The 57,671-nt window shown below is 32.7% G+C and carries 55 protein-coding genes and 1 pseudogene (1 of these 56 running past the window's edge); 29 read left to right on the top strand and 27 right to left on the bottom strand.

What is annotated here, in order from left to right:
- From ABD941_RS11800 to ABD941_RS11790, 3 genes are all read left to right on the top strand, one after another.
- Positions 1-1,203: the 3' portion of an SLC13 family permease gene (locus tag ABD941_RS11800; protein WP_345274343.1), read on the top strand. It extends 627 nt beyond the left edge of the window; 1,203 of the gene's 1,830 nt are visible here — the last part of the coding sequence; its start codon lies off the left edge, out of view; its stop codon occupies positions 1,201-1,203.
- Positions 1,204-1,241: 38 nt separating this feature from the next.
- Positions 1,242-2,867, top strand: coding sequence for a phosphoenolpyruvate carboxykinase (ATP) (gene pckA / locus ABD941_RS11795; protein ID WP_345274342.1), 1,626 nt, complete (start codon positions 1,242-1,244; stop codon positions 2,865-2,867).
- 75 nt (positions 2,868-2,942) lie between these two features.
- The gene (locus tag ABD941_RS11790; protein ID WP_345274341.1) at positions 2,943-3,629 is read left to right on the top strand and encodes a DUF2490 domain-containing protein; all 687 of its coding nucleotides are present in this window, start codon (positions 2,943-2,945) and stop codon (positions 3,627-3,629) included.
- 22 nt (positions 3,630-3,651) lie between these two features.
- Here the strand turns inward: ABD941_RS11790 and rlmF are convergent, their stop codons facing one another.
- The 4 genes from rlmF to ABD941_RS11775 are packed head-to-tail and all read right to left on the bottom strand — an operon-like array spanning position 3,652 to position 7,738.
- Positions 3,652-4,530, bottom strand: coding sequence for a 23S rRNA (adenine(1618)-N(6))-methyltransferase RlmF (rlmF, locus tag ABD941_RS11785; RefSeq protein WP_345274624.1), 879 nt, complete (start codon positions 4,528-4,530; stop codon positions 3,652-3,654).
- Positions 4,531-4,548: 18 nt separating this feature from the next.
- A complete protein-coding gene (locus ABD941_RS11780) occupies positions 4,549-5,955 on the bottom strand; it encodes an MATE family efflux transporter (RefSeq protein ID WP_345274340.1) in 1,407 nt (468 codons plus the stop codon).
- A 10-nt stretch (positions 5,956-5,965) separates the two neighbouring features.
- Positions 5,966-6,313 (bottom strand): RlmF-related methyltransferase, encoded by a 348-nt coding sequence (locus tag ABD941_RS14670; RefSeq protein ID WP_425557110.1) that lies wholly within the window; start codon positions 6,311-6,313, stop codon positions 5,966-5,968.
- 18 nt (positions 6,314-6,331) lie between these two features.
- Positions 6,332-7,738: an MATE family efflux transporter gene (locus tag ABD941_RS11775; protein ID WP_345274339.1), complete on the bottom strand. Its 1,407-nt coding sequence runs from the start codon at positions 7,736-7,738 to the stop codon at positions 6,332-6,334.
- 197 nt (positions 7,739-7,935) lie between these two features.
- Here ABD941_RS11775 and ABD941_RS11770 point away from each other — a divergent pair, with 197 nt between their 5' ends.
- Positions 7,936-8,592 (top strand): HAD family hydrolase, encoded by a 657-nt coding sequence (locus tag ABD941_RS11770; RefSeq protein WP_345274338.1) that lies wholly within the window; start codon positions 7,936-7,938, stop codon positions 8,590-8,592.
- Here the strand turns inward: ABD941_RS11770 and ABD941_RS11765 are convergent.
- Together ABD941_RS11765 and mscL are read right to left on the bottom strand one after the other, a co-directional pair.
- Positions 8,589-8,744 (bottom strand): hypothetical protein, encoded by a 156-nt coding sequence (locus ABD941_RS11765; RefSeq protein ID WP_345274337.1) that lies wholly within the window; start codon positions 8,742-8,744, stop codon positions 8,589-8,591. The two genes, ABD941_RS11770 and ABD941_RS11765, sit on opposite strands and share 4 nt — an antisense overlap.
- A 9-nt stretch (positions 8,745-8,753) precedes the next feature.
- Positions 8,754-9,197, bottom strand: coding sequence for a large conductance mechanosensitive channel protein MscL (mscL, locus tag ABD941_RS11760; RefSeq protein WP_345274336.1), 444 nt, complete (start codon positions 9,195-9,197; stop codon positions 8,754-8,756).
- Positions 9,198-9,658: 461 nt separating this feature from the next.
- On the opposite strand from mscL, the gene ABD941_RS11755 reads away from it, so the two are divergent.
- Together ABD941_RS11755 and ABD941_RS11750 are read left to right on the top strand one after the other, a co-directional pair.
- On the top strand, positions 9,659-10,261 hold the full coding sequence (locus tag ABD941_RS11755; RefSeq protein WP_345274335.1) for a SatD family protein: 603 nt from the start codon (positions 9,659-9,661) through the stop codon (positions 10,259-10,261).
- Positions 10,255-10,974, top strand: coding sequence for a DUF3307 domain-containing protein (locus tag ABD941_RS11750; protein ID WP_345274334.1), 720 nt, complete (start codon positions 10,255-10,257; stop codon positions 10,972-10,974). The genes ABD941_RS11755 and ABD941_RS11750 overlap by 7 nt, the downstream gene beginning before the upstream one ends.
- A 294-nt stretch (positions 10,975-11,268) precedes the next feature.
- Here ABD941_RS11750 and ABD941_RS11745 read toward each other — a convergent pair whose 3' ends face one another.
- The 5 genes from ABD941_RS11745 to ABD941_RS11725 form a co-directional block, all read right to left on the bottom strand.
- Entirely contained in the window at positions 11,269-12,837 is a 1,569-nt protein-coding gene (locus tag ABD941_RS11745) for a serine hydrolase (protein ID WP_345274333.1), read from the bottom strand.
- 207 nt (positions 12,838-13,044) lie between these two features.
- The gene (locus ABD941_RS11740; RefSeq protein ID WP_345274332.1) at positions 13,045-14,070 is read right to left on the bottom strand and encodes a hypothetical protein; all 1,026 of its coding nucleotides are present in this window, start codon (positions 14,068-14,070) and stop codon (positions 13,045-13,047) included.
- A 6-nt stretch (positions 14,071-14,076) separates the two neighbouring features.
- Entirely contained in the window at positions 14,077-14,583 is a 507-nt protein-coding gene (locus ABD941_RS11735) for a J domain-containing protein (RefSeq protein WP_345274331.1), read from the bottom strand.
- A gap of 2 nt (positions 14,584-14,585) precedes the next feature.
- Positions 14,586-14,801 carry a hypothetical protein gene (locus tag ABD941_RS11730; protein WP_345274330.1) on the bottom strand — a complete coding sequence of 72 codons (216 nt, stop codon included), beginning with the start codon at positions 14,799-14,801 and terminating at the stop codon, positions 14,586-14,588.
- Positions 14,802-15,019: 218 nt separating this feature from the next.
- Positions 15,020-16,465, bottom strand: a complete 1,446-nt coding sequence (locus ABD941_RS11725; RefSeq protein WP_345274329.1) for a hypothetical protein — start codon at positions 16,463-16,465, stop codon at positions 15,020-15,022.
- A gap of 281 nt (positions 16,466-16,746) precedes the next feature.
- On the opposite strand from ABD941_RS11725, the pseudogene ABD941_RS11720 reads away from it, so the two are divergent.
- A pseudogene (locus ABD941_RS11720) lies at positions 16,747-16,998 on the top strand (transposase); the annotation flags it as partial.
- 49 nt (positions 16,999-17,047) lie between these two features.
- Here the strand turns inward: ABD941_RS11720 and ABD941_RS11715 are convergent.
- Positions 17,048-18,385, bottom strand: coding sequence for an NHL domain-containing protein (locus ABD941_RS11715; protein WP_345274327.1), 1,338 nt, complete (start codon positions 18,383-18,385; stop codon positions 17,048-17,050).
- A gap of 97 nt (positions 18,386-18,482) precedes the next feature.
- Between ABD941_RS11715 and ABD941_RS11710 the strand changes: the two genes are divergently transcribed.
- A complete protein-coding gene (locus tag ABD941_RS11710; protein WP_345274326.1) occupies positions 18,483-18,722 on the top strand; it encodes a hypothetical protein in 240 nt (79 codons plus the stop codon).
- Here ABD941_RS11710 and ABD941_RS11705 read toward each other — a convergent pair.
- The 7 genes from ABD941_RS11705 to ABD941_RS11675 all read right to left on the bottom strand — a co-directional run bounded on the left by ABD941_RS11705 (position 18,700) and on the right by ABD941_RS11675 (position 25,717).
- On the bottom strand, positions 18,700-18,906 hold the full coding sequence (locus tag ABD941_RS11705) for a KTSC domain-containing protein (protein WP_345274325.1): 207 nt from the start codon (positions 18,904-18,906) through the stop codon (positions 18,700-18,702). The two genes, ABD941_RS11710 and ABD941_RS11705, sit on opposite strands and share 23 nt — an antisense overlap.
- 11 nt (positions 18,907-18,917) lie before the next feature.
- Positions 18,918-19,400, bottom strand: coding sequence for a hypothetical protein (locus tag ABD941_RS11700; protein WP_345274324.1), 483 nt, complete (start codon positions 19,398-19,400; stop codon positions 18,918-18,920).
- Positions 19,401-19,570: 170 nt separating this feature from the next.
- Positions 19,571-20,635 carry a serine/threonine-protein kinase gene (locus ABD941_RS11695; protein WP_345274323.1) on the bottom strand — a complete coding sequence of 355 codons (1,065 nt, stop codon included), beginning with the start codon at positions 20,633-20,635 and terminating at the stop codon, positions 19,571-19,573.
- Positions 20,635-21,090, bottom strand: a complete 456-nt coding sequence (locus tag ABD941_RS11690) for a hypothetical protein (RefSeq protein WP_345274322.1) — start codon at positions 21,088-21,090, stop codon at positions 20,635-20,637. The genes ABD941_RS11695 and ABD941_RS11690 overlap by 1 nt, the downstream gene beginning before the upstream one ends.
- A 274-nt stretch (positions 21,091-21,364) precedes the next feature.
- On the bottom strand, positions 21,365-21,808 hold the full coding sequence (locus ABD941_RS11685; RefSeq protein WP_345274321.1) for a DinB family protein: 444 nt from the start codon (positions 21,806-21,808) through the stop codon (positions 21,365-21,367).
- Positions 21,809-21,823: 15 nt separating this feature from the next.
- Positions 21,824-25,009, bottom strand: coding sequence for a cytochrome c biogenesis protein CcsA (locus tag ABD941_RS11680; protein WP_345274320.1), 3,186 nt, complete (start codon positions 25,007-25,009; stop codon positions 21,824-21,826).
- A 309-nt stretch (positions 25,010-25,318) separates the two neighbouring features.
- A complete protein-coding gene (locus ABD941_RS11675; RefSeq protein ID WP_345274319.1) occupies positions 25,319-25,717 on the bottom strand; it encodes a group III truncated hemoglobin in 399 nt (132 codons plus the stop codon).
- 135 nt (positions 25,718-25,852) lie between these two features.
- On the opposite strand from ABD941_RS11675, the gene ABD941_RS11670 reads away from it, so the two are divergent.
- From ABD941_RS11670 to ABD941_RS11610, 13 genes are all read left to right on the top strand, one after another.
- A complete protein-coding gene (locus ABD941_RS11670) occupies positions 25,853-26,620 on the top strand; it encodes a Rossmann-like and DUF2520 domain-containing protein (RefSeq protein ID WP_345274318.1) in 768 nt (255 codons plus the stop codon).
- A complete protein-coding gene (locus ABD941_RS11665) occupies positions 26,601-27,131 on the top strand; it encodes a KdsC family phosphatase (RefSeq protein WP_345274317.1) in 531 nt (176 codons plus the stop codon). The genes ABD941_RS11670 and ABD941_RS11665 overlap by 20 nt, the downstream gene beginning before the upstream one ends.
- 9 nt (positions 27,132-27,140) lie before the next feature.
- Positions 27,141-27,458, top strand: coding sequence for a hypothetical protein (locus ABD941_RS11660; protein ID WP_345274316.1), 318 nt, complete (start codon positions 27,141-27,143; stop codon positions 27,456-27,458).
- A 3-nt stretch (positions 27,459-27,461) separates the two neighbouring features.
- Positions 27,462-28,376 carry a geranylgeranylglycerol-phosphate geranylgeranyltransferase gene (locus ABD941_RS11655; RefSeq protein ID WP_345274315.1) on the top strand — a complete coding sequence of 305 codons (915 nt, stop codon included), beginning with the start codon at positions 27,462-27,464 and terminating at the stop codon, positions 28,374-28,376.
- On the top strand, positions 28,376-28,969 hold the full coding sequence (locus tag ABD941_RS11650) for a Maf-like protein (protein ID WP_345274314.1): 594 nt from the start codon (positions 28,376-28,378) through the stop codon (positions 28,967-28,969). Before ABD941_RS11655 ends, ABD941_RS11650 begins: the two co-directional genes overlap by 1 nt.
- Positions 28,970-28,986: 17 nt before the next feature.
- Complete coding sequence (locus ABD941_RS11645) at positions 28,987-29,943, top strand: septum formation inhibitor Maf (protein WP_345274313.1); 957 nt, start codon at positions 28,987-28,989, stop codon at positions 29,941-29,943.
- Between the two features lie 60 nt (positions 29,944-30,003).
- The gene (locus ABD941_RS11640; protein ID WP_345274312.1) at positions 30,004-30,537 is read left to right on the top strand and encodes a mechanosensitive ion channel domain-containing protein; all 534 of its coding nucleotides are present in this window, start codon (positions 30,004-30,006) and stop codon (positions 30,535-30,537) included.
- A 163-nt stretch (positions 30,538-30,700) separates the two neighbouring features.
- Complete coding sequence (locus tag ABD941_RS11635) at positions 30,701-33,226, top strand: PIG-L family deacetylase (RefSeq protein ID WP_345274311.1); 2,526 nt, start codon at positions 30,701-30,703, stop codon at positions 33,224-33,226.
- A gap of 112 nt (positions 33,227-33,338) precedes the next feature.
- Positions 33,339-35,051, top strand: a complete 1,713-nt coding sequence (locus tag ABD941_RS11630) for a sodium:solute symporter family protein (protein ID WP_345274310.1) — start codon at positions 33,339-33,341, stop codon at positions 35,049-35,051.
- Positions 35,044-36,018 carry a Gfo/Idh/MocA family protein gene (locus tag ABD941_RS11625; RefSeq protein ID WP_345274309.1) on the top strand — a complete coding sequence of 325 codons (975 nt, stop codon included), beginning with the start codon at positions 35,044-35,046 and terminating at the stop codon, positions 36,016-36,018. The genes ABD941_RS11630 and ABD941_RS11625 overlap by 8 nt, the downstream gene beginning before the upstream one ends.
- A 183-nt stretch (positions 36,019-36,201) precedes the next feature.
- Entirely contained in the window at positions 36,202-37,374 is a 1,173-nt protein-coding gene (locus ABD941_RS11620; protein WP_345274308.1) for an LETM1-related biofilm-associated protein, read from the top strand.
- 57 nt (positions 37,375-37,431) lie between these two features.
- On the top strand, positions 37,432-38,424 hold the full coding sequence (lpxD, locus tag ABD941_RS11615; RefSeq protein WP_345274307.1) for a UDP-3-O-(3-hydroxymyristoyl)glucosamine N-acyltransferase: 993 nt from the start codon (positions 37,432-37,434) through the stop codon (positions 38,422-38,424).
- Between the two features lie 153 nt (positions 38,425-38,577).
- Positions 38,578-39,477, top strand: a complete 900-nt coding sequence (locus ABD941_RS11610) for a GNAT family N-acetyltransferase (protein ID WP_345274306.1) — start codon at positions 38,578-38,580, stop codon at positions 39,475-39,477.
- A 7-nt stretch (positions 39,478-39,484) separates the two neighbouring features.
- On the opposite strand, the gene ABD941_RS11605 is transcribed toward ABD941_RS11610, so the two are convergent.
- The 5 genes from ABD941_RS11605 to ABD941_RS11585 all read right to left on the bottom strand — a co-directional run bounded on the left by ABD941_RS11605 (position 39,485) and on the right by ABD941_RS11585 (position 42,945).
- The gene (locus tag ABD941_RS11605) at positions 39,485-40,240 is read right to left on the bottom strand and encodes a LytR/AlgR family response regulator transcription factor (protein WP_345274305.1); all 756 of its coding nucleotides are present in this window, start codon (positions 40,238-40,240) and stop codon (positions 39,485-39,487) included.
- Between the two features lie 79 nt (positions 40,241-40,319).
- The gene (locus ABD941_RS11600; RefSeq protein ID WP_345274304.1) at positions 40,320-40,649 is read right to left on the bottom strand and encodes a 2TM domain-containing protein; all 330 of its coding nucleotides are present in this window, start codon (positions 40,647-40,649) and stop codon (positions 40,320-40,322) included.
- An 11-nt stretch (positions 40,650-40,660) separates the two neighbouring features.
- Positions 40,661-40,963 carry a 2TM domain-containing protein gene (locus ABD941_RS11595; protein ID WP_345274303.1) on the bottom strand — a complete coding sequence of 101 codons (303 nt, stop codon included), beginning with the start codon at positions 40,961-40,963 and terminating at the stop codon, positions 40,661-40,663.
- Between the two features lie 11 nt (positions 40,964-40,974).
- Positions 40,975-42,315, bottom strand: coding sequence for a histidine kinase (locus ABD941_RS11590; protein ID WP_345274302.1), 1,341 nt, complete (start codon positions 42,313-42,315; stop codon positions 40,975-40,977).
- Between the two features lie 6 nt (positions 42,316-42,321).
- Positions 42,322-42,945: a hypothetical protein gene (locus ABD941_RS11585; protein WP_345274301.1), complete on the bottom strand. Its 624-nt coding sequence runs from the start codon at positions 42,943-42,945 to the stop codon at positions 42,322-42,324.
- 162 nt (positions 42,946-43,107) lie between these two features.
- On the opposite strand from ABD941_RS11585, the gene ABD941_RS11580 reads away from it, so the two are divergent.
- On the top strand, positions 43,108-43,506 hold the full coding sequence (locus ABD941_RS11580) for a hypothetical protein (protein WP_345274300.1): 399 nt from the start codon (positions 43,108-43,110) through the stop codon (positions 43,504-43,506).
- A 55-nt stretch (positions 43,507-43,561) separates the two neighbouring features.
- On the opposite strand, the gene ABD941_RS11575 is transcribed toward ABD941_RS11580, so the two are convergent.
- Positions 43,562-44,290, bottom strand: coding sequence for an energy transducer TonB (locus tag ABD941_RS11575; protein WP_345274299.1), 729 nt, complete (start codon positions 44,288-44,290; stop codon positions 43,562-43,564).
- A gap of 208 nt (positions 44,291-44,498) precedes the next feature.
- On the opposite strand from ABD941_RS11575, the gene trmD reads away from it, so the two are divergent.
- From trmD to ABD941_RS11540, 7 genes are all read left to right on the top strand, one after another.
- Positions 44,499-45,176, top strand: coding sequence for a tRNA (guanosine(37)-N1)-methyltransferase TrmD (gene trmD, locus ABD941_RS11570; protein WP_345274298.1), 678 nt, complete (start codon positions 44,499-44,501; stop codon positions 45,174-45,176).
- 396 nt (positions 45,177-45,572) lie between these two features.
- Positions 45,573-45,923 carry a 50S ribosomal protein L19 gene (rplS, locus tag ABD941_RS11565; RefSeq protein WP_345274297.1) on the top strand — a complete coding sequence of 117 codons (351 nt, stop codon included), beginning with the start codon at positions 45,573-45,575 and terminating at the stop codon, positions 45,921-45,923.
- Between the two features lie 864 nt (positions 45,924-46,787).
- Positions 46,788-48,977 carry an NADP-dependent isocitrate dehydrogenase gene (locus ABD941_RS11560; RefSeq protein ID WP_345274296.1) on the top strand — a complete coding sequence of 730 codons (2,190 nt, stop codon included), beginning with the start codon at positions 46,788-46,790 and terminating at the stop codon, positions 48,975-48,977.
- 81 nt (positions 48,978-49,058) lie between these two features.
- On the top strand, positions 49,059-51,434 hold the full coding sequence (locus tag ABD941_RS11555; RefSeq protein ID WP_345274295.1) for a TonB-dependent receptor: 2,376 nt from the start codon (positions 49,059-49,061) through the stop codon (positions 51,432-51,434).
- Between the two features lie 4 nt (positions 51,435-51,438).
- Positions 51,439-52,254, top strand: a complete 816-nt coding sequence (locus tag ABD941_RS11550; protein ID WP_345274294.1) for a DUF4249 family protein — start codon at positions 51,439-51,441, stop codon at positions 52,252-52,254.
- Between the two features lie 65 nt (positions 52,255-52,319).
- Entirely contained in the window at positions 52,320-53,141 is an 822-nt protein-coding gene (gene murQ, locus ABD941_RS11545) for an N-acetylmuramic acid 6-phosphate etherase (protein WP_345274293.1), read from the top strand.
- Positions 53,128-53,361 (top strand): DUF6095 family protein, encoded by a 234-nt coding sequence (locus tag ABD941_RS11540; protein ID WP_345274292.1) that lies wholly within the window; start codon positions 53,128-53,130, stop codon positions 53,359-53,361. Before murQ ends, ABD941_RS11540 begins: the two co-directional genes overlap by 14 nt.
- A gap of 278 nt (positions 53,362-53,639) precedes the next feature.
- Here the strand turns inward: ABD941_RS11540 and ABD941_RS11535 are convergent, their stop codons facing one another.
- Together ABD941_RS11535 and ABD941_RS11530 are read right to left on the bottom strand one after the other, a co-directional pair.
- Positions 53,640-54,140, bottom strand: coding sequence for a DinB family protein (locus ABD941_RS11535; protein ID WP_345274291.1), 501 nt, complete (start codon positions 54,138-54,140; stop codon positions 53,640-53,642).
- 690 nt (positions 54,141-54,830) lie between these two features.
- A complete protein-coding gene (locus ABD941_RS11530; RefSeq protein ID WP_345274290.1) occupies positions 54,831-57,266 on the bottom strand; it encodes a helix-turn-helix domain-containing protein in 2,436 nt (811 codons plus the stop codon).
- Positions 57,267-57,671 lie beyond the last annotated feature (405 nt).

Raw genomic sequence — 57,671 nt, 5'->3', positions numbered from 1 at the left:
TTACACAATTGGATTGAAGCTTACAAGGTTGATAATGGTTACTATCGTTTACGTGTCAGATCAATATCACCTTTACTAAACACAAAAATAGAAGCTTGGCAATTTGAAAAAAATTATAACGTATCTATCATTCGAATAAAAAGAAGACATCCAAATCTATTAAAAAAAATACCTCAATTTATTGAATTTCCAGATCCTAGTACAGAATTTCTTTATCATGATATTATTACTGTAAAAGGAGATACGGAAGCCATTAACAAAATAATGATTACGTTCAGATTAGGACTTTTGCCCTTGAAACCTATTACCGATGAATTGAAACACAACCTTATTAATCAAGAGGTTGGTATGACTGAAGTTATTGTAAATCCTAACTCGATTTTAGTAGGACGAAAATACAAATTGAACAATTACTTTAAACGTTATGGCATTCAGCTTTTAGCAGCTTCTAGAAACAAAAAACCTTTATTAGAAAAAGAAATTACCGTAAAAGCAGGCGATGCATTCTTAATACGAGGTACTTGGGAACATATAGACGATTTAAAAAAACAACACGAAAACCTAGTCATTATAGGTAGCCCAGAAGGGATGGCTAAAAATGTTGAAAGCCTTAGTCCAAAGTCTTTTATCGCATTAGGAGCATTAATACTAATGATTGTATTTATGGTTTTCAAAATTGTTCCAGGAGCAATGGCTGCATTAATTTCTGCAGGTGTGGTTTTACTAACAGGTTGCGTCCCTATTACAAAAGCATATAAAGGTATAAGTTGGACAAGTGTTGTTATGATTGCTGCTATGATACCAATGGGTATAGCATTACAGAAAACTGGAACAGCTCAATTAATCGCTAACGGATTAGTAGATTATTTAGGCGCTATACATCCTATTTTATTACTAGGTGGTGTGTTTTTACTAACAACAACATTTAGTCAAGTCATCAATAACTCAGCTACAGCGGTTTTAATGGCACCTATAGCTATACTAGCTGCCAACTCATTAAACTTATCTCCAGCACCATTTATGATTGTTGTAGCCATAAGTGCTTCAACAGCATTTTTAACCCCAATTGGCACAACAACAAATGCCATGGTTATGACAGCTGGGGGATACAAATTTATGAATTACCTAAAAGTGGGTGCACCACTCCTACTCATGTTTTTCATCATAACATTAATACTCGTGCCAATAATATGGCCATTTTAAAATAATAATTATTAGTAGGAACCTTAAAATTCAATAAAATGAAAGCAACAACAACAAAAAATCCAAGTTTAGAACAATACGGATTAAAGAATGTGACGGTTAACTGGAATTTATCACCTGAAGAATTGCAAAAAATCACAGTTGATAAAGGTATGGGGAAAGAAACAGCAAATGGGACCCTTGCTATTAACACAGGTAAATTTACAGGACGTTCTCCTCAAGATCGTTTTCTTGTAAAAGATGATTATACAGCAGACAAGGTTTGGTGGGGAAAAACAAATAAAGCAATATCTCCAGAAAACTTTGATAAACTAGAGAATGAAGTCGTAAAATATCTTTCTGGAAAAGAAATATATGCTAGAGATGGTTATGTATGTGCAGATCCTGAATTTAGGACAAATATTAGAACTATAACAGAATTACCTTGGTCTAATATGTTTGTTTATAACATGTTTTTAAGACCTAGCACCAAGGAATTAGAAAACTTTAAAGAAGATTGGTTAATACTTTGCGCTCCTGGATATGAATGTCCAGACCCTAAAGCCTTTGGTATTAGACAAGGTAATTTCTCAATCCTAAACTTCACTAAAAAAATAGCTTTAGTTGGTGGCTCTGCCTATACCGGAGAAATGAAAAAAGGTATTTTCTCTGCATTAAATATGATTTTACCAATTGAAAAAAATGTATTGCCAATGCACTGCTCTGCTAATGTTGGTAAATATGGCGATACTGCTATTTTCTTTGGCTTATCTGGAACAGGAAAAACAACCTTATCAGCAGATCCAAACCGTAAATTAATTGGTGATGATGAGCATGGGTGGACAGCAGACAATACCATTTTTAACTTTGAAGGAGGATGTTATGCTAAAGTCATTGATTTAACTGAAGAAAAAGAACCCGATATTTTTAGAGCGATTAAACCAGGTGCTATTCTTGAAAATGTTGTCTTTAAAGATAATGGAGAACCTGATTATATGGATAGTAGTATTACTCAAAACACCCGTGTAAGCTACCCAATACATCATATTGATAATATTCAAGAAACGCTATATGCTAACAACCCTAAGAATATTTTCTTCTTAACCTGTGATGCATTTGGTGTATTACCTCCAGTATCGAAATTAACACCCGGTCAGGCTGCCTATCACTTTATTTCTGGTTATACAGCAAAAGTAGCAGGGACAGAAGCAGGAATTACAGAACCTGTACCATCATTCTCAGCTTGTTTTGGCGAGCCATTTATGCCATTACACCCAACGGTTTATGGTGAAATGCTAAGTAAAAAAATGACTGAAGCTGGTGTAAATGTATGGCTAATTAATACAGGATGGACTGCTGGGCCTTACGGTGTTGGTTCTCGTATTAAACTAAAATATACAAGAGCAATGATTACCGCAATCCTTAATGGCGACTTGGATGATGTAGATTATGAACAAAACTTTATTTTTGGTTTATACATGCCGAAATACTGTCCTGGTGTCCCATCAGAACTTTTAGACCCAATGAACACTTGGTTACAAAAAGGGGCTTATGTTGGAAAAGCTATTCACTTAGCGCATTCATTCCACTTAAACTTTGAGAAATTTGCTCAACAAGCATCTGAACGAATTATTGAAGGTGGTCCGCTAATTGATGAACACCATCATTTACACGAACACTTTTAATAGGTTCTTATTTAATCATAAAAGGAGCTCTATCGGGGCTCCTTTTATTTGTAATTTACATCAACTTTATTCTATATGAAACTTCATATTATCCTTTTACTATTTCTATTTAGTCTTAACAGTACTTTTGCTCAATCGCCTATCGAAAAGGAAGTAGGTTCATGGTTTACTTTTTCAGGAAACCATAAAATTTCTGATAAAGTTAGTTTTAGTAGCTTAATTCAAGCTTGGGACTACGAATTAACGAATAACTTCAATTTCATTTTATACAACCTTTGGTTAAATTATTCTGTTTCACCAAAAATCACGACGTCATTGGCTTACGGATATGCCGACATTGACAGTGGTTTTGAAACAAATGGTCCACATACTTATGAAAACCGTTTATCTGAACAGATGGGTTTCAAACATAAATTCTTTAAACTTCCGATAGATCATAGGTTTAGAGTTGAGCAACGCTTCCTTAATAAACCCGGCTCAAATATTGTACACAACAGACTCCGTTATAGGCTTGGAACGAAAATAACGCTTAATAAAACCTTATTCTTTCGTATTCATAATGAATACCTTACGACAATACAAACCAAAAAAGTAGATGCTTTTTCTGAAAATCGTTTTTATACCGCATTGGGAATTAATGTTTCTAAATCTGTAAATGTTCAAGTTGGTTATCTCAACAGAGCTATAAAAGGATTAGACCTCCATAGGTTACAATTAGGACTGTTTTATAAAATTGATTTAAGGAAAAAAAATAATTATTAATATTGATATTTAAAGTAACTTTTCAATTAAAAGTCCAAGCAACAATTCTTGAAATTTTATTTCCCTGACCCATAGCAATTGTTTTAATATCTGTAGCTCCTAATTTTTTTAAAGAGGTATACATACCCTTTACCAAATCTTTTTTAGATACCAAAGTTGTAAACCAAACACATTGCTTTTTAAACAGTGAACTTTCATATAAATACGTATGTAAAAAAGCTTTCTCGCCACCTTTATACCATAACTCATTTTGAGTCCCTGAAAAGTTTCTAACAAACGTATGGCTTTCGCTATGTAAGCCTTTTAGTTTTCTAGTTGTTGCCTCTATAGCCTCAGTTTCTGATTTATAAAATGGCGGATTACAAATGGTCACAGAAAACCTATCATCTTCATTTAAAACACCTTTAAATATTTGCGATGCCTCTTTTTGATATCGTAATGTTATGACCTTATTTAAATCATTATTATCAATAATTTTTTGTGCATTTTGCAATGCGTTTTTATCTATATCTGTTGCAACAAAATTCCAATGGTATGCTGCGTTACCAAGCAAAGGGTAAATACAACTTGCACCCGTACCAATATCTAAAACATTAATATTCTCTATGGTTTTAGATGGTTTTAATAAATCACTAACATGATGAATATAATCGATACGCCCAGGAATTGGAGGGCATAAATTAGTGTCTGGAAATTCCCAAAATTTAATATGATAATATTTGAATAACAGTGCCGTATTTAAAGCCTTTACAGCTTTTGGATTCGCAAAATCTATTGTTTTCGTTTCATATTTGTTTTCAAATACGAAAGCTAATAAATCTGGATATGCTTCGCACAAAGCGTCTAAATCATATCCAGATTTGTGTTTATTTTTTGAATGAAATTTTGGACTATTTTTGATAATCTTATTTTTTAAATATTAAACCTCTACTTTTTTCCAATGCCCTCTTTTAAACCAAATAATGGCAATAATAGTCATTGCTACTTCTCCTAAGGCTATTCCCCAAAATACACCTAATGGACCATAATCAAAAGTAATGGCTGCAAGGTATGCAATAGGTAATTGTAGCAACCAAAAGCAAATAAAATTAATATAAGTTGGTGTTTTGGTATCACCAGCACCATTAAATGCGTTAACAACAATCATCCCAAAACCATAAAAAACAAAGGGAGCAGTCATGATACGCAAACACAAACTTCCGTATTTTATAACATCCGAAGTCTCATTAAATAGTGCAATAATTTGTGGTGCAAAAACAAGGTATATTACAGAAATCACACCCATAAAAATGGAACAATATGTCGACGTTTTCCAAACAGACTGTTCGGCACGATCAGGTTTTTTAGCTCCTAAATTTTGCCCAACTAAAGCAGCTGCCGCACTACTCATACCCCATGCTGGCATCAATGAAAATAACATAACACGAATAGCAATAGTATAACCCGCTAATACCTCACTACCAAACTCACTCATAATGCGCATTAAAAACACCCAAGACGATGTTCCTATTAAAAACTGACCTATCCCTCCTAACGATACACGAATTAGATTAAGCATGACACCTACTCTAATTATTATGTCTTTAATACCAATCTTTATTTTACTATATCCAAAAAACAAAATAGCCAACTGAAATATAACAGCTGTTCCTCGGCCAATAGTTGTTGCAATGGCTGCACCTTCAACTCCAAATGCTGGAATGGGTCCAAAACCAAAAATAAACATTGGGTCGAGAATGATGTTTAATCCGTTTGATAAAATTAAGGTCCACATCGAGATTGAGGCCTCACCTGTTCCTCTAAAAATAGCGTTAATTAAAAACAACAACATAATAGTCATGTTTCCTCCTAAAAGAATTTTTGTATAGCCATACCCCTCCTCTATTAATTCTGGGGAACCACCCATAATCTCCAATATTTCTTTTGGATAAAGAACACCTATAAGGCTAACAATAATAGCTACAATTATTCCAAGAAACATAACTTGTACCGCTGCATTTGATGCCCCTTTTAAGTCTTTTTCTCCAACACGTCTAGCAACAATTGCTGTTGCTGCAATACTTAAACCAATGGCTACAGCATAAATTAAAACAATAACAGATTCTGTTAAACCTATAGTCGCAACGGCATTTACGCTTATTTGAGACACATACATGATATCTACAAGTGCAAAAATAGATTCCATAAGCATTTCTAGAATCATAGGAACTGCCAACATAAAAATGGCCCGTCGAATACTCCCTGAAGTAAACTCTTGTTGCTTACCAGTTACAGCTATTTTAAAATATTGAATGAGTTGTTTTAAGGAAATTTTATTTGATTGCATTATGAAATGATTAAATATAGAACATTACCAATTGCGCATAAAATTTAGATTTTATTTTACTCGAAACATTCGATGATTTTAATAAATCAGCAATATGGTGAATATAATCTACACGCCCCGAAATTGGTGGACACAAATTAGTGTCTAGAAATTTCCAAAATTTAATATGATAATATTTAAACAAGAAGCCTGTATTTAAAGTTTTTATAGTTTTAGGGTTAGCAAAACCTATTGTTTTTGTTTCATATTTGTTTTTAAATACGAAAGCTAATAAATCTGAATACGCTTCGCATAAAGCATCTAAATCAGATCCAGATTTGTGTTTGTTTTTTAAATGAAATTTTGGACTATTTTTGATAATCTTATTTTTTATATATTAAACCTCTACTTTTTTCCAATACCCTCTTTTAAACCAAATAATGGCAATAATAGCTATTAATACTTCAGCTAAAGTAATCGCCCAAAACACCCCTGCTGGTCCAAAATCTAGGGTAATTGCCATAAGATAGGCAAACGGTAATTGCAACAACCAAAAGCATACAAAATTAATGTAAGTCGGCGTTTTAGTATCTCCAGCACCGTTAAAAGCATTGATAACGACCATAGCATAACCATAAAAAATATAGCCAGCAGCAATAACACGTAAACACAAACTGCCATATTTCACAACATCTGGTGTATTATTAAACAGTACAATAATTTGTGGTGCAAAAACTAGATATATTATAGAAACTAATCCCATAAAAATAGCACTGTACTTTCCAGTTTTCCAAACCGATTGCTCAGCACGTTCTGGTTTTTTGGCACCTAAATTTTGACCTACTAAAGTAGCAGCAGCATTACTCATGCCCCATGCTGGCATCATGGTAAACATCATTACACGAATAGCAATGGTGTAACCCGCTAACACTTCGCTACCAAACTCGCTCATAATACGCATTAAAAACACCCAAGATGAAGTTCCTATTAAAAACTGACCTATACCACCTAATGAGACTTTTATTAAGTTTAGCATAACGCCAACTTGAAGCACTAAATCTTTAACCGCTATTTTAATTTTACTAAAACCAAAAAACAAAATACCTAGCTGAAAAATTACTGCGGTACCTCTACCTATAGTTGTTGCAATGGCAGCACCTTCTACTCCAAAAGCAGGAATAGGTCCAAAGCCAAAAATAAACATGGGGTCCAAAATAATATTGAGTCCGTTTGATAAAATAAGTGTCCACATAGCTACTGAAGCATCACCTGCGCCTCTAAAAATAGCATTGATTAAAAACAACAACATAATGGTTATATTTCCACCTAAAAGGACTTGTGTATACCCATAGCCTTCGGCAATCAAATCGGGTTCGCCACCCATTAAACCTAATATTTCTTTTGGGTATATTATGCCTATAACACTAATAATAGCTGCTACAAATACACCAAGAAATATGACTTGAACCGCAGCATTAGATGCCCCTTTTAAATCTTTCTCGCCCACACGCCTTGCCACTATAGCAGTTGCAGCCATGCTTAACCCAATAGCAACGGCGTAAACCAAAGTAATTACAGATTCGGTTAAGCCTATAGTCGCCACAGCATTAACACTGACTTGCGAAACATACATAATGTCTACCAGAGCAAAAATGGATTCCATGAGCATTTCTAAAATCATGGGAATAGAAAGCATAAATACCGCTCTACGAATACTGCCAGAAGTGAACTCTTGTTCTTTGCCTGTTACAGCTATTTTAAAATATTGAATGAATTGTTTTAAGGAAATTTTATTTGATTGCATTGTAAAATGATTAATATAGAACATGGCCAAATGCATGTGGCACTTAGCTTTTATTTTGCTCGAGAGGACCTCGATGCTATCCGGAAATCAAATTAAACAATCATAAGCGGCAAATATTATAAAAATTATTTGAAACAACAAAATAGATTTTAGGCTATTATGAGGGTTTCCTATATATTCGCAAAAAAAAAATTAAAATGCTAAAAGCTGTTATTTTTGATATGGATGGGGTTATTATTGATAGTGAACCTATGCACAATAAGGCCTATCATGATATGTTTGATGAAGTCGGTATTGAAGTTTCCACCGAACTTTACGAATCGTTTACAGGGCAATCTACCATCAACATTTGCAAACGACTTGTAGACCATTTTAATTTAGAACAAGCTCCTGAAACTCTTGTAGCTATTAAGCGTAAACACTATAAACACTTTTTTTATAGTAACTCTGATCTTGGGCTTATTGATGGGGTTTTAGACTTAATAAAAGATTATCATAGCAACGGGCTTAAGCTAGTTTTAGGGTCTTCAGCAGCCATGACCAGTATCAACCAAATTTTTGAGCGCTTTGATCTAGACCAATATTTTATTGCTAAACTGAGTGGTGGCGATTTAAAACAATCTAAACCCCACCCAGAAATTTTTATTAAAGCAGCCGAAGCTACTGGTTTTTCAAAAGACGAATGTTTTGTTATTGAAGACTCCACCAATGGTGTTGAAGCCGCAAAAGCCGCAGGAATTTTTTGTGTGGGCTTTGATAGCTTTCACTCTAAAAACCAAGATTATTCCAAAGCAGATATGGTTATTTCTGATTTTAAAGATGTTGGCTTTAACAAAATTAAAACCCAGTTTTAATTACCTTTTTCTTCTTTAGCTTTTAAAACAATTGCTTTTAAGCGCTCCTTTCTCAGCGTTTCCTCAGCCTTTTTTTTATTTTTTTTCTTAGCCATCAATTTAGAATGCTTGGCTTTATTTTTTGTGTTTTTTTCTCGACCTGTTTTTGCCATAATACTTAACTATTGTTTCGCTTTTAACAAGGCATTTTGCTCTTCCATGAGTTCAGTAAGATGGGATAATAATTCAATATCTTTTGGCGTAACCACCGTTTCGTCTTTAGTATCTTGGGCTTTATTTCTAAGCCTATTCATAAACTTGACTACAATAAAAACCGTAAACCCGATGATAATAAAATCTAAAAAGGCTTCGCCTAATGCCCCATAACCTATAGCAACCTCATCTGTAATTATACTACCTGTGTCATCTTTTACCACATCTTTTAAAATAATGCGTTTGTTTTGAAAGTTAACACCATCAGTCAATAAAGATAATGGTGGTAGAAATACTTTTTTCACCAATACATCAATCACTTTGTTAAATGATGCGCCAATAATAATCCCGATGGCCATATCCATCATATTGCCTTTTACGGCAAACTCTTTAAATTCTTTGAATAGTTTCATATCTATATATTTATTGTTTTTCAATGGTTACATGTATTAAAGTCGCAAAGATATTAGTTAACATGAATTCAACATAATATTATTTTTAATTAATTAATAGTCAGTATTTTAACATATACTACAAAAAACCTATATGTCATTCCGAACGAAGTATGAAGAGGAATCTTATCACTTTTGAGATTTCTTGTCACTCGTTCCTCGCTCAGTCGAAATGACAACAAACTAATTTTCAGATATTTAAATTCAATTAAAGCTCTAAGGGTTATACCGAACTCACACTTAGTTCTGTTCATGTAATCTGTAAAATAATTGCATCTAACCCTATAAAAACATTTGCTTTTCAACTAATATTCATAATTATTAGTTATTTAGATGATAATTTAAAATATTAGTTATTTGACTAATATTTTGTTGTTTTCAAGAAAGATTCATACATTTGAATATCTCTATAACCAAATCTAATGACTAGCATAATAACAGGCGATATTATAAATTCTAAAAAAAGCTCTCCTAAGGAATGGCTGGAGGCATTAAAATCCATTTTGAATACCTATGGTAAATCTCCCTTAGTATGGGAAATTTATAGAGGCGATAGTTTTCAGTTAGAAGTCAACCCCAACCAAGCCTTAGAAGCCTGCATCTTAATCAAAGCCACAATAAAACAATTCGAAAATATAGATGTTAGATTAGCCATTGGCATAGGCAAAAAAGAATACCATTCAGATCATATTACAGAATCCAACGGCTCCGCCTTTGTTAATTCTGGCGAATGTTTTGAAGCCCTTAAAAAAACCACGCTTGCTATAAAATCGCCTTTTGAAGCCTTCGATAATCAGATAAACATCATGCTGGACCTAGCCCAATTAACCATAAATAATTGGACAAACACCACAGCAACACTGGTAAAAACAGCCTTAGAGCACCCCAATTTAAATCAAAAGCAAATCGCCAAAACCCTAAACAAAACCCAAGGTAATATTAGTCAAGGCCTTAAACGTGCCGGTTTTGATGAAGTTTACAAACTATTGCAATATTACAAAACCCAAACACAGAGTCTATGTTAACCTTAGCCATTAAACTTATACTAGCACACCTTATAGGCGATTTTTTACTACAACCCCAAAAGTGGGTCAACCATAAAGAAACCCACAAAATAAAATCTAAGTTTTTATACGGGCACATCTTAGTACATTTAGGCGCTCTACTCCTAGTATTACAAGGCAACACTACCTATTGGTTAGGCATATTAATTATTGTAATATCCCATTACATTTTAGATGTTATAAAACTCTATTTAAAACCAAAACTAAACAACAGGCTTTTATTCGCACTGGACCAACTCGCCCATGTAATAGTCATTGCCTTGGTTGTAAATAGTTACGAACCTTATGCCTTTAGTATAAACACACTTTTTGAAACTAAAACACTACTGTTTATAACAAGCATATTATGCCTTACCAAGGTCTCTTCCATTATCATGAAAACCATAATATCCAAATGGGATTTAAAGGCATATACCGAAGAAGCCTCATTACAAAACGCAGGCGCCTACATTGGCATCCTAGAACGCCTATTTGTATTTATGTTCATCATTACAAACCACTGGGAAGGCGTAGGCTTTTTAATAGCCGCAAAATCCGTGTTTCGTTTTAGCGATTTATCAAAAGCTAAAGACCGAAAACTAACCGAATACATTTTAATAGGCACACTATTGAGTTTCGGATTAGCTATTCTATTCGGGATGGGTTATGAGTATGTTTCGGGGTTGATTGAATAATAATTTGGGCGTTACCACTCCCGATAGCTATCGGGAGGTCGGGCTTTCACTACTCAATCCCTCCTACGTCGGGGATTTCAAACATACCGTTCTATCCCTAACGCATGTGTTTGCTAGCCTATAGTTTTAAATACAAGGTTGTTTTATTTTTGGTGAGGTTCGTTTAACGTCCTCGGCTACACGCAGTACGACTATTAGGGTGTATTGCCGTTGTAGCCATTGTTAGCTACTGGCTTTTTTTTATTTTAAAATACGATAACCATTCCTTAACAAACATTTTTCTAATTAATCCAATCAGTATTTTTCACGCTTTAAATCTAAATCATGGAAATCAAAACTAAAATCTATATTAGGTGATATACCTTTCATCTTGATACTTTCAGCATTGCCTCTATCATCTAAAGTAAACGTCACAAAAGCATCTGCATTCATATCTTGATATTCCCATTTAATAGCAAAAGTTTCATCTTCATAAAAAGACAATGGTCCGTTTAATTTTGGGGAGCGATAGAACTTAAGCCAAAGTTGATTTCCTTTCATAAATACTTCACAATTCCCGAACCAACTATCTTTATATAAACCGATATACTTTTTGACATCAATTGGTTTAGCTTTTAAACTATCAACTTTTTCCCAAACCTTATCTGTTACAGCATCTCCTCCACTTTCTATTGATTTTAAATAATCTGAATATTTATCAATCCAATTAAAATCATCTAATTCAAAATACATATCCAAGATGGTTTGGGAAACAGAAGAAAACAATCCTCCTCCATCATTACTTGTATTTGTTAAAATTACAATTCCCAAATCCATATCTGGAATTAATATAGTTTGAGACAACATACCTGGTAAACCTCCTGTATGTTCAACTTTCATATTACCCTTTACATCAGATAAAAACCATCCTAATCCGTAACCAGAAAAATGTGAATTATATCGCGGATTCCTATTTACTCCCATGACAGTATGAATTTTCCACATTTCATTATGATTAGCAGAATTAAACAATTCTTTATCCATATTCACACCATACTTTCCAGCATTCAAATGAAGTAACATCCATTGGCACAAGTCATCCACATTGGAAAAAATACCTCCAGCGGCACCATTCATCATCTCTTGAAATGTTGGAATTATACGTATCGTTCCTGTTTCAGTAGAATGAGATGCTGCTAAATTAGAGGTGTCTTTTATATCTGCTAAAGATGCAAATGAACTATCCATACCTAAAGGCTCAAGAATTCGAGTTTTTGTAAAAGCTTCCCATGTCATTCCACTTTTCCTAGCAATCAATTCGCCCGCAACTAAATATAGCAAATTATCATAATCCCATTTAGTTCTAAAATCTGATGCTGGTTTAAAATGTTGGAAGCTAGAGAGCAAATCATCCATAGTGAAATCTGTACCGTCAGGAAAAAACATTAAATCTCCCATTCCTAATGGTAACCCACTACGATGGGTAACCAAATCGAGTATATTAAAATTATCTTCAACATAGTCATTATACATTGTAAATTCAGGAATATGCTCTTTCACTTTATCATTCCAATCTATTTTACCTTCTTCAACTAAAATAGCCAATCCAGCTGTAACAAAAGCTTTACTATTCGAGGCAATTGCAAATAGTGTATGTTGGTCAACAGGTTGTTTAGTCTTTATTGATTTCACACCATAACCTTTATTATGGATTATTTTCCCATCCTTGACTACAGCAATGGCAGAACCTGCAACATTGAATTTTGTCATGGCATAATTAACTATAGAATCAATTTGATGTGAGGTAACTTGTGCATTTAAACTAGTTCCGAATAAAAATAGCGCAAGCATTATACTTGCAATGGAAAACTTAAATGATTTCATTTTGGTTTAGATTAATTGATTTATAATATTTTTTACGAAAGAACGATTTTTATTTCCTGCTGTTAGCTAACAACGTCTCGGCTATAAGTAGTTGCGTGGGTTAGCACTTAACTTTGCAAGTACCCTCCAAACTGAAAATCCGCGAGGATTTTCAGAAGTAGGCGAGAACAAGCAATTACTTATAGCCATTGTTGTGCATAGTGCTTTTTAATTTATTATTTCAAATGTATCTATAAAATCTAAAAATTTCTTTTCTACATTATTATCGTCTGTAACTTGAAGCATATAACTTTTCATTTTATGATGAAAAAAAACTGCTTTTGTTGTTCTGTTATCTTGTGTATTCTCATAATAAACTGCATCATAATCCTTGAATTTTTTACGACTATTTTTTATTGACATTTCATCAAATTTGGTTTGATAATAGTCTAAATCGTTTTTATTGTAATCTTCAATTTCTTTATCATTTTTTCCAAACAAAACTTGGTCAAAAGAACTCACATTGATATTGTAATCTGTATTATTATGATAAACGTGATATGGTTTTGAGTTATCTGCCATTCCAGCTTGTTTCATTTGTTGAATTCGTAATTTATCCAACTTTAATTCTCCTTTACATTTAACCATAAAACCATCTTCTTGAAAAACCTGATAGCCTTCTTCAAGTGCTTTATTCTTGTCAAATGAATTTGCAATAGGAATTTTTATTGAACTAGTTTTTCTTGAAATTGACTTAATACTTTTTGCAATTTCATCAAAGGTATTATCACTCAAAGTCATTGATTCTATATTGAATTGAGTATCTTGTGACTGAACTATTGCGAAAGTAATGTAAGAAGTTAGAGTAACTAAACCAGCACCTTTGCCTTTAACATCATTTTTATAAAACGAAATGATTCCTTTTAAATCATTATTTTCAAAATTTTCTGTTTTCACTAATCGTTTGTTCTTATAAAGGTCTTTAGTATCTTGCCCAGAGGAATATTCTTGAATCTCTTTGTTTAAATCTGTAGAATTAGCAAATTTTGTTTCTATTAATAAAAATGATGTCTCTCCAGATTTCCAAACTTTTCTTCCCTCACTGTTTCCATAACTAAAATAGTCAGATGGTATTTCGATAGTAAAGTTATCAGTCAGTTCTTTTTTAGAGTATTTTGTTTCCTTTTTTTGGTTACAAGAAAATATTATAGTTGATAATATAATAATTGATGAAATGCGTTTTAATTGAATCATATTTTTTTAATTACAAGCTCTAAATAAGAGCATTACTATTAGACCTGAAATTCCATAATAAATGAACATTTGAAACATTTTAGAGCCAGCTTGTTTAGTAGCTTCTACACTTAAATCTGCAATCTCTTTTAGTGTTTGTTTTGCTAAATCCACCGCTTGCCTACGTGCATTTCTCATCCATTTTTCTAATGTTTCATCTTCTACTTCATATTCATAGTTTTTTGATTTTGTTTTAGTGTTTTCTTCTTTCTCGTATTTCCTTTCTTCTCGTTGGTATTGAGTTTGTTCTTTAAACTCTTTGTATTTTGAATATTCAATATCATATCTTCTTCTTGCATCGCTATCTTTTAATATAAGATAAGCCTCATTGATTTCCTGCATTTTTATAGTAGTATCCAAACCAATGTTTTTATCGGGATGCCACTTTAATGCTTGGGTTTTAAACGCAAGTTTTATTTCAGCTTGAGTTGCTGTTTGAGGAATTTCAAGAATTGAATAATAATCTTTAAACACGATTAGTCTCTTTTGTCAAGTTGGTGTTTGTCAGTTTCAGTAATTTCATTTTTTACAGTAGGTTTTTTCCAAACTGCTCGAATTCCGGCAACCATTCCAGCAAAAAGAATTAAACCTAAAATTCCTGGTGTTCCACTTCCTTTATTTGCTGCTACGATAACTCCAAATAAGAAAATGAATCCAATAATAATTCCGATAGTAACAATGACTTTTGACATATTTATAGTTTTGGTTGGTTTGTAAAATTCTAAATTCGTTTTATTTTTTCATTACGGTTTTTCGCAATCAACTATGTTATTTAATTTTTCGGCTGTTTCTCCGCATTATGCACAACGGTCTCGGCTATGAGTAGTTGCGTGGTTTAGCATTTAACTTAGCAAGTACACACCAAACTGAAAATCCGCGAGGATTTTCAGAGGTAGGCGAGAACAAGCAATTACTTATAGCCATTGTTGGCAATAGTTTTTGTGTAAATTCTTGTTGTTTCTGTTCTATTGTCAATTAGTATTTGTTGTGGCTTTTCAAAACCAATTTTTATTTGTTCAATATCATCAAATATCATTTTCTTTTCTTCCAAATTGTTTTCTAATGTTGTGAATTTTTCAAATATTTTAGATGCTTTTGAATCAATTTTACTTTTAGTTATTTGGCTATTTGCTTTATGGATTTCGATTTCAGATAATAGATTTTCCTTTAATTCCGATTTCAGTTGCTCCATTTCATCATAAATACTGTCTTCGTAATTAAAATCTACTATTGATTTATAAAGTTCCTCAATTTTTCCAATTCGGTTATGGTTTGGTTTTTTATCAGACAAATTTATTTTTAATTCCAATAGCTTTAAAAGTTGGTATAATTGTTCTGATTTTAAAGCGATTTCTGAATAAAAAAAGAACTTACTATTAGTTACTTTTTCTGAAAGTTTTTCAACTTTTTTATGTGAATTTTCAGTTTTAGATTTTAAATAGTTTATTCCAGATTCGATTCCAGATTTTTTATAGGTTGATGAAAAAAATGAAGATATTTTTTTGGCATTGCTTTTTATTGAAATAAGAGCTTTCTCAACTTGATTACTATCTTCTGATATTATATCAATTATTTCTTCTTTATTTTCTTTTCCATTTTGTATCTCAAAAGTGTTAATGATTTCTTGTTGAGCAGAAAGTAAGTATTCAAACCTAATAATTGACAAGTCATATTTTAATCTATCGACAATAACATAATCCTCGGTTGTGAAATAATTCCGATTATTTAATTCGTTTGTTTTAGTGTTTATATATCTCAATTTTGCTAATCTTTCATTATGATGCAAACTGATAAGTTCGTTTATACCTTTTTGGACTGATGTTAATTGTTTTGTTAAACCTTTAAAATAATATTGACCAGTAAGCATTGAAGCAAATTGGACAGCTAAAATTGGTGTAAAAACAGCAGGATTTGCACTAACAAAACCTGCGTGACTTCCGAATTGTGAACCATTCATTGTTATTGAACTAAAAGAGCCATTTCCATAAGTCATTAAACTCCCTGTATTCGCAGTTGCAGTGTATAATCCATTTGCTGAATAAGCGACTGAACTTCCTATTGATGAAGTTCCAGCAATTTGAGAAAGAAAATTCGATTTGTTGTTTTGAGTAGTAATTAAAGACCAACTATTATCTAAACTAATATTATTATTTAATTTGAAAGTTAAATTTGAAATATCGTTTTTCATTTCAAAACTATCAGCTACCTCAATAATTTCGTCTTCCTTTTTTTTCGGTTTTAGGTTTTCTATTGATTTATTAATCTCAATAAGTTGGCTTTTGGTCATAAAATTGCTTTCAACAATATTTTTGTCGATAGTATCAATTCCGAGTTTTTTCCTTAACCATTTTATCATTCTGTGTTGTTCGTTTTAAATTATTGCCAACAATTGTATAACAGCACATTCTATTCGTAAAGTTGCTGTTATATCGCTTATATATGCAATGTATTACTTTTCAACAAACAATCCAAGGGACTTATGACAGTTTTATTGTTGATTTCTATGGCTTAGTGTATGCTTCCCTGCTGTTCCCTAGTATGGCTACCGCATTCTATGGATAAAAACAAGAAAAGCTATTAAAATTAGAGTAGCATTTGTTTTTTAGGTTTTGTAAAGTTAAAAGTATTGTGGACACTAGTTGTGTAAGAGGGCGAAGTAGGATAAGTAAGGTTGGTAACAAGAAGCTTAGAAATTTACTTTTTTTATATGCTTTTTCGGTATGTAAACACAATAAGGCTTGTAGAGAAATTTATGAACGCATAGTCGCTAAAGGAAAGAGTAAAAAACTAGCGTTAATTGCAGTGGCAAATAAGTTATTAAAGCAGGCATTTGCTATTGCAAAATCTGGAAGACCTTATGATGAAAACTTTGTTTCTAGATTAGCTTAATATTGCTTGTTTTTTAACTCAGTTCTTTGTTAGCAAACGTTGTTATTGCTTATTCTTTTAAAAATTTTATTGTATTTCCGTTATCAAATTTCAAGAAATATAAACCATTCGTGAAATTATGGATATCAATGTTTTCCTGATTAGAAATAATGCCCTTTTTAATTTCAGTACCCAAAGTGTTATAAATACAGTAGTTTTTACGTTCAGTTAAACCAGAAATATAGATAAAATCATTTGATGGATTTGGGAAAATTTTAAAACTATTTACACCGATTATTTCGTCAATATTTAAAATGTTGTTATCAATAACTAAATTTTCTATTTTCCTTATGACATTATTAAAATTATCGGAGAAGATTAAGTTTCCTCCAGCGTCTTTAGAATCTAGTATGATTCCATAGGGTGAATTTAATTGTGCACTAGTAGCTAAACCACCATCACCAGAATAACCTGAAGTTCCATTTCCTGCAACTGTAGTAATCACACCAGTATTATCTACCTTTCTTATAATATGAGAAGAGCTTTCAGAGAAATAGAAATTATCATAATTATCAAAAACTACTATTCTAGGAAAATTAATTTGCGCATTAATAGCTAAGCCATCATCTCCAGAATAGCCTTGAGTTCCATTTCCTGCAACTGTAGTAATTATTCCATTAGTATCTATTTTTCTGATAGCATGGTTATTTCCGTCTGAAATATATAAATCGCCATTATCATTAAATGTCACACTTCTACAACCGTATAGTAATGCGCTAGTAGCTAGACCACCATCTCCAGAATAGCCTTGAGTTCCATTCCCTGCTATTGTGCTAATTATTCCATTAGTATCTATTTTTCTTATAACACTATTATTCCTTTCTCCAATATACAGATTGTTATTTGTGTCAAATGTAATACCATAAGGTGAATTTAATTGTGCGCTAGTAGCTAGACCACCATCTCCAGAATAGCCTTGAGTTCCATTCCCTGCTATTGTGCTAATTATTCCATTTGTATCTATTTTTCGTATAACATTATTATTAATTTCAGAAATAAATAAATTATTATTTGTATCAAATGCAATACCATAAGGTGAATTTAATTGTGCGCTAGTAGCTAGACCACCATCTCCAGAATAGCCTTGAGTTCCATTCCCTGCTATTGTGCTAATTATTCCATTTGTATCTATTTTTCTAACTACATTGTTTTTTGCATCTATAAAAAATAAATTTCCATTTGTATCATATACTAAATCAGTTGGTCCGTTCAATTGTGAGTTAATAGCTAAATTTCCATCTCCAGAATAACCTGCTGTTGTACCATATAAAGTTGATATGTTTTGTGAGTAGCTCTGAGTAGAAAAAATGAAAAAAGTTGCTGTAATAAAAATGTAAAGTTGTTTCATTTGTTAATTAAATTTGATTGTTAATATTTGTTTTTAATGTTTGCTAACGGTCTAGTGTAAGAATCCGTTGCGTGAAGTTAAGAAAAAGATAACAAAAATGAATAGAATTATGGAAGAAAAAGAAGTTTCAAAAGTGAATAAAAAAAGCAATGGTTTTTACACATTGTTGGCAAGCGTTTTTAATTTAATTGTGGTTTCTAAAAAAGAGTATGAAGATTTAAAATACTTTAAAAACACATCAGTTGGATTGTATGCAATTGACCAAAATCCGAAAACAGTTACTTATGAATGGATAATTAAAAACAACTTTAGAATCAAAGAACCTGACTATAAGTAAACTTTTCTTTAATGTTTTTAGAGAAGAAAGTTCCTTTAGAAGAGGACTTCATTAATCGGTTGTGTATATTTTTTGGAACACTTTTAAATTGATATACGGTATTGTTTTTAAATTCAATTTCTAAAATACCTAATAAATAACCAATTGATTTTAAGTTTGATGATGATACTTTTTTTCGTTCCATTTTTATAAATTTTAAAATAAATCAGATATGAATTTCCATATTTTACCTAATGTAATTTCTTCTATAATTAACATTACAAATGCTAAAGTCCAACCACTTGAAAATATTTTTTTTACAAATGATTTTTGTTCTGGCTTGTTATTAGGTTCGGCATTTACTTTGTTTTTAATAGGACTTTTTCGTAAAACAGAATCTTGAATTAAAACACCATTATTAGTTATGACTTTATTTCCGTTTTCAATTTCGTTCATATATTTAATTCCGCTAAATTCAATTTTCGCAAGAGTGCATTCTCTTTTAAAATTATCACCATCTCCAAAACGAATATCAGTTCCGCTGTTAAATGAGATATATTTTTCAGGTTTTTTTGACAATGAAGATAGTTTTATTCTTAATAGTTTTAAGTCAGAAATAAATTCAGATAAATCAATATATTCTCCATTATCATTATCTTTTAAATGTTTAAGTATTTTATATTCTAAAGTATCTTTCATTTTTCAGAGTGTGATTGGTAATGGTTGCCAACGGTCTAGTATAAGAATAGTAGCGGATTTTTACGCACTAACTTTTCGGTTAAACACAGACCTTTTTTATATTTACTTACTTTCATTTTAGCGATTAAACCGCTATTATTTTTATACATTGTTGCCACACGTTATTTATTTCAGCTTGCATTTTCTATTACCCATTTTATAAATGTATCTTTTGCTTTTCCAATTGGTTTACTTTCGGCTGATTTTAATGTGTACACACCTATTTTTGTTTCTCTGCCATTTTGAATATTTTTCTTGTAAGGGACAAAGTCAAATTTTGAATTCTTCTTGGCAATTATCTCAAATCTATAATAATATTTGGCACCTTTGCCTATTAAATTTCCATTAGAATCCATAGTCCAATAACCAGGATAAAAACACTTTTCCAATTCTCTTCGCATTTCTAAAGCTGAAGAATATCTCTTTGAATAGTCTGGATTGACAGCAGTATTAATTATTTTCTTAATTCTTTGAGGTACAAAAGGCTCATAATTTTTTGTGTCAGGAATCTTTCCCTTCGCCTTTAAATCTTCAAATTTACTCTCGCCATATTTTAGGAAATCATCTTTTATGTTGCCAATTCCATTTACTAATCTAAAAAAAGTAACTCCAGTTTGATATATGTCAGTTTGAACATTTATATAATTCCCTTTCAATGTTTCTGGTGCTCGATGAATAATATATGCATCTTTGGGTATTGCAGTTCCAGAAGAAGTCGAAGCTCCTGTTATTCCATAATCAGCTAAAACTCCTTCGTTATTGCTTCCAATTAATATATTTGAAGGCTTTATATCGTTATGAAAAAATCCTTGTGAATGTAAATGTTCTAGACCTCTTAAAATATCTGTGAAAAGTCTAATCGCAACAGGTAAGTCCAAAAAATTCCCACTATTTAATAATCCTACAATTGAGCCATTTGGATGATATTCTTGAGCTATTAAAGTAAGTTGACCACCATTGTATGGAACTACATCTGCGTATTGAATTTTCAATAAATTATTATGATTTAATTTATTACCTATACGGGCTTCCTCTAAAAGTTGTGCTACTGTTTGAAAAGATGGATTTAGAATTTTTAATGCGGTATTAGCATCTATGGAATTGTCTTTTGCCAACCATACAGAACTGAAATTCCCACTTCCTAATGTTTGAAGTAGTTTGTATTTATAAATAACGTCTCCTTTTGAAAATGCCATTATTTAAGTTCTTTAATTGTTACAGCTATTGCATCAGCCATTTTCGAATTCCAATATTTTGTTGTTTTCCCTGTGTAACTTTCAGCGAAGTTTTGAACTTCTTTGCTTCTAGTTCCAATATTGTTATATACGTAAGATTTTACAGGAATTCCTTTGTGATTTCCTATTAAATGAGCGATAGAATCATAAAAAGCAGTTTCTTGTACTTTTGAATATTTTGTACTTACATTTTCATTTTGTTTCACCGCGATAATTTTAATGTCTGGATTATTTGAAAGAATATTGTCAAACTCTTGATATAGCCAACCAACTTTTTCACTCAACATAGTAAGGTGCTTTGGAAAGACAAGCTTATTTTCCCCTGAAATATTTTCTAAAGTGATTGAACCATTAATTTTTTCAGATATGGCAAATCTGATATCAGTTGGGCTGTTTCTAATTCCTAAAACTTTCATTGAATTTAAAGTTGGTTTTAATGTGTGGCAACAATTGTATAACAGCACTTTTATCTATAAAGTTGCTGTTATATCGCTTATATATGCAATGTATTACTTTTCAACAAACAATCCAAGGGACTTATGACAGTTTTATTGTTGATTTCTATGGCTTAGTGTATGCTTCCCTGCTGTTCCCTAATATGGCTACCGCATTCTATGGATAAAAAACAAGAAAAGACATGATAAGGGCTTAATTAAACCCTAGAAGTCAACAAACCAAATCTTATAAAGCTTAACCCAAAATCTGCTTCAAATGATATTCCAAATGGTCCACATAATCCACCATTAAAAATTGCAAATCAGAAACTTCTCCAGAACCCAAAACAACCTTATAACCTAAAGTGGTTTCATTCTGAATACTAAACAAATAGCGGATTCTGTTATTAATAGCCTTCCATAAACCTAGAAGTTCGTTTATTTCAGCATGTTGATAATCATTCGCTTTCACTAAGTCCGCTTGCTTATAATTATCAAACGTATAGGGTTTCGTTTTAAATTGAATTTCTGTAAAGCGTTGCAGATTATTGACTCCAGAATCAATTAAATGTCCTAATATTTCCTTTTTAGACCATTTTTCAGGAGATACGCTATAGGTCAATTTAGATTCTGAAGCTTTAGAAATACCCTCAACTCCCAATTGAATTAAGTGTTCCAGTCTGTTTTCTAATGCCTTCATTTTAATCTATTAAAATCACTTCTTAAAGTGCTTCGCATAACCGCGATACGCAAAAAACGCTAAAACGGCAACGATAGCACAAGTAATGCTTATAAATTTAACGCTGACAATTTGGTCGCCACTGGCATAACTATGTAAACCAGCTAAGTAAAAATTCACCCCAAAATAGGTCATGATAATACTCGCAAAAGCGATAATGGACGCTAAATTAAATCCCCAACGGCTACGTAGTCCTGGAACCAATCGCATATGGATGACAAAGGCATAAATCATAATACTAATAAGCGCCCAGGTTTCTTTAGGGTCCCAACCCCAATAGCGTCCCCAACTTTCATTGGCCCACATACCGCCTAAAAAGTTTCCTATGGTTAGCATGACCAATCCAACGGTTAAAGCCATTTCATTAATTATGGTCAACTCTTTTATGTTGAGTGCCATTTTTGTTTTGTTCTTCTGATTTGTAAAAATCATAAGCAACAAACTCACCACACCCAAAATCATTCCTAATGTAAACGGCCCGTAACTCGCCACAATAACCGCCACGTGAATCATGAGCCAATAACTATTTAAAACGGGCTGTAGGTTGGCTATAGCGGGATCCATCCAATTCCAATGGGCTATCATTAAAATCATGGCTGTTACAAACGCTGTTGATGCTATGGTTAAATCGCTTTTACGTCCAAAGGCTAAACCAAAAAACATGGTGGCCCAAGCCACATAAATCATAGACTCGTAAGCATCACTCCACGGCGCATGCCCCGAAATATACCAACGGGTTATTAAACCAGCAGTGTGTAATACAAACAGGCCTAAAATGATAAACTTAAACACGGTTACAGAAACATTAACGAGTTTCCGTTTATCATTAAATATTTGAACGATAAGCAGAATAAACATCAAACTACCGGCATACATATACCAACTGAACAGTTTTTTAAAAATATCATACTTATTGTAAAGCACTTCGGTTTTTACTTTATCGTCGCTAAGCATCACGGCGCCGCCATAACGGTGTTGGGTTTTCTTAAAGGCGGCTAACAGCTTTTCGGCTTCTTTAAAATCGCCCGATTGTTTGGCTTGGTTTAAAGTAAATAAATAGGCTCTAAACCCATTTCTTACAAAATTTGAATACAGGGAATCTTTTATTTTTGATGCATCTTGTCTATAATCAAAATTTGAAATCCACGTGTTATTATCATCTTCAGGAATAGGAAATATTTTTAAAGACATCCCTTCTACCGTATTGTATAACAGGTTAACACGCTGATCGGTTTCTTTAAATTCCTTTTGAAACCCGTTAGGCACTTGGGCTTTATAAGCTTCATCTAAATAAGGGGCTAATTTGTACTCGCCGCGATCCGAAAAGAAATCGGCTAATGCCACATATTTTTCACTTTTATCAACGCCAATTAGTTTCCTAATAGAATCGCCCTTTTTTAATTTTAAGTAAATAATGGGTACGTTATACCAAAGCATCGGGCTTTCTTGTATGGATAAAAACACTTGATTGGCATCAAAATCCGCATAAGTATCATGCTTACTTAACTTTCTGAGCATTTCTGAAGCATAGGTATTCACAGGCATCATACGTCCGCTTAAATCCTGAATGACTAAATGACCAAATTTATTAGCATGGGCTTTAGGTGTCATATTGGCTTGAAGAATAGAATCTATTTGTGCTTTGGTTGGCTTTGAATGGTCGTGACCATCGCCTTCATGATGTTCTTGTGCAAAAGTGTTCAGCCCAAAACACAGTAGGATAACCGTAAGCAGTTTGGCTTTTTTGGCTTTTACCTTTTCTAGTCGAACCTTTAAATCGCCAAAACGAGAATGTTTAGAAAACAGAATAGCCATTAACCCGAAATAGAGCATAAAATAGCCTATGTAAGTAATTAAAGTACCCCAATAATCATGGTTTACAGACAGAATCGTTCCTTTTTCATCCGGGTCAAAACTGGATTGAAAAAAACGATACCCGCCATGATCTAAAATATTATTCATAAAAATCTTATAATCATAGTCTTCTGCATTAGCATCTAAAACTGTGACTTCACTTGAATACGCAGAATAGCCTCGCTCGGTTCCTGGGTAACGCTCGGCTTCAAAATCATTTAACTTTATTGAAAAAGGCAGCTCTAAAACTTTAGAACCGTATTTAAATGCAAAATTCAATCCGCCTACTTGTATTTGTTTAAACTTGCCGCTTGTGCCCTGTCCGCCAAGTAAACCAATCTTTTGTGTTTCGCCATTAGTGGTGACTTTCAGCACCAAACCATCTTCATCATTTTTTAGTAATTGCGATTTTTGAACAATATCAAAAACACCTTTGGTTACGGGTTTCGGGAATACCATTTGCATATTACCGATGATATATCTGGAACGCAATACTAAAGGCTGTAAACTATCTTTTACCAACTTGCCTTGTGCTCGGGTAGCCATGGTCATGTACTCGCCTTCAAACGGCGATTTTATATTCAACGAATCGCCTTGATACGTAATATTTATGGCGCCATCGGTTGGTTTATTAAGTGCAAATAATACATTGTGGATACTACTAATTTGTCCAACTTTTAAAAAATGGTTATGTGGTCCATTGGCACCTGCTTCAACAATTTTTAGATATGCCTCGCCGTTTTCATTAGGGATGATATCTTCTTCTGCGCCAACTATAAACTTTTCTAACTCAATAGTTACAGGTTGTTGGTTGTATTTGGTTTCAATCTTAAAATCGTTATCTAGGCGTCCAGAAAAATCGACTTCGCGTTCAATAGGCAGTCGTTGTGGAACACCATCAATTTTGTAATCGCCATCAATATAGGTTGTGATATATGTTTTTTGTGAAAGAAAACTGTTTTCGGTACTGCCTTCACGAATTGCCATCATCCCCTCAAAACTGGCATAACGTGTAATAAAAGCACCTAGCAAAATAAAAATAAAGGATATATGCAAAATGAAGGTAGCCCATTTCTCTTTTTTATACAATCTGAATCTGAAAATATTGCCTGTAAAATTAATCACGAAAAACACCATAATAGCCTCAAACCACCAGGCATTATAAATTAAGTTTCTGGTGTATGGCGTTGGCGATGTTTCTTGCCCAGCATCTAAAATAGTACCGGTTGCCATAGCGGCAGCAAAAGCAATAAATAAAAAGGCAGTAAGTCGTGTTGAAAAGAAAATATTGGCAAGTTTTTTTTGCATGATTTGAACCCGTTTTTTAGGTTGTGCAAATTTAAGGATTATAGTTTATTTATATATGTTAAAAACGTTTTAAAAAAATGCTATAATGCAGGTTTTATGTTTATTTGAAATGCTTTGAAAGTTGGAAGACCGATGACTGAAGTTGGAAGACCGATGACTGAAGACGGGAGACTGTTTACTCTGCGCTTTGTTTTTTCACGCTAAGACACAAAGGCGCAAAGGCTCAAAAATTTGAATACTGAGACTGCGACTGAGCACATAGGCTGACTATAGACTTTTGACTTTTCCCTAATGACTAATGACTACTAACTAAGCCCTCGCTTCAAAAATCTTCAAATACAAAAACGTTCCCATTTTTCTGGCGCGTCGTTTGGCGTTTTCGGCATAGTCGCCTTCAAAAAGTTCTTCTATAGTTTCAAACCAAAGGTTTAGCCACAAACCAAAATGCAACTCGGTTATACTATTATTATTTTCCTTATCCACTTTTACGTGAGCTGCCAGAGGGTCGCCTTGGTATTTATGTTCTAACTTTCGGGTCATAAATAAACTTGTTTCCCAGAAGGTTGTTAATCTATCTAGATGCGCATCCCAATCTTTAATGATATCATTAAAAAAAGGCCCTAAAACATCGTCTTTTCTAACTTTTTTATAGAAGGATGATACTAATAAAAATACATCGTCTCTAGTTTGAATGTCTTTTTTATGCATAGTAATCAAAATTAAACTATTTATTTCGCGCAAAGACGCAAAGGCCCAAAGAATTAAAATGAAACACTAAAATTTAAAGACTAAAAAATCGTAATTCTTAAATCGTAAATCGTAATTCTTGCTTATTTTAGCAATATGATTTCAGTAGTAATTCTCGGTGCAGGTAATGTTGCCACACATTTATTTAAAGCTTTCAGTAATTCAAACGAAGTTTCTGTAATTCAATGGTTTAACAGAAATATAGAGTCTATAACTCCCTATAAAAACGTTGTAGATATCACTAACGACTTAAACGCATTAAAAGATGCCGATGTCTATATTCTAGCGGTTAGCGATGATGTTATTGGTGCCCTTTCTTCAAAACTTCCTTTTGAAAATAAATTGGTGGTTCATACCTCCGGAAGTGTTAGTGTTTATGATATTGATAAAAAACACAAACGTGGCGTATTATACCCTTTGCAAACGTTTAGTAAGAATACAGAAATGGATTTTGCCAATGTGCCTATTTGTATTGAAACTATCGATAAAAAAAGCTACCCTGTTTTAAAAGCATTAGCTAAAAGCACAGGAAGTCCAACAAAAAGAATAAACAGTGACCAGCGACGTGTTCTACACCTAGCTGCGGTTTTCGTTAACAATTTCACCAATCAACTCTATAGGATTGGTCATGAAATTACAGAAAGTGAAGGCGCAGAATTCGATATGCTTAAACCGCTTATATTGGAAACTGCAAAAAAAATTCAAGATGTTTCCCCTTATATGGCACAAACGGGGCCTGCAAAACGCAATGATAAAAAAACCATAAAAAAGCATTTAAAATCCTTAGAAAAACAACAGCATAAGGACATATACCAACTCCTAACAACCTCTATACAAGACACCCATGGAAGAAAAAAGTTATAAAGAATATTTAGAGCATATTACCACATTTATTTTTGATGTGGATGGTGTTTTAACCGACGGCTCTGTTAGCGTTACCACAACTGGCGAAATGCTAAGAACCATGAACATTAAAGATGGCTATGCTCTAAAAACTGCGGTAGACAAAGGGCTTAATGTTTGTATTATCTCTGGTGGTTCTAACGAAGGTGTACGTTCACGACTGAGTAACCTAGGAATTACCGATATTTATTTAGGAGCGCACAACAAAATAGAACAGCTTGATGATTATTTTAATAAAAAATCCATCAAGTCTGAAAATGTATTGTATATGGGTGATGACATTCCAGATTATCCTGTTATGAAAGGTATAGGATTGCCATGTTGCCCTCAAGATGCCGTTCCTGAGATAAAAGCTATTTCAAAATACATTTCGCATAAAAAAGGCGGAAAAGGCGCGGTTAGAGATGTGATTGAACAAGTATTAAAAGTTCAAGGAAAATGGAATGGGAATTTTGGGGCTAAATATGATTAATTGTTAGATTTGGCAAGAAATAAAAGAAGACATAGCATAGGTTTTGGATACATTGGTTTTGGAAATAACCAAAGTGTTTTTAATCAAACTTCAAATAAAGCTTTTTCAACCTTAAAAGAAAAACTTAATAGTGAAACTCACTATCATTATAAAGTTAACTTTCTTCACAAAAAACTAAGTAAAGCAGATAAAAAGGTTATAAAAGATAAAATAAGAACGTATAATAAAATTCGAACTCAAAAAACTATAGTTGCGTTTGTCCTAATAGCGATTCCTATTTTCTTTATTATTAAGTTTTTCATTGATAAACTAGCATCAAACTTTTAGCATTTGAATGTCTTAAACCTCATCCGTTGGAAAAATTTATTAATGATTGCACTTGTGCAATTACTTATTAAATATGCCCTTTTAGAGCCTTTTGGCGTTTCAACAAGTTTAGATGGGTTTGGTATTATGCTTTTAATCCTGGCAACCATTTCTATTGCCGCTGCAGGAAACATTATTAACGACATTAATGATATTGAAACAGATATTATTAATAAACCTGAGAAGGTTATAATTGGTAAATCCATTTCAGAAAAAACAGCTTACAATCTTTTTATTATCCTTAATTTAATTGGCGTTGGCCTTGGTTTTTATTTATCACATAAAGTTAATAGGGCCCCGTTTTTTTCCATATTTGTTATTATTTCGGTATTGCTTTATGTGTATGCTACCTATTTAAAACGCACGTTTTTAATTGGTAATATTATCATATCCATACTCGTGGCATTAAGTCTTATTATTGTAGGTGTTTTTGAATTACTACCAAACATAATGCCTTCAAATCAACAAACGCAAATCGTGTTTTTTAAAATCATTTTAGATTATGCCTTATTTGCCTTTAGTATTAATCTACTAAGAGAAATAGCCAAAGACATTGAAGACATTGATGGTGATTATAACGCTGGGATGAACACCTTACCCATAGCCATTGGAAGAGAACGTACCAAAAACGTTTTATCTGTTTTAAATTTTATTCCGCTAGCAGCCATTATACATTATGTTATTTCAAATCTATACAAGCAACAAGTAGCCGTTGGCTATTTTTTAATTTTTGTTATTGCACCACTTATCTACATTACTATAAAAACATTTAGTGCAGAAACAAAAAAAGACATTCGTTATATTAGCAATATGTATAAATTAGTCATGCTTTTTGGTATGCTTTCGTTACTTTTATACAAGTATGTAATTTTGAATTAATGCTTAACGAAAAATTAAAAAACCATCACATCATTTTAGCTTCGGGCTCTCCTAGAAGACAAGCCTTTTTTAAAAATTTAGAATTAGATTTTGAAGTACGTTTAAAACCCGTAAAAGAAGAATATCCTAATCGGCTAACTCATTTTGAAATCAGCAATTACCTCGCCCAGCTAAAAGCATTACCGTTTAAAGACGAATTAAAACCCGATGACATATTAATTACCAGTGATACTATTGTTTGGCATAATGATAAAGCTTTAGGGAAACCGCGTGATGAACATGAAGCATTCAGCATTTTAAAATCATTGAGCAATCAAACACACGAAGTTATTACATCGGTTTGTTTCACAACTACTAACTACGAAAAAACACTTCATAACATTACTAAAGTCACTTTTAAAGCATTATCTGATGCTGAAATCCAATACTACATAAACACTTATAAACCTTTCGATAAAGCTGGAGCTTATGGCATTCAAGAATGGATAGGACAAATTGGTGTTACTAAAATAGAAGGCTCTTATTTTAACGTTATGGGCTTACCTACCCATCTTGTTTACAAAACGTTAAATAACATTGCGGACACGGCCTAAGTTTGTAACTTTACGCTATGGACACGATTAATAAACTTAAAAAAATTATAAAGGCTGAACTACTGTTTTGGATATCAATTGGATTCATATTACTTATGACGTCATGTAAAAAAGAAAGTCAAAATAAAGATATCGCTTATCATTCGGTCACTAATACTGAAACCAAAAAGCCTGCAACAAAGCTATCACCAGAATTCAACAGCTATTGGTATGCTGGAGAAGCTGAAATTTCATCTTATAAATTAGAACAAGCCCGTTATGGGGAGATTAGAGAAGGTAAAGCTGTTTTAATTTACGTAACCGAAGATTTTTTACCAAACATTCAAGTCAAAGCAGATCATCAAAACACGAATAATGTTTCCGTTTTAAAATTAAATGCCACTAAAAAATTCAATACAGGTATATATCCGTATTCCATTATGCAAAGTACTTTCTACCCTGTTGCAAATAATGAACATGCTATAAAAGTATCAAGTTCTATGCAAGAATGGTGTGGTCATGTTTATGCACAGCTTAATAATAGAGACCAATTTGAAATCCTATCGCATTCCTATTTTGAAGGTGAAGCAGATGCACATTTAAAACTTGAAAAATCCATTTTAGAAAATGAATTATGGACACAGTTACGCATCAATCCAAAATCATTACCAACAGGGAATTTAGAAATCATCCCTTCATTTGAATACACTAGGTTACGCCATGTTCCCATTAAAGCGTATAAAGCTATAGCTACTTTATCAGGAAGCGCCTATTCCATAAGTTACCCAGAGCTAAACAGAACGCTTACCATAGTATTTAATCCAAACTTTCCTTATGAGATTTTAGGGTGGGAAGAAACCTTTAAAAGCGGTTTTGGACCTCATGCCAAAATTTTAAGAACCAAAGCCTCCAAACTAAAAACCATAAAATCGGCTTACTGGGAAAAGAATAGTAATCAGGATGAAATTTTGAGAGAAACCCTTAAACTAAATTAATAATACCAAATAAATTTTCTTTTTGGCTGTATCTTTGTATAGTATTCTAATTTAATCACCATGTTTTTTGAAACTTACCGAAACGAACTTATAATAACTGGATTTATATTGCTTACTATGTTAATTATTAGGCATATAACTAATTTTACTATTAAAAAAATCTCTAGAAGAAACGGTATTAACGAAGCACGTATAAGACTTATTTGCAGGTATGTAACGGTAACACTTTTTTCATTAACACTTTTAATTGAATGCTTTGTTTTTGGCGCTGAGCTTAAAGAAATGGCCGTGATTTTTTCATCCATATTTGCTATTTTAGGCATTGCTCTTTTTGCTATTTGGTCCATTTTAAGTAACGTTACCTCAGGCATTATCATGTTTTTTTCGTTTCCATATCAAGTCGGCGATAAGGTTAGTATTCATGATAAAGATTTTCCTCTAGAAGCTATAATTGAAGATATTAGAGCCTTTCAATTGCATTTAAGATTAGAAAATGGCGATTTGGTAACCTATCCGAACAACCTTATGCTTCAAAAAGGAGTAACACTTGTTAAAAAAGATGCCATAGAGGATATTTCTAAAAAACTTAATTAAGTTCTGGACAGAAAATAAAAAACTACTTTAATTTCTGTATTAAACAGATACAACCACGATAAACAAAACAAAAACCATAATCACAACAAACCGTTAAATAAAAACTAAAACCAGCGCTAGGGCTGGTTTCTTTTTTATATTTGGTTTAAGCTAAAACAAAACCATGCATAAACGAAGAGTATTTTTATTAATAACACTTTTAACGATATCCGTTATAGAAGCCCAAAAACCAAAAACACCTTCATCATCACAAATTTATGAATCCATACAAAAGCTAAACTTTTTAGGCTCCGTTTTATATGTCGCTGCACATCCAGATGATGAAAACACACGATTAATAGCATACATGTCTAATCATGTAAAAGCAAGAACCGCCTATTTATCATTAACACGTGGTGATGGCGGACAAAACCTAATTGGCCCAGAAATTAGAGAATTACTAGGCGTTATAAGAACACAAGAATTATTAGCAGCACGACGTGTTGATGGTGGCGAACAACGATTTACAAGAGCAAACGATTTTGGCTATTCCAAACACCCCGATGAAACTTTAGAAATTTGGAACAAAGACCAAGTACTAAGCGATGTGGTTTTAGCCATCAGACAATTTAAACCCGATATTATAATCAATAGGTTTGATCACAGAACACCAGGGCAAACACACGGGCATCATACAAGTTCCGCCATGTTAAGCATGGAAGCCTTTGAACTTGCTAACGATACCTCAGCATATCCAGAAACACTTAAAGAAACTGGCGTCTGGAAACCACATCGTTTATTTTTTAATACCAGTTGGTGGTTTTATGGAAGTAGAGAAACGTTTGATAAAGCCGATAAAAGCAATATGATTAATTTTGATATTGGCACCTATTACCCACTAAAAGGCATGAGTAATAACGAACTGGCAGCTTTAGCCAGTAGTCAACATTTATGCCAAGGTTTTGGGCGTTTGGCACAACGCGGGTCTCAACAAGAATATATAGAATTTCTAAAAGGCGAACCATTAACCGATAATAAAAATATTTTTGCAGGTATTGATACGTCATGGAACCGCATAAAAGGAGGGAAAATTATTGGAGACATTCTTAAAAAGGTCGAAAACAACTTCAACTTTCAAAACCCGTCAGAACATGTTTCGCAATTAATTGAAGCCTATAAATTACTTCAGAATATTGAAGACCAACATTGGAAAACCCAAAAAACAAAAGAACTAAAAACCATTATTGAAATGTGTGCAGGTTTATATTTAGAAGCTTCGGCAGAAACCAATTGGGCCACTCAAAATGAAACCATTAACCTAAACATTGAAGTACTTAACAGAAGTTCGCATCCAATAACTTTAGAAAGCATAAATAGTACAAGTGGTTTAAATATCTCAAAAAATATTACACTAAAAAACAACACAAAATATAATTTTAAAGAAGCCATCAAAATCAAGAATGACGCGCAAACCACAACACCCTATTGGCTAAACACCAAAGGTACTTTAGGGATGTACAACGTTGAAAATAAAAATCTAATAGGTTTACCCGAAACACCTAGAGCCTACAAGATCGATTTTAATGTGTTTATTGATAATGTGCCTATCACATTTACAAAACCAATTATTCAAAGGTTTTCAAAACCAGATAAAGGCGAATTGTACCGTCCGTTTGAAATCATACCAGAAGCTTCAGCAAAAATCACAGAAAAGGTTATTATTTTAGATAATGACCAACAACGCGATATTACGGTTATCGTTAAAGCGGGTCGAAATGGATTAGAAGGTGATGTTGAAATTTACCACCCAGAGGATTGGAGCGTTTATCCCAAAAAGCAAAAAATAGCTATAAAAAATAAAGGGGAAGAACAGACACTGGTTTTTACTGTCATTCCACCTAAAAATCAGAGTGAAGGCTATATCAGTCCCATTGTCCATATTGGAGATAAAAATTACACCAAAGACCTTATTGAAATAGCTTATGACCATATCCCTTTTCAGACTGTGCTACTACCTAGCGAAAGCAAAATTGTACGTTTAGATATAAAAAAGAAAGGCGAAAATATAGCCTATATTCAAGGTGCTGGCGATGTGGTTCCTGAAAGCTTACAGCAAATTGGTTACAACGTCCGTGTTTTAAAACCTAAAGAGATTGATGCTGAAACATTAAGCAGGTTTGACGCCGTAGTAGTTGGTATTAGGGCATATAATACGGTTGAGGATTTGAAATTTAAACAAGACTTATTATTTGATTTTGTTGCTCAAGGCGGAAATATGATTGTTCAATACAATACTAACCATCGTGTAAAGATAGATGAATTGGCGCCTTATGACTTACAATTATCTCGAGATAGAGTTACTGAGGAACATGCTGAAGTGAGGTTTTTAGAACCAGAGCATCCCGTTTTAAACTTCCCAAATAAAATCACACAAAAAGATTTTGAAGGTTGGACACAAGAACGTGGTTTATATTTTCCTAATAGTTGGGGTCAAGAATTCACGCCTATTCTATCCATGAATGATAAAGGTGAAACAGCAAAAGACGGCAGTATACTAGTAGCAAAACACGGTAAAGGCCATTACATCTATACCGGATTAAGCTTTTTTAGAGAGTTTCCAGCGGGCGTTTCTGGAGCCTATCGATTATTTGCAAATATGCTATCCATAGGAAAAGATAACATTAAGCAAAATCAAAAATTAAATGATTAATTATGGAAGAGCAACAACCAAAACCAAAGTGGCTTAAATTATATTCGATTGTTTTAATAGCTAACGCCATTTACTTTGTTCTCTTTTACATCATTACTAAATCCTTTTAATTATGCAAACTTTAAGCTGGATTGATTGGACGGTCCTTTGTGTTACTTTAATAGCTATAGTAACTTATGGCACATTACAAACACGAGGAAGCAAAAATGTAAAAGACTATCTGCGTGGTGGTAATACCTCAAAATGGTGGACCATTGGGTTATCGGTTATGGCCACCCAAGCTAGTGCCATTACGTTTTTATCTACACCAGGACAAGCCTTTAATGATGGAATGGGTTTTGTGCAATTTTACTTTGGACTGCCCTTTGCCATGGTAGTAATTTGCTTAGTTTTCATTCCATTATATCATCGGCTTAAAGTATACACCGCTTATGAATTTCTAGAAAATAGGTTCGATTTAAAAACTAGAACTTTAGCTGCTATTTTATTTTTAATCCAGCGTGGTCTTGCTGCTGGAATAACCATTTTTGCACCAGCCATTATTTTATCGGTTGTATTAGGTTGGGACTTACTAACGCTAAATATTATTATTGGTTTTTTAGTTATTATATACACCGTTTCTGGAGGAACGCGAGCTGTAAACGTAACACAAAAGCACCAAATGGTAGTCATTTTTATTGGAATGCTAGTGGCCTTCTTCTTAATAGTAGATAAACTTCCTCAAGATATTACCTTTAGCAAAGCTCTAGATATTGCTGGTGCAAGCGGTAAAATGGAAGTGCTTGATTTTTCATTTGATTTAAATAATAGATATACATTTTGGAGCGGTATTATTGGCGGTACATTTTTAATGCTATCTTATTTTGGAACTGACCAAAGTCAAGTACAACGCTACCTATCAGGCAAATCTATTAAAGAAATGCAATTGGGATTAATATTCAATGGGCTTTTAAAAATACCGATGCAGTTCTTTATATTATTAGTTGGCGTTATGGTATTTGTGTTCTATCAATTTAATGAAGCCCCTGTAAACTTCAATCCTACAGCAACAGAAGTCGTGCTAAGTTCTAAATATGCCGAAGAATTCAAAATGCTTCAACGAGAACAACAACAAATCTTTAGAGACAAGCAGAAAATCATTGCTGCATACACCAATTCAGAAGATCCTGAAGTCGCAAAATATATTTCGGCAGCAAACCTAGCCAATGAAGAATTAAGGGAAGAAGCTAGAAATTTAATAGACATAGCTTCAGATAGTCAAGCTATAAAAGTAGAAAGCAACGATAAAGACTATGTGTTTATTCACTTTATTTTAAACAATCTACCACGTGGTTTAATTGGTCTATTATTGGCCGTTATACTAAGTGCAGCCATGTCTAGTACAGCAAGCGAGTTAAACGCTTTAGGCTCTACAACAACCATAGATTTATACATACGAAATACTGGAGTAAAAACTGAAGAGGAAAAAGTAAAAGCCTCAAAGTGGTTTACATTCCTTTGGGGAATCATTGCAATTTGCGTAGCCTGTGTAGCCAATCTTGCTGAAAACTTAATTCAACTTGTAAACATTATTGGCTCAATTTTTTACGGTAATGTTTTAGGTATTTTTCTACTTGCTTTTTTCTTTAAATTTGTAAAAGGCAATGCTGTTTTTGTAGCGGCTTTAATCACTCAAGTTTTAGTAATTGTGTTATACTTATTGGATTTATATGAATATATCAATCTCCCCTTTCTCTGGTTAAACTTTGTAGGCTGTATCATTGTAATTATAATAGCCTGTTTACTTCAATCTATAACACCAAGTAACAAAAAAGCCAATGTATAAAACCATCAACTGGGGCATTATAGGTTTAGGGAATATTGCCCATAAATTCGCTACAGATTTACGAACTGTAAAAGGTGTAAAATTATATGGCGTAGCATCAAGAAGTCAAGAAAAAGCAAATGCCTTTGCTTCAAAATATAACGCCACTAAAGCTTATGATAATTATGAAGCTTTAGCGAACGACCCCAATATAGATGCTGTCTACATTGCTACCCCGCATGCTTTACACAAAGAAAACACCTTATTATGTTTAGAAAACGGTATAGCTGTATTATGTGAAAAACCATTTGCCATGAATGCAGATGAAGTAGACAATATGATAGCTAAAGCCAAAGAAAAAAAAGTGCTATTAATGGAAGCACTATGGACCTATTTTTTACCACACTACCAATTCGTACTTAGCGAATTAAAAAAGGAAACCTACGGGAAACTAATAAAACTAGAAGCCGATTTTGGTTTTTACAGAGCTTTTGATAATACATCAAGAGTTTTTAATAAATCTCTAGGCGGTGGTAGTTTATTAGATATAGGCATCTACCCTATTTTTGCTGCTTTGTCTACTTTAGGAAATCCAAAACACATTGAAGCTAAAGCTACATATTTTGAAAATGGAGCTGATTCCTCTTGCGATATGGTGTTTTATTATGATAGTATTACAAAAGCTTATTTAAAAAGCACCTTATTAAAAGCCACACCTGGAGAAGCCATTTTCTATTGTAAAAAAGGTATTATAAAAATTAATGGGGGGTTTCATTCACCTTCAACAGTTACAATAACACCAAAACATGGTAAAGCAGAAACTATTGATTTCAATTACAAAACCATAGGCTACAACTACGAGATCATCCATTTCAATGAACACTTACGACAAGGTAAAACCGAAAGCGACATCATGACTTTTGAGTTTAGCCAACAACTTATCAAAACTTTAGACAACGTTAGACGCATTATAAATCTTGATTATTAGCTTAAAAAGTTCAATACTCTAAACGGACTCATTTTTCATAATTTTTAAGAATTATTGATTTTATTCTTTCAAAGGACTTTGTTTAAAAAGGATAATTATATTATCTTTTTGTTAAAATAAATAGTTGTGGATTACCTATCGAAAACATTACATTTACATTCTAAATTATACGATTTATAAATAATGAACCCATCTGCAGTTGGCTGGATACAAAAATTACTTAAAGAAGTTGAAACAAACAATCACTTTTTAAAGTATGATGAAGAAGTCTTTTATGAAGACTTAAGAACTTGTGGCTTTATTTATGGCAGTAATTTAAATGTGACTACTCAAGTTATAAATAAAAGCGACTTAACCGAAGATGAGCTTTGTAAAACGAACCTGTGTTTATCATTATATTATACGCATTCAAACTCCAATAGTGAAGTATCGTTTATTAATAGCGTTATAAATTTTTACACAGCCATAAATGAAATTAAAACCTCTTTTTTTCAAGATTTATTAGGTGGTAAAAAATCAAGCGAACAGCTAGAAAAAATTCTACACAAACGTATTCAAATTGATGCTAATGTACTTACAAAAAACTTTAACTACTTTATTATAAACGCTTTGTTGTATGTCGATGTATTGGCATATCAAGAATATTTAAAAAAGGAATCTGTTAGTGTTAATTATATAAAAGAACTAGAAGCTTCAATTGTAGCTATTTCTTTAGACGTTTTAAATTCAAAAGAAATCAAAAATCAATATGACGATAGTTTAATCAAATTATTTGAGTCTTCATTAAGGTATCACGATAACGACATCCTATATTACAAAAAAGCGATTACCTACATAAAAACAAATCAAGAGAAGTACTATATTTTGGATTTAGCTTGCATGGCGACTTGGAGCGACCAAATGATTGATTTAGAAGAAGAACAGTTTCTAGAAAAACTGGGGAATGATTTACAATTAAGTAAATCAAGAGTCCATCAATCTATAAAAACCGTAAATAATTTTTACACTAAAAACAAAGACAACATTGCACTTTTAAGTTCAAAAAACATTGTTCAGAGTTTTTATAACAATTCCAGCAAAATGGTCAACAAACTTATTACTAGAAACAGTAAACGTTTGTATCAAGAATTAAAAGATAGTAAGGAACTTATGGTTTTACTAACTCAATCTACAATACGAGATTTAAATAAAGAAGAACAAAAAAAAGTACAAGACCAGCTATTAGACATTTTTAAATCCATACCAAGTCTTGCAATCTTTTTACTCCCAGGAGGTGCATTATTACTTCCTTTAGTAGTCAAATTTATTCCAAAATTATTGCCCTCAGCTTTTGATGAAAATAGAATTGAAGAATAAAAACCTTATTTTTTGCTTAGATTTACCAATAACTAATCAATACTTACTTAATATATTATGAAGTCATATTCCATTGAAGAATTAAACAACCTTTTAAAAGGCGAATTAATAGGACATACCACACAACAAATTGAAGGCCCAGAACAATTACAAAATGCCAAGAATAACCATATAACATTTATAGGAAGCACAAAATACATTAAGTTTTGGGAAGACTCAAAAGCATGTGCCGCAGTAATAAATGACAATTTATCGGTTGAACCTGGTGATAACCGAGCGTTAATAAAAGTAAAAAATGCCGATTTAGCCATGGCAACCATTTTAGAACTTTACAATCCACCAGCACCAGAATTTGAAACTGATATACATCCTACAGCTGTTATTCATGAAAGCGCTACCATTGGTGACGGTTGTAAAATCGGAGCTAATTGTTATGTAGGTAAAAATGTGGCTTTAGGTAGCGGTGTTATTCTATACCCTAATGTTTGTGTTTTTGATGAAACCACCATTGGAGATCATACTATTGCATGGTCAGGAACCGTAATTAGAGAACGATGTATTATTGGTAGCCACTGTATCTTTCATACCAATGTAAGTATTGGTGCAGATGGATTTGGATATAGACCAAGTGATGATGGCAGAGGCTTAGTAAAAATACCCCAAATCGGAAATGTTATTATTGGTCATTATGTAGAAATTGGAGCTAACTCCTGTGTTGACAGAGCCAAGTTCAGTTCTACTATTGTAGGCGATGGATGTAAAATTGATAATCTAGTACAAATTGCCCATAACAGTATTATGGGACGTTCCTGTATAATGGCGGGGCATAGTGGACTTGCAGGTTCAGTAACCCTAGGTGATGGTGTTATTATTGGCGGAAGTGCCTCAATTAAAGACCATACAACTATTGAATCCGGAGCAACCGTAGGCGCTGGATCTGGTGTTATGAATAACGTTAAAGCAGGCGAAACCGTTTTAGGCTATCCAGCACAAGAAGCTAAAGCCATGTTAAAACAATGGGTAGCTATGCGAAGAATGGCTAAGAAATAAAATATAGCTTAAAATGATTTCCGTCTACCTCTGCCTCGTTAACAACCAATAAAGTCCAAGAAATAAAAATGTTTTTACATTAAAAGTTTTTTTCAATAAAACCAACCTTTTTTAATACATTACTCTTTCTTTTTAAAGAAAAAGAATTCCGAAATGAAATATATAAAACTAAACAATACAGTTTATAGCTTTACCAGTAATATTAAGCATGATAAAGCCATTAGAACAAGTTTCAATACGCTAACAGAAGCTTCATTTGGATTTAACATGGAAGCATGGTATCAAAGTGGCTATTGGGGAGATAATTATATAGCCTATTCATTATTACATGAAAACAAAATTATATCAAATGTTTCAGTTAGTGTGATTGAGTTTATTATAGATAAAGAAAAAAAGATTGGTATACAACTAGGAACTGTAATGACTGATAAGAACCACAGAAAAGGTGGTTTAAATAAGTTCATCATGGAACAAGTATTAAATGAATGGAAAGAAAAAGCTGATTTTATATACCTCTATGCAAATGATAGTGTTCTGGACTTCTATCCAAAATTTAATTTTGAGATAGTCGATGAATATCAGTACTCAAAACCTGTTAAAGATAATAGTGATATTTCATCAATAAAAAAAATCAACATTGATAATGATAATGAAAAAGAGTTTCTAAAAGACATCTTAAAAAATTCAATACCAATTTCAAAAGTGTCAATGCGAAATAATACAGGGTTAATAATGTTTTACTGTTTATGGATTAAAAAAAACAGCATTTACTATATCGATACACTAAAAACCATTGTTATTGCAGACTTTGAGGGTGACACTCTATACCTAAACGATGTTTTTACCAAAGAACATGTTAGTTTAAACCATATAATTAAGGCAATATCCAATAAATATGTAAAAAACGTTGTATTAGGATTTACCCCTTTAGACAAAAAAGGTTATAATAAAAAATTGCTAAAAGAAGAAGGCACGACGCTTTTTGTTCTAAAAGACTATGTAGATTATTTCAAACACAAGCACTGGATGTTCCCTGTTTTATCACATGCCTAAACTTTAATTATTCCAACCAGCTTTTAAAATCCTTAACGCGCTCGCGAGCTACAATAACATCTTGCTCATTATATGAATTTAATTTTATTTGCAAACGTGAGTTAGTATAACTAACCATATCCTTTATTGCATTTATATTCACAAAGAATTTACGATTTATACGAAAAAAATTTTGTGGTTCTAACTCGTCTGATAAATGGTCAAGCGTCGTATCTAAAAGATAGTTTCTACCTTCGATTGTATGTAAATATGTGCCTTTATTTTCGCTATAAAAACATTCTATGTCATCAATATTAATCAGTTTTAAATGCTGCCCAACTTTTACCGAAAAACGCTTTTTATATTCGCGGTCAATCGGGTTTACAAGTAGTTTTTTAATATCGTTAAAATCTAAAGTTACAGCTTGTTTTTGAGGTGCGAGATCTAGGTATTTTTTTACTGCAACTTCTAAATCGTCCTCATCAATAGGTTTCAGTAAATAATCGATACTATTTAGTTTAAAGGCCTGAAGAGCGTATTCATCATAGGCTGTTGTAAAAATAATTGCTGATTTGATATCTATGGCTTCAAAAATCTCGAAAGACAAACCATCACTTAATTGAATGTCTAAGAATATCAAATCAGGATGCTCATTATTCTGAAACCAGTCTATTGATTCTTCAACAGAATGTAGCATCACTTCAGCTTTTAAATCTAAACTTTGCAGCATACGTTGTAAACGTCTTGCTGAGGGTTTTTCGTCTTCTATAATTATTACTCTCATTGCTGGTTATATATTTTATTTTCTTTATAGTTTACTGAGTTTCCGTTTGGTCTTTTAGCAAGCTGATGCTATAATTATTTTACTTCCATTGCTTTTTATCATTATCCATGTATTCTCTAATTTTCTTTTCTTCCCAAGATTTACTAAAAAGTAAGCCTTTTCCAAATACACCAAGCGCATGAAACCCCAAACCAATGCCCCAAAAAATAGCGGTCGAAAATGTGCCAAAATGCCATAGTTCGCCATTCTTATAAACAACCATGCCCACAATAAAAACATTAACCACAACATACCAGAAAGCATGCCAGTAAAAACCTTTAATCTCTTTTACACGTTTTTTAGCCCGAGCATAGGCTTGTTCTTTTTGATACTTTTTATTTTCGTAAGGTTCTAATTTATAATCTTCCATAATCCTAATAGTTATTCCCAGTTATTCTCTTCTTTACGCATCAATTCTTCAATTTTACGTTTCTCCCACTTACTTTCAAACATGCCTTTTTGAATAAAAACGACAAACCCATGAATAGCTAAACCAATACCCCAGCCTATAACTGAAAACCAAAACCATTTATAATCCCAGTAGGTTTTATAGTTAATAAAAATTGTAAATGGAGTAAACAAACAATACGCAAGGAGATGCTGATAAAATCCTTTTATTTGTTCTATACGTTTACGTGCTCTCACTGCTTTTTGTTCCGTATCAAAATCTGGTAATCGTTCCATAATTATTAGTTTTAGTCCCAATTATTTTCTTCGTTATTCATAAACTCTTCCATTTTACGCTTTTCCCAATTTCTGCCAAAAGCACCTTCACTAACAAAAACCCTAAAGGCCTGAATGGTTAAACCAATGCCCCAACCAAACATGGGAAACCAAAACCACTGGAACCCCCAAGACGTTTTGTAATTGATGAATATTAAAAAAGGAATAACTAAGCAATACGATATAAGACTATAATAAAAGCCTTTTAATTCGTCTACATGATTAAGTGCTCGCATATAACTGTCGTCTAAACTTGATGATGTTTGTTCTGTTCTCATGATTGATATTTGTTTGGTAAGCATAGGTATAGCTATAGCAAACTTTCTTGTTGTTTTATTAATATCTATTTTTCTATTCGTTAAGAGTTTGTAACGTTGCATAATATTACTTAAGCCTACACCACTACTCTTTTTTACTATCTGTTTGGGTTGTAAATTATTTTCCACTATTAAATTACCCTGCTCTTCATATATTCTAATATGCAAAGGCTTACTCGATGTTACCATATTATGTTTTACAGCATTTTCTAAAAGCAATTGCAATGACAAAGGCACTACCATACTTTCTGGGTTTGATGCTTTTTCAGGCATCGAAAAAACAATACTATCTTCAAAACGCATTTTAAGTAAAGACATATAGGTTTTTGCAAACTGTAACTCCTCATCAACCGTTACTAATTCTTTATTTTTTTGCTCTAAAACATAACGATATACTTTCGACAATGACGTTGTGAACTTTTGTGCATTGTCTGGATTCTCTTCTATTAGACTGGTTAATACATTTAAACTATTAAATAGAAAATGAGGGTCTAATTGATTTTTTAAGGCATCAAACTTGGCACTAGCCGTACCTGCTATAACCTTTTGTTCTTTTATTTTATTTTGCTGTACCTTGTTATAAAAGTAAATGATGTGGAATACCGAAACTGCCGAAAGTGTAATCCATAAAGCAAACTGGTAATTTTCAATTTTTTCATTTTGAATAAATTCTACAAGTGTTTTTCCGCCGAGAGTTGTCCTAACTAAAAGGTTAAGCAAAAACATGCATACTAGCGTAATTACTACTGATCCTATGAAACTAACAAGGACTCTTTTTATTCTTTGATTTGATTTCCATATGCGTCTTTCTAAAAAATCAAAAAGCCTCATATTTGATAAAGTAATTACTACTGAATATAACTGATAAATGAAAAAACTAACTAAGCCATCATTAAAACTATCGTATTTAAAACCTCTAGAAAAAGAGTTATCTAACACAAATAAAGTGACACCAATAAAAAAGGCTATTAATATATTTTTAGTTAGTTTATTCATTACTAATTATTTTTCACAAGAATCTACTAGCATTTTAGCACGGTCTGCTCCCCAATTTGGGTGAAATGCTGTTTCTGGTTTAAAGTTAGCAAAAAGTTCAATGGAACGCTCTAAATCTTTACAAAATGGTGTCGTATCTTGACCAAAATATTTTGCGCCTCCCATATCCCATTCTGCTTTACAATACACAACTCTTGGGTTTTTTGGTGCAATTATAGCCGCTTTTGTATAAATCTCTACAACTTTTGCAGATAAGGTCATACCATATGTGGCTCCATCATAGGCTACCCAAGCTGTGTGTAATAAAGCTTGTAGAACCATTATTTCTGGATTGTCTTTTGAAATGGCTGTTGCATCATTAATTAAATCTTGCGCTTTTTTAAGCTGGGCGCTTAGCTTTTCTTCGTCATTTTCACCAAAGCTATATATAACATTTATTTGTGCGGCATAATATGGTGGCAGCCAATTATCTTGTTCGGCAGCAGCTATACGTTCAAATAAGTTTGCTGCTTCAATTGGTTGGTTAGCTGTCCATAGTTCAAAGGCTTTTTGCATCCCTTTTTCATAATTAGTTTGTGCGTTTAAAAAGCCAGAAACTAATAGAGTAGTAATAATGATTAAATGTTTCATGTGTTTATTTTTTATAATTTTAATTATGAAGCAAATATCCGTCAGAAGTGGAATATTAAAAAAATCGACTTACCGAATTGTTATTTTTTATAGCTGAAATGTTAAACTCATATAATATAAGAATTCTAATTGTTAATTTGCGTTGTAATAAATCATCACAAAATGAAAAACATACTATGTATTCTTCTAATTTGTATGTCTGCATTTAGTTTTAGTCAAACTGACCGCATATCTACTATAGATTATATTGAGGTTTTAAATGGAAATAAGACCGAAGCCTTATTTTACTATCAAAATAATTGGAAGCAATTAAGAATTCAAGCTCTAGAGCAAGGTTATATAAAAAGCTATCAATTGTTAGAAAGCGTTGTAACCAAAGAGACGCCATACAACTTTATATTAATAACAACATATAAAAACAAAGCACAATTCGATAATAGTGAAGTTAATTTTCAAAAACTGATTGATGCTGGCAGCGGATTAAAATTAATTAATGATAAAAAACCTGGTGAATTTCGAAAGGTGATTATGCATAATAATGCAGTAAAGCATTGGAACTAAAAGGGAGTCTAAAATAGCTTAGACTCCCTTATTCACATTGATATAAAACCATATACTACCCGTCATGAAGCTTGAAGAATATTGGTACAGCATAGGCAACCTTAACAGGTCTACCTCGTTGCTTACCTGGTTTCATTTTTGGTAACTTACTAATAATACGTTCTGCTTCTTTTTCCAAAATCCTATCTGGTCCTCTTGAACGTATGTTAGTCGTATAACCCTTTGAATCTATAACAAAAATTACTGACACCCGACCTTGAACACCTAACTCTAAAGCCGTTTGTGGGTATTTGAAGTGTTTTACAACATGCTCCTGGATTTTTTTCTGAAAGCAAACTTTTGATTCTTTTTTAGATAGTCCTTCACAACCAGGAAAAACAGGCACATCTTCAATAACAGCAAAAGCCACTTGAACATCTTCCTCGACTTCTTCAACTTCAACATCGCTAATTTCTATAACGCGCTCCTCAATAGCGTCATCTTGACCAATTTCTGTGCTTTCAATAATAGTTTCTTCTACTTCTTCTACATCTTCAACAATTTGAATAGACTCTTGAACAGCAGCTGGCGGTGGTGGCGGTGGTGGCGTATTAGCATTAACAATTGGGATTTCATCTTCAAATTCTGTCTCAACATTTAGAATATCAATAGCAACATCATCTTTTTCATAAGTCTTATACTCCAGAGCATGCCAAGACAAGAATAACATTAAATTGAGTCCAATAGCAAAGTATATACTGCTATTTCGACCAATTTCTAATTCTGGGTTCTTTTTAGCTTCCATGACTCACACTTTATATATACCCTTAAAAGTATTGAATATCATAGGCTATAACTATGACATTTGTCATGTGAAGCGCCACCATTCTAAATATACGATTTACATAATTTCATATCATGATAATTAAACTTGCCCCAAAACATATCTGAAAAAAAATCATTAGCTACATCACAAACAATTAAATTATCTTTGCTTTACTTAAAAAATAGTCATGCGCATAGATATTATTACCGTTTTACCAGAATTACTTAAAAGTCCTTTTGAAGCCTCTATTTTAAAAAGAGCCATAGAAGCAGAATTGGTAGAAATCCATTTTCATAATTTAAGAGATTATACAACTGATAACTACAAATCTATTGACGATACACAGTTTGGTGGTGGAGCCGGCATGGTAATGATGGTTGAGCCTATTGATAAATGTATTTCAGCTTTAAAGACTGAACGCCATTATGACGAAGTTATATATATGACGCCTGACGGCGAAACCCTTAAACAAGGTATAGCCAACCAACTCTCATTAAAAGAAAACATTATTATTTTATGTGGTCATTATAAAGGTGTTGACCAACGTGTACGTGACCACTTTATAACACGTGAAATATCTATTGGCGATTATGTATTGTCTGGAGGTGAACTCGGTGCTGCAGTACTTTGTGATGCTGTAATACGATTAATACCAGGGGTTTTAGGTAATGAAACCTCTGCCCTAACAGACTCTTTTCAAGATGGATTATTAGCGCCACCCATTTATACAAAACCTAGAGACTATAAAGGTTGGAAAGTACCGGAATTACTATTTGGAGGAAACTTCCCTAAGATTGAAAAATGGAGAGAAGAGCAGGCGTATTTAAGAACTAAAGAAAGGCGACCAGATTTGTTGGATGATTAAGCAAAGACAAATTCCAAAAATAAAAAATTCCAAAATCAAAAACATTATCATCACATTATAAGTATCAGTTGATTTTTTTTGAAATGAATCAATTAAATTTGAATCTATTTGCGAACAGCTGAATACTGTTGACTACCAATTCATTTCGTGTTAAGAATCGAAAAACATGTTTGATCTCCCCGATATAGAAGGAATCCAGCAATGAAAGCCTAACTTTTTACTTTACTTAAACATAAACCCACAAGTAAATTTTCAATTAAAAAGAGTCCCTATAAAAAACATAATTATTAATTGTGAATTATTAATTATTAATTATCTTTGCACCCAATTTCGGGTTAACCTCTGGCGAGAATCGTGAATGTTGTTCTGGATTAATTATAATTAAATTTAAAGATAATGGAATCTTTAGTAAAATTTGTACAAGACGAATTTGTAACAAGAAAAGAATTTCCGGAATTTGGAGCTGGAGATACAATTACTGTTTACTACGAAATTAAAGAAGGAAACAAAACACGTACTCAGTTTTTTAGAGGTGTAGTAATTCAAAGAAGAGGATCTGGATCATCAGAAACTTTTACAATTAGAAAAATGTCTGGATCTGTTGGAGTAGAACGTATCTTCCCAGTAAACTTGCCAGCATTACAAAAAATAGAAGTTAACAAACGTGGTAAAGTACGTAGAGCAAGAATCTACTACTTTAGAGGTCTTACTGGTAAAAAAGCCAGAATTACTGAACGCAGACGTTAATAAAATACCACTGTATTTGCAGTGTAAAAAAGCCTTGAGATATCTCAAGGCTTTTTTTATTAACAAAAGTTAATAAGTGTGGTTTATAAGTTGTTGGTATCTAAATACTTAAAAATTTTGTTTTATTAAATTGTGAATGTATTTTAGTAAAAGAATTAATAACAGCCCTCGGTTGGTTTCACTTTAAAACTGAATTTATATTATATTCTAAATATAAGGAAACGTTCTTTATATAATTGTTTTTTGAGGTTTTTGATATAGCACGTGTATGCGTGTGAAAGCAAAACCATGACATTATAAAAAGTACCATATGCGAAAGCAGATGAAAACTAAGGTAATGGAAAGCTCAAAAATTAATAATTTACGAAAGTAATTATTATAATGAGGGCAATGTTGCTAGCAAATTTAACGCGCAAGCGAAGAAGGAGTTAAAAGCATCAAGAAAAACAATTAAACAGAAACATCTAGTAATAAGTCAATACATTTTGAAAATTACAAAAATGTTTCTCTTGAAATAATAGCACTTGAATTGAAAAGATTTAGATGAAAATTTTGAATTGATTTAGTAGCAATACTAATTAGATCACGTTATGTTATTTCAAAGAAAGCCATGTCAGAGAAGATTAAATTCTTCAGTGATATGGCTTTTGTTATTTTTTAACATTTTCTTTACCTATTTTTTATTAAATTCTTACTAAACTGTACCTTTTTTTTAATTCTATTAAATATACACTACTAAAACGTTTTCGTAAACCTAAAAAACATTTATAACAGTCTAATTTTGTATATTCGCATCGCTAAAATTGAAACTAGTCTTTTTCTATAATTTTTAGCCTTTTCAGTAATTCAAAAAAATAGCACATAATGTCAAAAATCATTTATACAAAAACGGATGAAGCACCAGCTTTAGCAACACGTTCTTTTTTACCAATTGTTGAATCTTTTGTTGAGTCCGCTGGGATTGATGTTGAAACCAAAGACATCTCTTTAGCAGCAAGAATATTAGCTGCATTTCCAGATTACTTAAATGAAGAACAACGTGTTCAAGATGATTTAGCATTACTTGGTGAACTTGTTAAAAAACCTGAAGCGAACATCATTAAATTACCAAACATTAGCGCTTCTGTTCCTCAATTAGAGGAGGCTATTGAAGAGTTACAATCAAAAGGTTTTGCGGTACCAAATTACCCAAGTGAACCAGAAAATGGTGAGCAAAAAGACATTAAGTCTCGTTATAATAAAATTAAAGGTAGTGCGGTAAATCCCGTATTAAGAGAAGGTAATTCAGATAGACGCGCACCTAAAGCTGTTTCCCATTACGCTAAAAAGAATCCTCATAAAATGGGGAAATGGGAAAAAGACTCAAAAACTCACGTAGCTTCAATGAAAGCAAATGACTTTTATGGTTCGGAAAAATCTACCACTATTGCTGAAGACACTGAATTTAAAATTACTTTCAATGGTAAAGACCTAAAGGGATACGCTCCTTTATTAGCAGGAGAAATAATTGACACCTCGGTAATGAGTATTAATGCTCTTAAACAATATGCTGCTAGAGAAATTGCTGACGCTAAAGCAAACGGCGTATTGCTATCATTACACATGAAAGCTACGATGATGAAGGTTTCTGACCCGATTATTTTTGGAGCTATTGTTGAAGTATTCTACAAAGACGTATTTGAAAAGTACGCTGAATTATTTGATGAATTAGGCATTACTGCTACCAATGGTATTGGAGATGTTTATGATAAATTAGAAGGTCATACTAAAGAAGGAGAGGTAAAAGCTGCTATTAACGCTGTATATGCAGATACTCCTGCTGTTGCCATGGTAAATTCAGATAAAGGTATTACAAATTTACATGTGCCAAGTGATGTAATTGTAGATGCATCAATGCCGGCTATGATTCGTACAGGAGGTCAAATGTGGAATGCAGAAGGACAACAACAAGACACCAAGGCTTTAATTCCAGACAGATGTTATGCTGGTGTATTCCAAGCAACAATTGATTTCTGTAAAGAAAATGGTGCTTTTGACCCGGTAAAAATGGGAACTACTGCTAATGTTGGATTAATGGCTCAAAAAGCTGAAGAATATGGGTCTCATGATAAAACTTTCCACTTAAGTGAAGCTGGAACTGTTGAAGTTATAGATATAAACGGAAATGTACTTTTATCTCAAGACGTTGAATCGGGTGATATTTTCAGAATGTGTCAAACAAAAGATGCACCAATTCAAAACTGGGTTAAACTAGCTATTGATAGAGCTAGAGCTACTGGTTGGCCAGCTGTTTTCTGGTTAGATGAAAACAGAGATCATGATATTGAAATCATTAAAAAGGTGAATACCTATTTACCAAATCACGACACATCTGGATTAGAAATTTTTATAAAGTCTCCTGTCGAAGCCACTTTATATACTTTGGATAGAGTAAAAGTAAACTTAGACACGATTTCCGTAACAGGTAACGTATTACGTGATTATTTAACAGATTTGTTTCCAATTTTGGAATTAGGTACTTCTGCCAAAATGTTATCGATTGTCCCATTAATGAATGGTGGTGGATTGTTTGAAACTGGCGCAGGTGGTTCTGCACCAAAACACGTGGAACAATTACTCGCAGAAAACCATTTACGTTGGGATTCTTTAGGTGAATTTTTAGCATTAGCCGTTTCTTTAGAACATTATGCTGAAGTTAACAACAACCTAAAAGCCAAAGTATTAAGTGAAGCATTAGATAATGCTACAATGAAACTTTTGGATAACAAAAAAGGTCCATCAAGAAAAGCTGGTGAGTTAGATAACAGAGGAAGCCATTTCTATTTAGCGATGTATTGGGCGCAAGAATTAGCAAATCAAAATGTTGACACTGAACTTAGTGACAAGTTTAAACCAATCGCATTAGAGTTAACTACTAACGAAGAAACTATTGTTAATGAATTAAATAGTATTCAGGGTAAAGCCACCGATATAGAAGGTTATTATCTCCCTAACGAAGATTTAGTTAACAAAGTTATGAGACCGAGCAAAACCTTGAATAAGATATTAGGTTAAATAAAAATCTAACAACTTGTTAAAAGCTCCTTTTTTAGGAGCTTTTTTTATACTTTTATAAAAAAAAAGAAGAGCTATTAAATGAAAAACCTTTTACTATGGTTTCTTTTTGCGCTATGTTTTAATATACTATCGCTAAACGCACAAGAAAGATTCACATTAAGTGGCACCGTTTCCGAAGAAAAAAGTAATGAAACCCTTATCGGTGTAAATATTATATTTCCAGAAATATCAGCAGGCACAACAACTAATGAATATGGTTTTTATTCCATAACACTTCCTAAAGGAACTTACAAATTAATAGTGAGCTACCTAGGATTTTCTACAATTTCTGAAACCATTACGCTTACCCAGGACATTACCAAAAACTTAAGTTTATTAGATGCATTAGAAAGTTTAGATGAAATAGTCATTACTGAAGATATTGAGAAACTCAATATAAAAACGCCACAAATGAGTGTTTCCAAACTTACTTCTAGTACCATAAAAGACATCCCTGTTGTTCTTGGCGAATCTGATATTATTAAAGCCATTACCTTATTACCTGGTGTAACCAGTGCTGGCGAAGGGGCTTCTGGTTTTAACGTGCGAGGTGGTGCAGCAGATCAAAACCTAATCCTTTTAGATGAAGCCACTATATATAACTCATCGCATTTGTTTGGATTCTTTTCCGTTTTCAACCCAGATGCCATTAAAGATATAAAGCTCTATAAAGGTGGTATTCCTGCGCGTTATGGTGGGCGTGTTTCATCCGTTTTAGATATTTATCAAAAAGAAGGCAATAGTAAAGAATTTCACATGAATGGTGGTATTGGACTTGTTTCAAGTAGGCTACTTGCTGAAGGCCCTATTAAACAGGGCAAAGGATCTTTCCTCTTTGGAGGTCGATCTAGTTACGCTCATTTATTTTTACCGATTTTTGACATTAATAATATTGCATATTTCTACGATTTGAATACTAAATTAAGCTATAGAATAAACGATAGAAACAATATTTACCTATCAGGATATTTTGGTAGAGATGTATTTAGAATCGAAGATTCTTTTGAAAACACCTATGGAAACTCCGTTTTAAACTTTAGGTGGAATCATCTGTTTTCAGATAAATTATTTTCAAATTTATCCTTTATTTATTCTGATTATTATTACGAATTAAGGCTTGACTTTGTAGAATTTGATTGGATTTCAGGAATCCAAAATTTCAACTTAAAATATGATTTCAAACACTATATAAGCGATAAAATAAAACTGCAATACGGTATAAATAGTATGTATTACAAATTTAATCCAGGAGAAATAAACCCAACCGTGCCGTCTTCAGGAATTAATCCATTTAAACTCATAGATAAATATGCTTTTGAAAATGCTATTTATTTAGATGCTGAACATAAAATATCAGATAAATTGGCACTATCCTATGGATTGCGCCTTAGTTCTTTTCACCGTTTAGGGCAAGATGAACTGAATGTTTATGAAAACGATCAAGCCATTCTGTTCAATGAAGATTTTCAAATTTATGAAAAAGCAGAACCTATTGCCAAAACATCTTTTAAACGGAGTGCTGTTATTGAAAGCTTCTATAACTTAGAGCCTAGAGCATCCCTAGCCTATCAAGTAAGTCCTAATAGCTCAGTAAAAATGAGTTACAATAGAATGAGTCAATATTTACATTTACTTTCAAATACCAATTCACCTACCCCTTTAGATATTTGGACGCCTAGTGGCAAATATGTAAAGCCACAATTACTTGACCAATTCGCAATAGGTTATTTTAAAAATTTTAATAACAATACATATGCTTTAGAATTAGAAAGTTTTTATAAAACAGTAAAAAACAGAATAGATTATATTGATGGCGCAGATCTAATTGCAAATAACGCTATTGAACAAATTATACTAAATGGTAGAGCTAGAGCCTATGGCTTAGAAGTTTTACTTCGCAAAAACGAAGGAAAGTTAAAAGGATGGTTGGCATATACCCTATCTAAATCCGAACAACAAACAAGAGGAAGAACACCTACAGAATTAGGAATAAATAATGGGAATTGGTACAATACACCCTATGACAAAACACATGATATATCAATAACGGGAAGTTATCAATGGAACAAAAAATGGAAAATAAACACTAATTTTTTGTTTCAAACCGGACAACCAGCAACATTCCCTAATGGGCAATATGAATTTAATGGACTTAACATACCTAACTACAGCAACAGGAATGCAGATAGGCTACCATCATACAACCGTTTAGATGTTTCATTAAATTACACCCCAAAACCAAATAAAACCAAAGGGTGGCAAAGCTATTGGGTATTTGGCATTTATAATATCTATAACCGTAAAAATGCCGCTTCTATAAATTTTGGACAAAATACAGATACAAATACCAATGAAGCAACACGATTAGCCATTTTTGGAATTGTACCATCCATATCTTATAATTTTAAACTTTAAGACTATGAAACCAATATTTAAAATATATCTTATTTGTTTATTACTAATCTCGTGCGAAGACGTTATTGAAGTCGATTTAAATACTGCCGAACCAAGATTGGTTATAGAAGCATCTTTAAATTGGATTAAAGGTACCGATGGGAATTTACAATTTATACGCCTTAGCTTGACTGCTCCATATTTTGATGACACGATTCCTCCAGCAACAGGAGCAACAATAACAGTTACAGATTTAAACAGTAACACATTCAATTTTATTGAAAATGAGAATACTGGTATTTATTCAAATGAGTCATTCATTCCAGAACTTAATGGCGTTTACAATCTAGCTATAAACTACAATAATGAAATATACACAGCAACCGAAACTTTAATACCTGTAGTACCTATAGAGTTTGTAGAACAAAAAAATGATGGTGGATTTACAGGGGACGATATTGAAATAAAAGCATATTACACAGATCCTTTAGGAATTGATAATTACTATTTATTTGAATTCTTAGTTATTGATAGTAATAACTTAGACCTAGAAGTTTATGATGATGAATTTACCGATGGAAATCAAATTTTTGCATTCTACTCTAGTGATGATATAGAACCAGGTGATGAATTATTGATTAGGAATTCTGGCGTTTCAGAACGCGGTTATGAGTTTTTTAATATATTATTACAGCAAACCGATGAAGATTCAGGAGGGCCTTTTGAAAGTCAGCCTGCTACAGTTAGGGGGAACTGCGTTAACCAAACAAATCCTAGCAATTACCCTTTAGGTTATTTTAGAGTTTCAGAAACAGATATTTTCACCTATGTCGTTCAATAAACCACATGAACTAGACTAAATTAGCAGCCACTAATCCTAACAAATTTTTTACGTATTTTTAGACTATGAGTTTCACTAAAACAACCGAGCAAGATTCAAATTATAATCATTTGGAAAGCATGTCTATTTCAGAATTGTTAAAAAATATAAATAACGAAGACAAAACAGTTCCTTTAGCTGTTAATAAAGCATTACCACAAATAGAAAATTTAGTTGAACAAATTGTAAACAAATTAAAACAAGGAGGTCGCTTATTTTATATTGGCGCTGGTACAAGTGGACGTTTAGGAATTTTAGACGCATCTGAATGCCCACCTACTTTTGGAGTTTCACATGATTTAGTCATTGGAATTATTGCAGGTGGAGACACGGCCATTAGAAAAGCTGTAGAATTTGCTGAAGACTCTCTGAGTTTAGGTTGGGAAGATTTACAAGCTTATAATATTACAAATAAAGATATTGTTGTCGGTATTGCCGCTTCTGGCACAACGCCTTATGTTATTTCTGCTTTAGAAAAATGTAATAAAAACAATATCATTACGGGCTGTATAACATGCAATTTTAATAGTCCATTATCGCAAACCGCCCAATACCCTATTGAAGTTATTGTTGGTCCTGAATTTGTGACTGGCAGCTCTAGAATGAAAGCAGGTACCGCTCAAAAACTAGTACTTAATATGATAACTACAGCTACCATGATTCAATTAGGACATGTTAAAGGCAACAAAATGGTAGATATGCAATTAAGTAATAATAAGCTGGTTAATAGAGGTGCTAAAATGATTATGGCAGAATTAAACATCCCTCAAAAAGATGCTGAAGAATTATTAAACAAATTTGGTAGTGTGCGTTTAGCAGTTCAAAATTATAATGATGGAAGAACATAAAACAGATAGAGATATTCTAGCAAAAGGGTTAAAAATCATGGGAATGTCTTTAGGATGTATGTTCCTTGGGCCTACATTAGTTTATATAGCTTTAACCAATCAAGAAAAACCTTTATACATTCCTATTTTAATACTAGCCATACTCCTTTGTGGTTTAGCCATATTCCTTGCGTTTAAAGGTATAAACACGGTTATGGACAGTATGTTTAAAAAGAAATAATCAAACAATTTTGTTAGTGCTATAAATTAAAAACCAATTCATCAATGCGACTTGAATTTTCGACGGTTCCGATAGTTCACGATAGTTATCGGGACGCAAGGAGAACGAACCTTTTTACTTTAGTTTATATTGAGCATAGAAAATACTCATAGATAAACTTTCGAGAAATCTTACACTGATGAGATTCCTCTTCGTGCCTCATTCGGAATGACAAGCTCACTTTTAAAAAGAATTTTATGCTTTTGTTTTAAAACTGTGGATTTCAAATCCATAGTGGTTTATTTTACAGTAGCCTGCTTTGGCGTTGTTGGATTATATCCAAATTCACTATCATTAACAAGAATGCCTAAACGGTCAAAAATATAGTTAATAATAGCGTAATGATGTATAGTATGACTATTAGCTTGAGATAATAAAGCCCCGTAAGTATAAGGTATTTCTACAGTTCCTAAACCTAAATCATCAATAACAGAAACTGTTTTATCCATATCAAAACTTATAGCATTTAATTTATCAATGATTAAATCCAAATAATCTTTAGCACAATCACACTGTTCTTCAACATCTGTATTTCTAGATCGGGCTGTTAAATCAATTTGGTTTTCAGAATTAAGCTCAAAAATACGCTCATAAAAATCCAAAATGTGCCTAATATGAGTGCCTATACTGGAATGATATGGCGGCACAGAAGCATCACATAATTGCTCATCAGTTAAACTATTTAATAATGATTGCGATTTTTGAAGTGTTTTAAGAGTAGATTGGATAATTATATTCATGGATACTAAAATAGATAAATAAATTGAATTGAAAAATTATTGTGATTTAGTCTAACAGCTTTAAAATCCTTACAAAAAAGCTTTATCATTCTGAGAAGCGCCAAAGTACGGTGTATGAATCTCATCATTAAAAACAATTAGGGTACAATACTTCGACTGCGTTAAGCATAAACTAAATAGAAACCCGAAAATTAAAACCAACACCAATTATAGTTTTAAATAGCAACCGTATTACTCCTCCCCTTTTTTTAAGGGGAGGTGCCGACAGGCGGAGGGGTCAAAACCCTAATTAACGTCAGTTAGACATATTACTAACTAATAATTGAGTGTTTAAAAAGTTTAATAAATAAGCTTTATCATTCCGAATGCTATTAAGATTAAAATATATTTTGATTGAAAATACCCAAACGAAGTTTGTGAAGAGCCTGCCTGTCGGCAGACAGGGAATCTCATCATAATGAGATATCTCGAAAGTTTATCTTGAACGGAGCCGAAAGACTCATACTTCGCGCTGTCGATATGACAAACAACTGTTTATCATATGGTAAATTGTTTTTTTAAATAAAATTTACATCGAAATCAGGTTAATTATAATCTAACTTCTGGAAGCTTATCCCATCCCGATAGCTATCGGAAACTATCGACAAGCGGAGGGGTCAAAACCCTAATATAGTTTCATTTTTTTTAACTTTATTTTCTCAATTCCTCAACCACCAAACGCAATTCTCCATAACTGTACTTATCATCCAATTGATGCTTTAAATCTGATATGTCTTCAAAACTTTTTTTAGGAATACTGGCTTTTAATGCTTCGTAATTTTCAACCGACATCAAATCGGTAATTTTCACTTCTCCCGAACCTATAAAACTAGTCAAATGTCCAAAAATGGTATTTTCATTAAGTTCCCTGTCATTAGCTATATCTTGAATAGATTTACCCTGTTTAAATAAGGCTAAAGATTCTTTTTTAGTATCACCCTTTTTTCTTTTAGGCTTTTCTACTTCAAAAATATCCACATCTTTAGATGTTTCAATATCGTTTTCATCACAAAACGCTTTTATTACTTTTAAAATAGCAACACCGTACTTTTCAACACGCGTTTTACCCATACCATTAACTTGCAGCAGTTCTTTTTTATTGCTAGGTAAGGTTTCGCACATGGCATATAAGGCCTTTTGAGTAAATACCTGATAATGAATCAAATCCTTTTCCTGAGCTATCTCATTTCTAAGCACACGTAATAATTCAAATAATTCCACATTAGACGTCCCATCAATAACTGCTTTTCTAGGTTTCTTGGGTTTCTCTTTACCAAAAAATACAGATTTAGCTCGTAACTCCAAAAAGTGCTTGGCTTGAAACCCAGTAGCTAAACCATTAAAATATAAAACTTTTGTAGTCAATAAGTCTTCCAAAGCATCCAGGTTTTTAGTCATATCGCTCCCCACGGCCTGATTATCGGTAGTAAAACCAAACGTCTTTAATGGCTCAACAATATGTGTTTCTACCTCAGTTTTAAAATAAGCAATGGCTTTTTTAAAGCGCTCTTGAACCACAGCACTCGTTTCAGGTAACCCCTCATGTTCCAAAAGTTGTTTCAATTGGGCATTAAACCCATTACTCACTTTCAAAAAATTAGTAATGGCCGTTTTTATGGTTAAAAAAACAGGTTCTACCTCGCCTTGAACAACCGTTCTGTTTTTATAATAAATATCTAAAACCCGATTTGCTGGATACAGTAATGGGTAAAAATCAAACACCTCAAAAATTAAATCCAATTGAAAATTTTTCTGCGAAAGCTCTAAAACAGCTTCGTCAGGTTCATTCTGTTCGGCATCTTTATTAAACGAAATTACATGGCTATCGCTAATAATCTGACTAGAATGAATCTTACTTTTTAACACCAAGCCTTCCAAAGATTTACATCGGCTCAATGCCACATAGGTTTGCCCGTGAGCAAAAGCCCCTTGGGCATCAATAATGGCCTTTTCAAAAGTGAGCCCCTGACTTTTATGTATGGTAATAGACCATGCTAAACGCAAAGGCATTTGGGTGTACGAGCCTATAATATTTTCCGAAATGGCTTTCGTTTCAGCATCAACTGTATAATTAATGTTATCCCAAAATTCGGGCGTGGTTACAATATTAAAATCATCATCAGGGCAATGCACCACCACTTCATCAACATCCAACAGAATCACCTTCCCTATCTTTCCATTAAAATAACGCTTTTCAGGACTACTATCATTCTTAACAAACATCACCTGAGCACCCACTTTCAATTCTAAAGTCTCTTTATTGGGGTAAGCATATTCCGGAAACTTTCCTTTAATTTCTGCCTTATAGGTATGTAATTTGGTATTTAATTTATCTAACTCCGCTTTATTAGTGGCTTCCGCTTTGTTATTGTGCGTGGTTAAGGATATATAACCCGCACCAGGTTCAGGTGTAAAATCAGGAATATAACGTGTATTCAATGCAACAGCTCCAGCTTCGCTAAGGGCATTATTCCTAATTTCATTAAGGATTTCAATAAACTTGGGGTTGTCCTGTCTGTAAATATGTTTCAACTCAATAGTAATAGCTTCACATTGCTGGTAGGCATGACTGCTAAAAAAGAACCCGTTTGTATAATACGATTTTAATAAGTCCCATTCCTGTTCCTTAATTACTGGCGATAATTGTTGCAAATCGCCAATCATCAACACCTGCACCCCACCAAACACCTTGTTTCTATTTCTAAAACGCCGTAAGGTTCTATCAATACCATCCAACAGATCGGCACGCACCATACTAATTTCATCAATGACCAATAAGTCCATCGACTTAATAATATTGATTTTGGTCTTACTAAACTTCCTATTAAAGCCCTTTGAGGCATTCAGGTCCGTATCCGGTAAAATAGGTCCAAAAGGCATCTGAAAAAACGAATGTATTGTAACCCCCTTAGCGTTAATAGCCGCCACACCCGTAGGTGCTACCACTACCATTCGTTTTAAACTATTCATTTTCAATCGGTGTAAAAACGTGGTTTTACCAGTCCCTGCCTTACCCGTTAAAAAAATTGACCGGTTTGTATTATTCACAAACGCCCATGTTAAATCCAGTTCCCGATTGCTTATCATTTTTGATTATTATAAAAAATATTTCAAATATAGGAAACTAACTACAATTTATAAATTATAATATATAAATAATGTAAGATTCTTAAATTATAATCTTAAATTTATTTCATAGGAAAACCCTTTATACTTCTATGAAGGGTTTTACATAAAATACTTAGCTTATTTCAGTACCATTAAATTGCGTTGAAAACGTGCTTCAAAGCCTTACAAAATATCCTATTAACTTTATTTCAAAAAAAAGCGTTTAATTACAAATGTAATTTTCATTTTATTTCAATTCAGAGCAAAAAAAATCCTCAACAAATGAATGTTGAGGATTTACAATTCTAAATTGAGTTTAGAATAAAAAAGGCAACGACTCTACGCTCTCCAAATGCAGTACCATCTCGCAGATGGTATCAGCTA

Origin of the sequence: Flaviramulus aquimarinus (genome assembly GCF_039543205.1) — a bacterium.
Classification (GTDB): domain Bacteria; phylum Bacteroidota; class Bacteroidia; order Flavobacteriales; family Flavobacteriaceae; genus Flaviramulus_B; species Flaviramulus_B aquimarinus.
This window is presented reverse-complemented; position numbering and strand designations above follow the sequence as displayed.

What these genes read in the sequence shown, in the direction of transcription:
- pckA (WP_345274342.1), top strand. Translation starts at nt 1,242, where the DNA reads ATGAAAGCAACAACAACAAAAAATCCAAGTTTAGAACAATACGGATTA.
- ABD941_RS11790 (WP_345274341.1), top strand. Translation starts at nt 2,943, where the DNA reads ATGAAACTTCATATTATCCTTTTACTATTTCTATTTAGTCTTAACAGT.
- ABD941_RS11780 (WP_345274340.1), bottom strand. Translation starts at nt 5,955, where the DNA reads ATGCAATCAAATAAAATTTCCTTAAAACAACTCATTCAATATTTTAAA.
- ABD941_RS11775 (WP_345274339.1), bottom strand. Translation starts at nt 7,738, where the DNA reads ATGCAATCAAATAAAATTTCCTTAAAACAATTCATTCAATATTTTAAA.
- ABD941_RS11770 (WP_345274338.1), top strand. Translation starts at nt 7,936, where the DNA reads ATGCTAAAAGCTGTTATTTTTGATATGGATGGGGTTATTATTGATAGT.
- ABD941_RS11765 (WP_345274337.1), bottom strand. Translation starts at nt 8,744, where the DNA reads ATGGCAAAAACAGGTCGAGAAAAAAACACAAAAAATAAAGCCAAGCAT.
- mscL (WP_345274336.1), bottom strand. Translation starts at nt 9,197, where the DNA reads ATGAAACTATTCAAAGAATTTAAAGAGTTTGCCGTAAAAGGCAATATG.
- ABD941_RS11755 (WP_345274335.1), top strand. Translation starts at nt 9,659, where the DNA reads ATGACTAGCATAATAACAGGCGATATTATAAATTCTAAAAAAAGCTCT.
- ABD941_RS11750 (WP_345274334.1), top strand. Translation starts at nt 10,255, where the DNA reads ATGTTAACCTTAGCCATTAAACTTATACTAGCACACCTTATAGGCGAT.
- ABD941_RS11745 (WP_345274333.1), bottom strand. Translation starts at nt 12,837, where the DNA reads ATGAAATCATTTAAGTTTTCCATTGCAAGTATAATGCTTGCGCTATTT.
- ABD941_RS11740 (WP_345274332.1), bottom strand. Translation starts at nt 14,070, where the DNA reads ATGATTCAATTAAAACGCATTTCATCAATTATTATATTATCAACTATA.
- ABD941_RS11730 (WP_345274330.1), bottom strand. Translation starts at nt 14,801, where the DNA reads ATGTCAAAAGTCATTGTTACTATCGGAATTATTATTGGATTCATTTTC.
- ABD941_RS11725 (WP_345274329.1), bottom strand. Translation starts at nt 16,465, where the DNA reads ATGATAAAATGGTTAAGGAAAAAACTCGGAATTGATACTATCGACAAA.
- ABD941_RS11715 (WP_345274327.1), bottom strand. Translation starts at nt 18,385, where the DNA reads ATGAAACAACTTTACATTTTTATTACAGCAACTTTTTTCATTTTTTCT.
- ABD941_RS11710 (WP_345274326.1), top strand. Translation starts at nt 18,483, where the DNA reads ATGAATAGAATTATGGAAGAAAAAGAAGTTTCAAAAGTGAATAAAAAA.
- ABD941_RS11705 (WP_345274325.1), bottom strand. Translation starts at nt 18,906, where the DNA reads ATGGAACGAAAAAAAGTATCATCATCAAACTTAAAATCAATTGGTTAT.
- ABD941_RS11700 (WP_345274324.1), bottom strand. Translation starts at nt 19,400, where the DNA reads ATGAAAGATACTTTAGAATATAAAATACTTAAACATTTAAAAGATAAT.
- ABD941_RS11695 (WP_345274323.1), bottom strand. Translation starts at nt 20,635, where the DNA reads ATGGCATTTTCAAAAGGAGACGTTATTTATAAATACAAACTACTTCAA.
- ABD941_RS11690 (WP_345274322.1), bottom strand. Translation starts at nt 21,090, where the DNA reads ATGAAAGTTTTAGGAATTAGAAACAGCCCAACTGATATCAGATTTGCC.
- ABD941_RS11685 (WP_345274321.1), bottom strand. Translation starts at nt 21,808, where the DNA reads ATGAAGGCATTAGAAAACAGACTGGAACACTTAATTCAATTGGGAGTT.
- ABD941_RS11680 (WP_345274320.1), bottom strand. Translation starts at nt 25,009, where the DNA reads ATGCAAAAAAAACTTGCCAATATTTTCTTTTCAACACGACTTACTGCC.
- ABD941_RS11675 (WP_345274319.1), bottom strand. Translation starts at nt 25,717, where the DNA reads ATGCATAAAAAAGACATTCAAACTAGAGACGATGTATTTTTATTAGTA.
- ABD941_RS11670 (WP_345274318.1), top strand. Translation starts at nt 25,853, where the DNA reads ATGATTTCAGTAGTAATTCTCGGTGCAGGTAATGTTGCCACACATTTA.
- ABD941_RS11665 (WP_345274317.1), top strand. Translation starts at nt 26,601, where the DNA reads ATGGAAGAAAAAAGTTATAAAGAATATTTAGAGCATATTACCACATTT.
- ABD941_RS11650 (WP_345274314.1), top strand. Translation starts at nt 28,376, where the DNA reads ATGCTTAACGAAAAATTAAAAAACCATCACATCATTTTAGCTTCGGGC.
- ABD941_RS11645 (WP_345274313.1), top strand. Translation starts at nt 28,987, where the DNA reads ATGGACACGATTAATAAACTTAAAAAAATTATAAAGGCTGAACTACTG.
- ABD941_RS11640 (WP_345274312.1), top strand. Translation starts at nt 30,004, where the DNA reads ATGTTTTTTGAAACTTACCGAAACGAACTTATAATAACTGGATTTATA.
- ABD941_RS11635 (WP_345274311.1), top strand. Translation starts at nt 30,701, where the DNA reads ATGCATAAACGAAGAGTATTTTTATTAATAACACTTTTAACGATATCC.
- ABD941_RS11630 (WP_345274310.1), top strand. Translation starts at nt 33,339, where the DNA reads ATGCAAACTTTAAGCTGGATTGATTGGACGGTCCTTTGTGTTACTTTA.
- ABD941_RS11625 (WP_345274309.1), top strand. Translation starts at nt 35,044, where the DNA reads ATGTATAAAACCATCAACTGGGGCATTATAGGTTTAGGGAATATTGCC.
- ABD941_RS11620 (WP_345274308.1), top strand. Translation starts at nt 36,202, where the DNA reads ATGAACCCATCTGCAGTTGGCTGGATACAAAAATTACTTAAAGAAGTT.
- lpxD (WP_345274307.1), top strand. Translation starts at nt 37,432, where the DNA reads ATGAAGTCATATTCCATTGAAGAATTAAACAACCTTTTAAAAGGCGAA.
- ABD941_RS11610 (WP_345274306.1), top strand. Translation starts at nt 38,578, where the DNA reads ATGAAATATATAAAACTAAACAATACAGTTTATAGCTTTACCAGTAAT.
- ABD941_RS11605 (WP_345274305.1), bottom strand. Translation starts at nt 40,240, where the DNA reads ATGAGAGTAATAATTATAGAAGACGAAAAACCCTCAGCAAGACGTTTA.
- ABD941_RS11600 (WP_345274304.1), bottom strand. Translation starts at nt 40,649, where the DNA reads ATGGAAGATTATAAATTAGAACCTTACGAAAATAAAAAGTATCAAAAA.
- ABD941_RS11595 (WP_345274303.1), bottom strand. Translation starts at nt 40,963, where the DNA reads ATGGAACGATTACCAGATTTTGATACGGAACAAAAAGCAGTGAGAGCA.
- ABD941_RS11590 (WP_345274302.1), bottom strand. Translation starts at nt 42,315, where the DNA reads ATGAATAAACTAACTAAAAATATATTAATAGCCTTTTTTATTGGTGTC.
- ABD941_RS11585 (WP_345274301.1), bottom strand. Translation starts at nt 42,945, where the DNA reads ATGAAACATTTAATCATTATTACTACTCTATTAGTTTCTGGCTTTTTA.
- ABD941_RS11580 (WP_345274300.1), top strand. Translation starts at nt 43,108, where the DNA reads ATGAAAAACATACTATGTATTCTTCTAATTTGTATGTCTGCATTTAGT.
- ABD941_RS11575 (WP_345274299.1), bottom strand. Translation starts at nt 44,290, where the DNA reads ATGGAAGCTAAAAAGAACCCAGAATTAGAAATTGGTCGAAATAGCAGT.
- trmD (WP_345274298.1), top strand. Translation starts at nt 44,499, where the DNA reads ATGCGCATAGATATTATTACCGTTTTACCAGAATTACTTAAAAGTCCT.
- rplS (WP_345274297.1), top strand. Translation starts at nt 45,573, where the DNA reads ATGGAATCTTTAGTAAAATTTGTACAAGACGAATTTGTAACAAGAAAA.
- ABD941_RS11560 (WP_345274296.1), top strand. Translation starts at nt 46,788, where the DNA reads ATGTCAAAAATCATTTATACAAAAACGGATGAAGCACCAGCTTTAGCA.
- ABD941_RS11555 (WP_345274295.1), top strand. Translation starts at nt 49,059, where the DNA reads ATGAAAAACCTTTTACTATGGTTTCTTTTTGCGCTATGTTTTAATATA.
- ABD941_RS11550 (WP_345274294.1), top strand. Translation starts at nt 51,439, where the DNA reads ATGAAACCAATATTTAAAATATATCTTATTTGTTTATTACTAATCTCG.
- murQ (WP_345274293.1), top strand. Translation starts at nt 52,320, where the DNA reads ATGAGTTTCACTAAAACAACCGAGCAAGATTCAAATTATAATCATTTG.
- ABD941_RS11540 (WP_345274292.1), top strand. Translation starts at nt 53,128, where the DNA reads ATGGAAGAACATAAAACAGATAGAGATATTCTAGCAAAAGGGTTAAAA.
- ABD941_RS11535 (WP_345274291.1), bottom strand. Translation starts at nt 54,140, where the DNA reads ATGAATATAATTATCCAATCTACTCTTAAAACACTTCAAAAATCGCAA.
- ABD941_RS11530 (WP_345274290.1), bottom strand. Translation starts at nt 57,266, where the DNA reads ATGATAAGCAATCGGGAACTGGATTTAACATGGGCGTTTGTGAATAAT.